Below are 56,867 nucleotides of genomic sequence, written 5' to 3' on the forward strand. Positions count from 1 at the left end.
TTATTGCAAGGTGTTTTGCAGTTATTAAAAGGAAAACTCCATTCGTTACATTAAGAGCATAGGGCGGTGACACGCGCGAGGGAAAGATTATTTTTCTTTTCGAAAGTCTCTCGCGAATCACGAGATTTTTGAAAAGAAAAAGAAGCTGTGGGGGGAAAGAAAATCGCAATAAAAATACATTTTACCACGATTTTCTTCATTAAATAGTTGCAAGAGACTTAGAATTCAGCCCCATTTCTATTTATTGTGCAAAAGCAATCCCTAACCTCACGATCAAAAACTATAAATCATAACTTACAAACAAAACAAATCCCCCATTTTTATAAGTTATAACTTATAAATTTCCTATATTTGCCGTACATATAAATCATACCATATAAAATGAAGATTATTGATCGTCCATTATACAGCAAAAGGATAAAACCTTTTATCGGAAAAGGTATCATAAAAGTACTTACCGGTCAAAGGCGTGTAGGCAAGAGTTACATCATGCTACAACTCATGGAAGAAATCAAAACCGATCACCCAGATGCTAATGTCATATATATAAATATGGAATATGAAGAATTTCGAATGATTCATAACGATCAAGATCTTTCCCAATATTTGAAGACACAAATCAACCCGGCAAAGGACAACTATTTATTCATTGACGAGATTCAAGATATTGATCATTTCGAACATACCCTTCGTGACCTTCAAGCCAAAGACTCCTGTGATATTTTCTGCACGGGTAGCAATGCCAAAATGTTATCGGGAGAACTAGCCACCTATTTATCCGGCCGATATATAGAATTTCACATCCATAGTCTAAGCTACCCGGAATTTTTACTTTTTCACCAGCTCCCAGACGACCAGCAAAGTTTGACGAAATACCTTACTTACGGAGGATTGCCTTATCTTTCACGCTTGGAACTGAATGATGAAATGGCATTTGAATATTTGCGTAACGTGTATTCAACCATTTTATTAAAAGACGTTGTTAAGCGAGAAGGTATTCGTAACATCGATTTTCTCGAAACATTAGCCATATACACGGCCGACAATATCGGGAATCTTTTTTCCGCAAACAATATTAGCAAATACCTGAAATCGCAACGAGTAGATATTTCAACACTTCAAGTTATCAATTACCTGAAGGCTTTAAGTAACGCCTTCTTAATTCATAAAGTGGGACGAATAGAGATTAATGGCTTGAAAAAATTTGAAATTGGAGAAAAGTATTATTTCGAAGACATCGGGTTACGTAACAGTCAAATAGGCTTTGACCTACAACGTGATATTCATAAACTTATCGAAAATGCCATATATTTACATCTCTCAATCCTACAATATGAAATCTACGTGGGTCAACAGGATGGTCTTGAAATTGATTTCGTAGCTTTAAAACAAGGTAAGAAAATCTACGTACAAGCGACTTATCTCATTGTTGACGAGAAAACAAAAGAACGGGAATTTGGCAATCTATTAGCAATCCCCGATAATTACCCCAAATACGTGGTCAGCCTTAATCCCTTAAACACAGGAAGTAACATTGAAGGCATTCAACATCTACACTTGGCAGACTTTCTAAAAAAACAAGATTATTAGAAAGATTATCCAAAACATTTTATACCTTTGAAACATCGGCTATTTAGGTGTGTTCACTCATATGATTAAATTCCCGTCAACACGAATTTTAATCTGAATATTTATACCATGCGACAAATTACATATGTCGTTATCTTACTTTTCATTATCCCCTACTCCGTGTACTCACAGAGCATTCCGGATATTGAAAAACTCTTGGAAACAAATGACATCGAGTCATCGGAAGATTATTACGAAGATATGATCAACTCCCTAATCCGCCTCTCCGCACAACCGATAAACCTCAATTCAGCCGGATTCGATAGCCTGAAAATGTTATTTTTCCTTTCCGATGCGCAAATAGATAATTTACTGGACTTCCGTAAAAAACACGGGCCGTTTACTCACCCGAACGAACTTCTACTCGTCACCGGAATCAGTCAACAGGATTTATCCAACATCAAACCATTTATACGCATCGGAACATACACCCCCGAAAAGCAATCCCGTTATCACCTATCGCAAGAAATTCTCGCCCGCTTAAAAATGACCCGCCCAAAACAAGCCGGTTACAAAAAGTACAGCCGGAAAGCCTTTTTGTACGAAAAGGACTATCTCGCCAAAAAGCAAAGCCGCTTTCAAGGACCACCCGTAGGGACATTACTAAAATACAAAATATCAAACCAGCAACACTGGCAAGGGGGTCTCACGTTAGAAAACGACCCAGGAGAAAATTATTTCTCGAAAAAACAAAAAATAGGATTTGACTTTCTTTCCGTCCACGCATGCTACACCCCGGAAAAAATCATCCACCGAGTCATTGTCGGAGACTATAAATTACAATGGGGACAGGGACTACTGGCATGGAGCGGTTACTCTTCCGGAAAATCGACATCTACTCTTAGTAACGAGAAATCCGGAAATGGTATTGCTCCCTACACTTCTACCGATGAAAATCGATACTTGCGAGGTATGGCCGTCAGCCTGCACCCGACACGCACGATTACCACCGAAATCTTCGTATCTTATAAAAAAACAGACGGTAATCTCGCTGATCTCGATACCCTCTCCCCCAAAACCGTACAAACGGCCACCCTTTACGAAACAGGTTATCACCGGAACTTTTCAGAATGTAAAAAGAAACACATCCTAAAAGAATTCACCACCGGCTTATCCACCCACCTCAATCATCGGTATTTCCGCATCGGCGTCCAATTATTACACTACAACTTTTCACCCGCCCTTACCATCGGCAAAGCCGCCTACCAACAAAACAATGAAACGGGCCACCAACGTACACTCGTAAGTGTAGACTACAAAACCGGAGGTTACCATTTCTACCTATTCGGGGAAACAGCACGTAGTGACAACGGAACATGGGCAACCGTCAACGGGCTACGTTACAGTGGGATTCCCCGATTCGCCTTATGCGCCCTTTACCGCCACTATGACAAAGGCTATCACTCTCACTACAACAGCGGTTTTGCAGAATACTCCAACACAACAAACGAGGAAGGACTATACCTAGGTCTCGAAAGTACCCCTTTTCGCAGTCTGAAAATCAATGCCTATTATGATAGGTTCCGCTTTTTCTCTCCCCGTTATCAGGCAACCATCCCCGGTAATGGCCAAGAAATCGTGGGAGATGTCACGTTCAACCGCTCTCGCTGGGATTGTTCATTCCGTTTCAAACACGAGGAGAAACCGGAAGACGATAAAACCGGAGAAAACCTCCAATCCGTCTCCCGTGTAAAACAAGAATACAGGTTTCAATTTACCTATTCTATCTGCGAGCAATTAAAATCCCGAACCCGTACCAGTTATACACGTTACGTGAAAAAAGAAAAACACGAAGGTGGTTACCTGTTCTATCAAGACCTTATGTATTCCTCCCTCCAAACCAACCTAAAAGCCCAATTCCGTTTCGCTTACTTTGACACGGACAGCTACAACACCAGAATATACGCCTACGAAAACAACGTTCTCTACGGTTACTCCTTTCCCGCCCTGTACGACCGGGGTTTTCGTTCCTACTTGAATTTTAACTGGAAACCCTTCACTCTCATCACCCTCTACCTAAAAGCCGGCCTCACCTACTATCCCGACAAATCAACCATCAGCTCCTCCCTAACCCAAGTCAACGACAACAAACTATTCGACCTTTCCTTCCAAATTCGTATAAAACTCTAGCATGACCCAATTAATTTTGTGATTTACGATTGCCGATTAAGTGATTCCACCCCCACAACTATACTCTCTTCATTAATCATTAAATCAGCAATCACAGCCTCCTTTTATCTTTTAACTTTTATCTTTTAGTTTTTATCTTTTATGTTTCCCATGTCTTCCCTCCAGCACCCTCACCACATCCTCCAACCCGTACCCCTTCGCTATCAACAATACGATATAGTGATACATCAGATCGGCAGCCTCGTTCAAAAATAAATCCTCGTTATCATCCTTCGCCTCGATAACCAACTCCACAGCCTCCTCTCCCACCTTTTGAGCCACCTTATTGATTCCCTTCTCGATCAGGCGAGCCGTATAGGATATTTCCGGAGACTCATCTTTTCGTTTTTCCAAATACCGTTGCAAGTAAAACAAAAAATCCTGATCCACGTTCTCTTCTCCCCAGCACGTATCTTGTCCCGTGTGGCAAGTCGGTCCCACGGGGTTCACCTTCACCAATAATGAATCCCGATCACAATCAGCCAAAATCTCCTTCACCAGTAAAAAGTGTCCGCTTTCCTCTCCTTTTGTCCACAAACGCTGCCGGGAGCGACTAAAAAAACACACCTTACCGGAACGCTCCGTCTCGGCAAGAGACTCCCGGTTCATATACCCTTGCATCAACACCACCCGTGTATCTGCATCCTGCACGATTGCCGGAATTAACCCGGCCGCATCAAATTTTAATTCTGCAATATTTACCATTTCATTAAATATTTTATCGAACAACAATACCTTTTTCTTTCAAAAAACATTTCAACTCCGGAATCCGGATCTGCCCGAAATGAAAAACTCCAGCCGCCAGTACGGCATCCGCTTTTCCCCGAGTCAAAGCCTCATAGAAATCTTCCGGACAGCCCGCACCCCCGGATGCAATAACCGGAATATTAACCAAATCCGCCACTTGTCCCGTTGCCTCGCAGGCAAATCCTTGATGTGTCCCGTCATGATCCATCGAGGTAAACAAAATCTCCCCGGCTCCCCGTCCTTCCGCCTCCTTTACCCACGAAAAAAGCTCCCGATCGGTAGCCACCCGTCCCCCATGACTGTATACTCTCCACTTCTCACCATCCCGACAAGCATCCACCGCCACAACAATACACTGTTTTCCAAATGCCGCCGCCAACCGATCTATCAAACCCGGGTCTTTCAAAACACTGGAATTTACAGACACCTTATCTGCCCCCTTTTTCAAAAGAGCCTCAACATCCCGCTCCGATGAAATTCCCCCACCCACGGTAAAAGGTATTCGCACTTGTCGGGCCACCCGTTCCACCCACTCCAACCGTGTACCCCGGTGATCGGAGCTTGCCGTGATGTCCAAAAACACCAACTCATCCGCCCCCTCATCTGAATATCGACCGGCCAACTCCACAATATCCCCTGCATCCCTCAAATTCTCAAAATTCACCCCCTTCACCGTCCTCCCCGCCTTTACATCCAAACATGGAATAATTCTTTTTGCTAAAAACATACTTATTAATTTTAGATCCTATCGATTAAGTGATTTTAATAATTTTCGATTAAGTGATTTTAATCATCCAATCATCGAATCGGCAATCACGGAATCTTTTGCATTCTAAACTCTACATTTTAAACTTTTCATAAAAAGCCTTCCCCACGATCACGGCAGAAACACCCATCTCTTCCAGCGCCTGAATATCCACCAACGAACCTACTCCCCCGGATGCGATAAGCGTAATATCCGGATAAAGAGCTACCAGCTCCCGATACAGCTCTAAAGAAACTCCTCCCAACATCCCATCCCGGGCAATATCCGTACACATCACATTCTTCACCCCGGGTAAATAAGTTTCTATTAACTCGTGTATCGTTGTCTTCGTCTCCACCTTCCACCCCTGAATACACACATGCCCGTCTCTTACATCTGCCCCGATAATGATCCGTTCAGCCCCATATCTTTCCAGCCACTCCCGTGTCTTTTCTCTATTTTGCTGGGCCATACTCCCGATACAGACAAACGAGGCCCCCGCATCAAACACCCGACAAATATCCTCGTCACTCTTGATACCCCCGCTAAAATCAACCTCCAAACGAGTCGCCTCACAAATTCGTTCCAGAACCCGCCAATTAATTACCCGGGACTCCCTAGCCCCATCCAAATCGACAAGGTGTAAACGCCTCATTCCCATATCCTCGAAATGTCGGGCAGCCTCCACCGGATCATTATAATACGTTTTACACTCATCGTAATTGCCCCGGGTAAGTCTCACGCATTTTCCTCCTATAACATCTATTGCCGGAATAACCGTTATCTTCATTTCTCTTACATTTTTAAAAAGTTTTCAATTATCTTTTCCCCAACCCCGGCCGACTTCTCCGGGTGGAACTGACATCCCCAGAAATTCCCTTTCCGAATCGCCGCAGAAAAAGCTATCTGATAATCACACGTGGCAATGGAATACTCTCCAACAGGCACGCAATACGAATGTACGAAATACACCATCTCCCCCTCGACAACCCCGTCAAACAACCCGGATTTCAGCCCCCGAATCTCATTCCATCCCATATGAGGAACCTTACCACATCTCCCGAATTCTTCCACCCGCATCGGGAATATTCCCAACCCCTCCGTCCCCCCCTCTTCCGAATAGGCGCACATCAACTGCATCCCCAAACATATCCCCAACACGGGAACCTTCAATTCCGGAATCACCCGATCCATCCCGCTTTCTTTCAATTGTCTCATGGCCGCGGCAGCTTGCCCTACTCCCGGAAAGATCACCTTATCAGCCTCCCGTACCACCCGTGGATCAGCACTACAAACCACCTCATACCCCAACCTCTCTATCGCAACCCTCACCGAAAACAAATTTCCCGCCCCGTACTCTATAATTACTATTTTACTCATTTCAATAAAAAAATATCATAATCCAATTCTTCCGGGGCTATTCCCAAAGTCATTTTTCAAACTCCCTCCCCCCTTCGGGGTACTCCCTCTATAAACAGAGGGAGAGTTGAAATACTCCCTGTTTTCGGGAAGAATCACCAGCTCCTCCTCTGTTTATAGAGGAGGTGGCACGAAGTGACGGAGGAGTTTATTTTAATAAAATGACTTTTGGGACACCCCCTTCAATCTAAAATCACCAAATCTAAAATTAATCCATTCTCCCCTTCGTCGATGGGATCCTTCCTCCGGCCTCTTGTCGGACGGCCATCCTCAAACTACGGGCAAACGCTTTAAAAATAGCTTCTATCACGTGATGCGTGTTCTCACCTTTCGCAGCCACGTGCAAATTACATTTAGCCCCTTGACAAAACGAGGCAAAAAAATGCTTGGTCATCTCCGTGGGAAAATCTCCCACGTACTCCCGGTTAAACACGACATTCCACTCCAACCAACTCCGCCCTCCCAAATCCAGCAACACCTCTGCCCTCGCCTCATCCATCGGCAAAGCAAAACCATATCGTCCGATCCCTTTCTTACCTCCTAATGCCTCCGAGAAACATTGTCCCAACACGATAGCCGTGTCTTCGATCGTGTGATGTTCATCCACCTGTAAATCCCCCTCCACGGAAACCACCAAATCCATTTCCCCGTGCCGGACAATCTGTTCCAGCATGTGATCAAAAAAAGCAATTCCCGTCTTCACCTCGCCCTGCCCCGTTCCATTCAAATCTAACGCAATCCGAACCGCCGTTTCTGCCGTTTTCCTCACTTGCACCGCCTGTCGACTTCCCTGTTTCAGAAAACGCACGACCTTTCTCCAAGAATCCGTGGTTAAAACAATAGGTAAACACTCCATCTCCTCTTTTCCCAACAATATCCCCCGAATCCCCATATTAGCCGCTAACTGCATATCCGTCAACCGATCGCCAATCACGTAAGAGTTCTCCCGATCCAACAATTCATTCAAATACTTTTCGACCATACCGATCCCCGGTTTCCTCCGGGGAGAACCATCCCCCGGCATACTCCCATCAATCAGTATCTCGTCAAAAACAATTCCCTCGCCTGCCAACGTCTTCAACATAAATTTATGTGGCGGCAAAAAAGTATCCATCGGAAACCGTTCAGTCCCCAAACCATCCTGATTACTCACCATAACCAACCTATAATCCGTCTCCCGAACAATCTCCCGTAAGGCTCCAATAACCCCCGGAACAAAGGCCAGTTTCTCCATACTATCCACTTGGTAATCAACCGGTGGCTCCTGTATAATCGTACCGTCACGATCTATAAATAATATCTTCTTCATAAATCACCGAATTTCTTTAATCGCTCGATCAACAAATCATTCTCTTCCCGTGTCCCGATGGTTATCCGTAACCCGCAACTCAACCGGGGCGGGATATGCCGTACCCGAACAATAACGCCACCTTTCACCAAATATTCATACAACTCCCGAAAACGCTCACAACGAATCAACACGAAGTTGGCCTCCGAATCACAGACAACCTCCAACCAAGATAAATTCCGCAAGAAACCGATAACCCTTTTTCTTTCCCGCTTGATCGCCTCCACCTTCTCCCAAAAATCAGCCTCATTCCGCAAGACATCCAAAGCCCGCCGTTGAGTCAATGAACCGATATTATAAGGCGGTTTCACTTTGTTTAAATAAATCACCAGTTCCGGGTCCGCCATACAAATTCCTACCCGTAACCCGGCAAGCCCCCAAGCCTTGGACAGAGTTTGTAACACGACAACATTCCGGCAATCCTCCTGCAAAACAACAGCCGACGGCATATCGGTAAAATCGATATATGCCTCGTCTACCACGACAATTCCATCAAAATGAGACGCCACTTCCCGAATACGTTCTAAAGGAATTACGTTCCCCACCGGATTATTCGGTGTACAAAAGAAAATCATTTTCGTAAACCGATCCACGCTATCAAACAACGTGTTCCACTCCGGCTGGAACTCCCCGTCCAACTCCAAACGCCTCACCTCCACGTCATTCACTAGTCCACTTACCTCGTACATCGAATAGCCCGGTGAAAAAACGAGCATATTATCCCGTCGGGGCGTACAAACCGTCCGGATCAACATATCGATCAACTCGTCACTCCCATTTCCCAGTACCAACCGGGAAACCTCCACCCCCTTCAATCTACCGATCTCTCGCTTCAATTCCCGCTGAAACGGATCTGGATAACGATTATATTCTGACGCGAACGGGTTCTCGTTTGCATCCAGCAAGGTCACATTCGTCCCCTCGAATTCCGCACGAGCGCAGGAATACGCTTGTAACCCCTTTACATTCTCCCTTACCATATCTCCAAATTCCTTCATCCTAAATTCTAAATTTTAGATTCTACATTCCTAACCCTTACCGCATTCCTGTGTGCCTCCAACTTCTCGTTATCCGCCATTATCTCGATCGTTTTTCCCAAATAAGCCAAACCTTCCGGCATAATCTCTTGGAAAGTTATCTTTTTCATAAAGGCATCCATGTTCACCCCGCTATACGCACGGGCATACCCGTTCGTGGGTAAGGTGTGATTCGTCCCCGACGCATAATCTCCCGCACTTTCCGGGGAATAGTGTCCCAAGAAGACAGAACCCGCATTCCGAATTTCCGGCACCCAATCCAGATAATCCTTCACGCACAACATCAAATGCTCCGGGGCATAGCAATTCACCAGCTCCACGCACTCTTCCCGGGAACGCAAAACAATATATTTAGAATTTCTCAGTGCCACCTCTGCAATTGCCTTCCGAGGAATCCGATTCAATTGTTTGTTCAACTCTTCTTCTACACGATCAATCAATGATTCATCGCAAGTCACCAGAAACACCTGACTATCCGGCCCGTGTTCCGCCTGCGACAACAAATCTGCCGCCACGAATGTCGCCCGTGCCGATTCATCTGCCACCACCATCAACTCCGAAGGTCCCGCAGGCATATCTATTGCCACACCATAACGCCCGACCCATTGTTTTGCCGCCATCACGAAACGATTTCCCGGTCCAAAAATCTTATCCACCCGCCCCACGCTCTTCGTCCCTAACGCCAATGCAGCAATCGCTTGAATCCCTCCCACTTTAAAAACACGGGTTACTCCACATAACCGGGCCGTCCACAAAATAGCCGGATTCACCCGTCCATCCCTTCCCGGTGGTGTACAGATCACCACCTCCCGGCACCCGGCCAACTTCGCCGGAACCGCCAACATCAATACGGTTGAAAACAGGGGAGCGCTCCCACCCGGAACATACAATCCCACCCGATCTATCGCCCGACCTTCCTGCCAGCATCGGAATCCCCGTTCATTCACGTATTCACACTTTCCGGGAATCTGTACCTTGTGAAACTCCTCGATATTCCCTTTTGCAACTTGTATTACCTCCTTCAACTCCGCATCCACTTCCCTCTCTGCCTCTTGAAACTCATTCTCCGTCACCTCGAAACATTCTAGCTTTACCCGATCAAAATACCACGTGTACTTCTTCAATGCCTCGTCTCCATCCCTCTTCACCTCATCAAACACCGCTTTACACACTTTGTCCAAATCTTCTCCACGATTCTCCGGACGCTCCAATATTTTCATCCATTTTTCCTTCCCAGGATATAATATCTTATTCATAATCATAAATTAATCTATTCATAAAACCTGTAACCTGTCAACCTGTAACTTACAACTTGCCGCAGGCAATCACTCTATCATCTTTTCAATTGGTACCACCAAAATCCCTTCCGCACCCGCCGCTTTCAACGCCCCGATAGACTCCCAAAACTTATTCTCGTTCACCACCGAATGTAGAGAAAACCATCCTTTCATTTCCAACGGCATAATTGTCGGGCTTTTCACTCCCGGAAGTATATCGCAAATCTCTTGTAATTTCTCTTCGGGAGCATTCAACAGGATATACTTATTACACTTGGCAGCCAACACCGCCTTCATTCTGAATATCAATTGTTCCACCAACTGTAGTTTCTCTTCATCCAACTTCGGGTTAGCCACCAAAACAGCCGTAGACTTAAACAACGTGTAGACCTCCGTCAACCCGTTCTTAAAAAGTGTACTCCCGGAACTCACGATGTCACAAATCGCATCAGCTAATCCGATACCGGGAGCGATCTCCACCGACCCCGTGATCACGTGCGTCTCTGCCTGAATCTTATTTTGTACTAAAAAATCATTCAATGTGTTGGGATAGGAAGTAGCAATCCGTTTTCCCTGCAACCAATCTAACCCGGTAAATTCCTCCGATTTAGGAATAGCAATAGAAACCCGGCAACCCGAAAAACCTAAATCCAACAAATTCAATACATTTGCCCTTTTCTCGATCACCGTGTTCTCCCCGATAATCGCCACGTCAACAATTCCATCCTCCACGTAATGAGGAATATCCGAATTTCGTAAATACAACACCTCCAACGGAAAATTAGAGGCTTGTGCCATTAACTGATCTTTTCCGTTATTAATACAAATCCCACACTCTTTCAACAATTCGAGCGCGTCCTCGTTCAATCGACCTGATTTTTGAATCGCAACTTTTAATTTCACCATTTCTATCTGATTTTATCGTCGCACTGAATCCGGGAAGGCACCTATGGTATCGAAAAAAACAAAACGAGCCCGCCTGAATCCAGGCGAGCTCGTTTATACTTTTTATTTCTAATTATAGCACAACAGCATCATCTCACCTGAATACAGTGATGGCAATGATGATGCATATGATGTAATGTACTATTCATATTTTGTCTTTTTCGTTCTGCAAATGTATAAAAGGAATTTGATTATCCAAATACTTTGTACAATTTTTACTAATACAAAGTCAACCAGTAAGTACAAAATTTGCACTTACTTAATATTACTGCAACTTAGCTAAGTTAACGTGAGTTCGATATAAAAACAAATTTATATCCCTGAATAATAGAAACATAACATTACACGAAAGAAGAAACCGTTGCGAGGACGCACTCCAATGTTTCAATGTAGCGTGTCCTCCCCCTGTGCAAGGGGGAGTTAGAGGGGGTAGCAGGAAAGATAAAAACCCAAAGTTAAAAGATGACACATCACCTATTTCGGCACTTCCAAGACGGCGGAATCCATCTCTTCGAAATAATCACATCATCTCGTGCAAGAAACTAAAAAACACCGATATATTCCCATTTTTACACGATCTTTTTCCTAACGGATGGGGCAAATATGCTTTATTATATCGAACTCACCTTAATCTATCACGTCTTTCCTTTTTACAAGGAAAGAATGAATAATTTCAAAAAAAGCACATCCAAAACAAAACGAGCCCGCCAGAATCTAGGCAAGCTCGTTTATAATATTTAATCCAAATTACAGCATAAACAATATTATCTCATCTAAATCCAATAAAATAATACTGATCTATGTAATGTTCCTCAAAATTATCTTGCAAATTTCATCACAGTATTCCCAAACATTTTTGAGAAAGATTGCGAATTTACAGCAGGAACCTCTACATAAGGAACTAAATTCAATCCTAATTCCACTTTATCTGCCGTTGTAATTAAATAAGATATATCATCCAAAAATTTAACTACATATTCTGCTTTTATTTCACCGACAATGATATTTACAGGTTCCATATCTGCAACCAAACCTTTAACTATAGGCATAAATTGCATAAAAGGAACCATCATATCCTTATCAACATAAGCTCTCAACAAACCCTCTTCTATTTGTAATTTTAATGGAATTCCATTGCTAAGCATTTCTTCTATATTAAAAGAACTTTCTGTACTTCTCCCCAATAAAGAAGTAATGTCTATTACCAAATAAATTTGTCCATTTACAACATTATAACGAACCATCCCCTCTTCTAAAACCAAAGGTTCATCAGAATCTTCATTTATTCCCTTATAAGTTGCAATTAAACTTCCGTTCTCTTTCAACTCAATACTATATAAATATTGAGGCAGCAACATCTTTACAATATTTTGTACAAATGGAACAAATCCATTTCCATTTGCATCATCAATACTTAATACAAAAGGAGTATTATAAATTGGATTATTATTTTCATCATATTCTCCCCCAAACAACATTACTGGTAATGTAACCGTTTCTACTGTACTTGTAGATAGTTCAAAATGTAATGGTGATAAACTAACTTCATCAGAAACATTATCAAGCTCAGATATACCTCCTAACATCCATTTCCCCACAACTTTTGAAGTCACCTTAAAATTGGTATTTAAACTCAATACGCCTGATTTCACAGAACCTTCTACAGACACAGTTCGATCATCGTTTTTATTCTCACCAATAAAAGTATAATCATCACCTGACAACTCTTCAACAACTAAATTTGTCAATTCTAAAACAGGTTCCCCAGGAATCAAAGCATTTAATGTCAGCGTTGCATTTTTCTTGTTCTTTGAATTAAAGGAAACCGACATTCCAGAAAATTCTTTTCCATTCAATTTTAGAGCTAATTTATCCCCACTAAAATCTGCCGAGTAATTTTTAAAGGGATCTTTGTCATCATCACTACAGCTGGCAAAGAAAGCCAACCCTAAAATCATTAAAAATAAAAACTTGTTTTTCATCATAATTAAATTACCGATTATTTATAACCTTCTTCTTGAATTTTGATTTCAATTACATAACAAAAATTAAGCCAAAAATATTAAAACAAGTACAAATTGGCCTCTCAAAGGTGTTTTTTAACATTCGAAAAGAAAGTGAAAAACATAATAATCAGCAAATCAATCACTAAATAACCAATAAAACGAACTTGACTAATGCTGTCAAGTTCGTTTTATTAGTTATATCACAACTACATTATCTTCTCAAAAACAATATCAACAACTATATAGTGATATGGTATCCATTATTTTTCAAATTGGATAACTGTTTTTTCAATAGCTTCCGATAATGACAACGATGCTTGAGGTTGGTATTCTTCCACATAAGGAACTAAATCCAATCCTAATTCCATACTTCTAGCTGTCGTCACCAATACCACTATATCATCAATAAATTTTTGTAAGGAAGTAGAGGTAATTACTAAAGTTCCAAAAAGAGGTATCGTCTCCATATTTTCAACCATTCCTTTCAAGACACTAGCATATGCCATAAATGGCATCATCATATCTTTATCAACGGAAACAATTAATTTACTATCATTCACGTCTAATTTTAGCGGAATTCCTATTGTAAGCATCGTCATAAGAGCATCATTCGTGTTGTCACTTCTTCCATTAAAAGAATTCATATCGACCAAAGAAGCAATATCTATCAACAAATAAATTTGTCCATCTTTCACATTATAACGCACCAACCCCTCTTCTGTCACTAATAGCTGTGAATCTTCTTCAGCATCATTGGATAGATTTAGTGGTATATAAGTGGCTACCAGATTCCCATTTTCCTTTAATTCAATAGATTTTAATAAATTAGGAATCATCATCCCAAAAATCGTTTTTGCAAGAGTTGGAAAGCCAGGATTTATAGAACCATCTTCCTCAATTTGATCTTTCATAGGAAGTGAATAAGAAAAATTAGGGTCATCTTCTATCACTAAAGGAAATGTTAACGACTCTACATCTGTATCAATATTCAATACTAATGGAGAATATTCCCATTCATAAGTGTTTTCATTCATTTTAGGTTCAGTCATATGCCATTTTCCAACAACTTTAGAAGTTACCTTAAAACTGGTATTCAAATTCAACACACCAGACTTCACAGAACCTTCTACTGACACGATCCGATCATCATTCTTGTTCTCACCTGCAAAAGTATAATCATTCCCAGTCAACTCCTCAACAGCCAAATTCTTTACCTCTAAAGCTGATTCTCCGGGAATCAATCCATTCAACGTAAGTGTCGCATTTTTCTTATTTATTGAATTAAAGGAAACAGATGTACCGGAAAACTCTTTACCATTCAATTTGAGAGCTAATTTATCCCCACTATAATCTGCCGAATAATTTTTGAAGGGATCCTTGTCATCATCACTACAACTAGCAAAAAATGCCCATCCCAAAATCATTAAAAATAAAAACTTGTTTTTCATCATACTTAAATTACCGATTGTTTATAACCTTCTTGTTAAATTTTAATTTACTTTATATAACAAAAATCAAGCCATATTGGTTAATTTTCAAATTATAATATTTTCAATATACTCATTTTAACATTTTTCCCTAATCCTCTTACAAAAAATCCGAGAGACAAGCCTCTCGGATCATTCAACAAATCTACTCTCAAACTACTCGGCTCCCTTGAATTGCAATCCCACCTGCATCTCTGTTGTTGCTTCTAACGCCCCCGGTAAATTCTCTAAGATTGTTTTAACGGGTACAGCAACCGTTTTAGTCAAAATGGGAATATCAATTGTCATATCTTCTGGGATTAAAGTTTCAAGCATGGGAAGAAGAGTTCCTAATTGCTTGATCAACACTTCATCCACATAAACATACAACTCATCTTTAGCATCTTCTCCCACCGTCTTTTTAAAATGAACAGGAATTCCATTTGTCAAAAGTTGTTCAAGAGCCACAAGCATCTGATCTGTTCCTGTTGCACGTCCTTCTTGATCAATTCCCACTTGTCTCATGATCATATCCATGTTCAAGAATACATAACAAATATCATCTTTTACACGATATTGAACCAAATTCAACGGAGAACTCTGCCAATTCGCCACTGGTTCTGTGATTTCTTCCGTGCTTTCCGCCGCATTATAAGTTGCCACGATATTTCCATCATTTCTAAAAGACACATCCTGCAAATAGCTTTTCAACATTTGCGCTAACATAGAAGGAGCGAACAATGTCACTAACCCTGTCTGGACCTTTTGTTTTCCAAATATCCCACCTAAATCAACTTCAAACAACACGTAATTGGTAGGTTTCCACACCATATTTACAGTTGAAAAATTCCACTTCTTCATCAAATCGTTCTGTACAAACGCCACATCAACCTTCACGGTTAACTTCCCTTTTTCAATAGATCCTTCCAACGTCACTTTCCGTACAGCATCTTCATTCACAGAGGAAAAAGTATAGATTCCGCTACTAGAAACCAATGGAACACTAGAAAATACGGTTTCACTCTCTCCCGGGACAACCCCTTGCAACTTCAAGGTTGCACTCTTTCCATCCACAGAATTAAAATCAACAGATTTCCCGATAAATACAGCGTTACTATACTTCAAATCTAACACCCGATCCGTACTCGTTGTAGAATAAATCCCGTTAAAATCTTTCGGCGTGTCTTTATTGTCACTATCGCTACAACTAGCAAAAAATACAATTCCTAAAACCATTAATAATAAAAACTTGTTCTTCATAACATTTCATTTAACTATTTATAATAACTCCACTCTACCTATATAAAGAATATTCCATATAAATCATTTTCCACAAAAAGAGAGTCACATCACCATATGCAACATAACTCTCTAAATCGTCTTGTACAATATTGCTATTCAGCGGTTTTCTTTTGCGTCAACACCAATCCCAGTTCCGCCGTTTTCCCTTCCTGGATAATCGGTCCCAAATCCGTGATAAATCCAGCGTAACTCTGGAATTCTTCAGGCATAACCTCTCCCAACATAGGAAGCAAAGACATAAATGGTAATAACGTCTCCCGGGTCATATAGACATCCATTGTCTCTTTTTCCGTATCTTTCGTGACCTCAAAAGGAATACCCTGTTCCAGCACGACCATGATCTCTGTCAATGGATCAGAAGTACTACGCCCGATATCCTCCACGATACCTGCAATATTTGCAGAGATATACAACTTTCCTCCCACCAAATTATAAAAGGCCATGCCTTTAGGAGACGTTGCATATTGCGGATTCGCCATATCACTATTGTAAGAGGCTGTGATATTGCCATCACTCGTGAATGTTATATCCTTTAGAAAGGTGGGTAACATCCATCCAAATATACCATTCACAAACCCTATCACGTTCTCCGGAGCGACCTCGGTCTCACCGTATTTCACCTTTTCCTTATCTGTCGTGAAAGTAAAATGTGTGGCCATAATGCCTGCATCCAGATTTCCTACCGCCCAAGTTCCCTCAATATCCGTGGCCTTATTCTTTACCGCAAGAGTCAGGTTCATTTTTCCTCCTTCAATTTTCCCGGAAACCTTCACTTCCCGGAAATCATTACTGCTCGTACCTTCCACTACATTTCCCGTGATCGTCACGGGAATCGCCAATGCCGGTTCTCCCGGAATCACGTTACCCAAGGTTAGCGTGTTACCTGATAAAGCGACACTCTTTCCACTCAATACCATCCCGTCCCTTGACAACTCCAATCCCGAATCTTTATATGTCCCGTCATAATTCGGGTCCTTGTCATCATCGCTGCAAGCGGAAAAAAACACGACTCCTAAAATCAACAGTAATAATAATTTGTTACTCATAATCGATCATTTGTTGGTTAATAATATTTGGAATAAATTCCTAAATATTAATTTACAGCAAAGTGTAAGCCCAAGTTCCAATAAATCGCCTCTAATTCCGCAACACACCCCAATAACAAGTGTCTATTTTCGCATAAACCCGCGAATTACGTCCTTACTTTTATTACCTTTGTCCCCAATTAAACAAATAAACCCATGAGACCCCAGAATTCACCCCGTGCCAAAGCCCCGCGTAGCCGTAGTTTCGAAGTACAAGAAGAAAACACGTTAATGCCTTTCCTGTTACAAGCTTTACATGACCAAAGCAGGACAGCCGTGAAATCATTCCTCGCCCACAAACTCGTGCAAGTGAACAACCGTGTCACCACACAATTCGACACGCCACTCAAACCCGGGGACACGGTAACCGTCGGGATGAACAAAAATGCGGCTCCTTTCCATCACCCCATGCTCAACATCCTGCATGAGGACGAACACCTGATTGTCGTGGAAAAGGCAAGCGGGTTACTCTCCATGGGAACAGAGCGGGATAAAACCAAAACAGCCTATTATATACTGAACAACTACGTGAAAAACAAAGATTCCCGGAACCATATCTTTATCCTGCATCGCCTAGACAAAGAAACCTCCGGTGTCATGATGTTTGCCAAAAACAAAAAAGTTCAAGAAATCCTACAAAAAAACTGGAACGAAATGATCCGAGAACGGAAATATGTCGCCGTCATCGAGGGATGCCCGCAACCGGAACAAGGACAGGTGAAATCCTACATCAGCGAGAACAAAGCTCTGATCGTCCACTCCACCTCTTCACAAGACGGGAAATTGGCCATCACGAACTACACGACCTTAAAATCGAACCGGCAATTCTCACTCGTGGAACTTGAATTGGAAACCGGACGCAAAAACCAAATTAGGGTACATATGCAGGAAATCGGACACCCCGTTACCGGAGACCCCAAATACGGGGCCACGAAAAACCCCTTGCACCGCTTGGCCTTACACGCTTTCAAGCTCACTTTTATCCATCCCGTCACGGGAAAAGAAATGAAATTCGAGACCCCCGTTCCCACGAAATTCACGACCCTGTTCAAGTAACTCGCTCCGTACACTCACCGGAATCGTAAGCGTGTCTCGTTAATATATTGATTCTATTTCAAAATAAAATCAAGTACATATTCACGCCTCCGGCACGTCAACTTTCCGTTGACTTCCGGTTAACTTCCCGTTGACTTCCCGTTGACTTACTAACGAGACCACGGCACAACTACAATGCAAGTAATACTCTTTACCCTAGAAGAAGAGGAATAAAAAACGGGGAACACTCCTAAAAGCACTCCCCGCACATCAAAAATATTTTATTTAAAACAATGACTCGATCAACTGGTCATCGGCAAAATTCGGTAACGTCACCTTCAAATTCGGGTTTGCTTCCATGGCACGTTTAATGGCAAAAACAGCCCCCTCGTTACGAGCCCAGCTACGACGGGAGATTCCATTATTCACGTCCCAGAATAACATATTCTTCAAACGTCTGTCGCTATCGGCAGAACCGTCAAGCATCATTCCGAAACCACCGTTAATAACTTCTCCCCAACCTACGCCACCACCATTGTGGATAGATACCCAAGTCGCACCGCGGAAAGAATCCCCGATCACGTTCTGGATAGCCATATCAGCCGTGAAACGAGATCCGTCATATATATTTGAAGTCTCTCGATAAGGAGAATCCGTACCGGAAACGTCATGATGATCACGTCCTAAAATCACAGGAGCAGAAATTTCCCCGACAGCGATAGCCTTGTTAAACGCCTCGGCAATCTTAATACGACCTTCAGCATCGGCATACAAGATCCGGGCTTGCGACCCAACGACCAGGTGATTCTCCATAGCAGCCTTGATCCAACGGATATTATCATCCATCTGTTGTTGAATCTCTTTCGGAGAATGTGTCTTGATTTCCTCTAACACGCGAGCTGCAATCTCATCCGTCTTCGCCAAATCCTTCGGGTCACCACTGGAACATACCCAACGGAACGGACCAAAACCGTAGTCAAAACACATCGGTCCCATAATGTCCTGCACGTATGACGGGTATTTGAAATCACCGTTCGGTTTCATGATGTCAGCACCCGCACGGGAGGACTCCAATAGGAATGCGTTACCGTAATCAAAGAAATAAGTATTGAAACGTGCCACGCACTTGTTAATAGCAGCCACGTGACGACGCAAAGATTCTTGTACCTTTTGCTTGAATAACTCCGGCTCCTCGGCCATCATCCGCTTGGACTCCTCGAAACTCACGCCCACGGGATAGTAACCACCGGCCCACGGGTTATGCAATGACGTCTGGTCTGATCCCAGTTCAACAGGCACATCACCCTCCGCGAAACGTTCCCACACGTCCACCACGTTCCCCTGGTAAGCAATGGAAACAGTCTCTTTCTTCTCACGAGCCACTTTCACCCGTTCCACCAGTTTATCCAAATCATCAATCACCTCATCCACCCATCCTTGAGAGTGACGGGTATGCGTGGCTTTCGGGTTAATCTCGGCTGTAATACTGATACATCCGGCAATATTCCCGGCTTTCGGCTGCGCACCCGACATACCACCTAATCCCGCGGTGATAAACAATTTTCCGGCTAATCCTTCTCCATGTTTGGAAATCTTACGCCCGGCATTCAACACGGTAATCGTGGTTCCGTGAACAATTCCCTGCGGACCGATATACATGAACGAGCCTGCAGTCATCTGCCCGTACTGGGAAACACCCAAAGCGTTAAAACGTTCCCAGTCATCCGGTTTGGAATAATTCGGGATTACCATACCGTTCGTAACCACTACACGCGGAGCATCCTTATGCGACGGGAACAATCCCATCGGGTGACCGGAATATAATACCAACGTCTGCTCGTCGGTCATTTCCGACAAATACTTCATTGCCAGACGATACTGAGCCCAGTTCTGGAACACCGCCCCGTTTCCCCCGTAAGTAATCAATTCGTGAGGATGTTGAGCCACGGCATAATCCAGATTATTATTCATCATCAGCATGATACCCGCCGCTTGCAGGCTCTTGTGAGGATAATCATTGATATTATGAGCATACATCTTGTAATCCGGACGGAAACGATACATGTAAATACGCCCGTATTTCTCCAACTCCTCGGCAAACTCCGGGGCCAACACGGCATGGTGTTTCGGGTCAAAATAACGTAAAGCGTTACGTATCGCCAGTTTCTTTTCTTCTTTCGTCAGGATGTCTTTCCTTTTAGGGGCATGGTTAATCTCCGGCTCGTAAGCCTTCGGAGCCGGCAACTCTGCCGGAATCCCTTCCCTAATTGATTGTTGAAATTCTTGTAATGTCATTATATTATCTTTTACTTCATTTTATTATTGCCATTCCCCACGAATCAACTAATAATCATTAATTTAGTCTCTACTTTCCCCTCTTTTAGTTTTTAACTTTTAGTTTTTAACTCACCAATCGGCTGGCTAAATTAATATTTTCAAATGAAAAAAACACTATTTTTGCCTAACAATAAAACAGAAGACGACATGAATATAAGAATAGGCGACATTGTACGATTTATATCAGACAAGCTAGAGGGTAAAGTTACCGGCATCATAGACAACAACACCGTGAACGTGTATTGTGACGAATACGGGTTCGAAATTCCCGCATCCGTGAATAACCTGGTGGTCATTCATTCCGACAGTAACACGACAAAAACGGTTTCCGCCACATCCGCATCCGGACAGAAAAACGTGGTCATGGAATTGGCCGATACCCTTTACATCGCATTCGTCCCCGAAAATTTCAACAACCTGACAGAAAGTCGGTTCGATATTTATTTCGTGAACGATACCACTCAAACCAGTCTTTATTCCATCTCGTTTCATGACGGGGAAAAGTACACCGGGATTACGGCAGGCAACTGCAACCCGAACACGACATACCTGATCGGCAATTACTCGCTCAAAGAAATCGACACGATTAAAGCGATACACGTGCAATCCGTGTTCTACCAGAAAGGCGTTCACGTTCTGAAAAACGCCATCGACACGCAAATCAAGGTCACCCCGGTAAACTTGTGTAAAGCGGGAGCTTACAAACATACCCGCTGGTTTAATTCCACCTCGCTACTCCGACCGCTGGACAAAGAATCCATCGTCAAAGAAGAAGGCTTGGAAACCATTCCGGAACAATTTTTACAAAAAACGCCTCACAAAACGGAAGACACGCCCCACAAGGAAACTCCCAAACAATCCAATAGCAACATCATCGAGATCGACTTGCACATTGACAAGCTACTCGACGACACGACAGGCATGGAAAATAAGGATATGCTGGACTACCAGATGGACGTGTTCCACAAAACACTGGAACAATACAAACTCCGCCGGGGCCAAAAGATCGTGTTCATACACGGCAAAGGAGACGGAGTATTAAGGCAACGTATCCTTTGGGAACTTCAAACCAAATACAAACGTTTCAACCATCAGGACGCCTCTTTCAAGCAATATGGTTACGGGGCCACGATGGTCACGATAAAATAATCAAAGATTAAAGGAATACCCCACGGAACAGACCCAATTTTTCCCGTAAGGAGAATACTTATCCTGTATCACGTCATAATAAAACATCACGGAAATAGAGCCTGTTCCGGTGGGAATAACTCCACCTCCCCCCACGAGCATCGTAGGGACATAACGGAAGTCAATCTTCTTCTCATACGATTTTCCCCAACTTCCCTTCAGTTCCGGCTGGATTTGGAGAGCAATATACCGCACCGGGTTCACCCGCCCGAACACGTTTATCCCGAGATAATTCATATCATAACGATTGGAAGAATGGTGATAATTGTAACTTACCCCTCCTCCCGCCGAGAAGAACTCGTTCCAGCGATACCCGATCTGGGGAGAAACATCAATACTGGTATAATCCCCGAAGGACATCCCACAAGAGCCGCTTAATGTCCATTTTCCCGCTTTCCGGGACACGGACGATTTCAAGGGGACACTCTTTTTCACGGGAGATTTCACCACTTGGCGTTTTGCCCCGGATTTATAGATCGTGTCCAATCGAAAACCATTACGATTTTCCTGTGCATTCACTCGCCCGAAAGAAACGATTACCAACAGCAAACAAACAAAGCAGTATCTCATCATCATTCATCATTTTAATGGAAAAAGCTGTTTAAAGACACCTTCAAACAGCTTTTATTTATTTCAAAAAAGTTCTCTTCGAGAGAAAATCACTTACGCGTGTAATTCTCCGATGTAACGTTCCGCATCAATAGCAGCACGGCAACCGGTTCCGGCAGCAGCAATTCCCTGACGATAAGTCGGGTCCATCACGTCTCCTGCGGCAAACACACCCGGTACATTCGTCTTGCAAGACTTACCTTCGGTAATGATATACCCTTGCTCGTCGACTTCGATATATTTTTTGAACACTTCTGTATTCGGAGTATGCCCGATAGCCAGGAAGAACCCGTCAATCTTGATCTCCTTGGTTGCCTCTTCCGGGGTTCCCTTCTTGTACACCAAACGAGCGCCCTCAACTCCCATGTCTGACCCAAACAATTCCAACGTGTTATGCTCGAACAATACTTCAATGTTTTCCGTTCTGAACACACGTTCCTGCATAGCCTTCGATGCTCTCAAATAGTTCTTACGAACAATCAAATATACTTTACGACACAACCCGGCCAAATAAGTAGCCTCCTCGCAAGCGGTATCTCCACCACCTACAACAGCCACGTCTTTTCCGCGATAGAAGAATCCGTCGCAAGTTGCACAAGCACTAACACCAGCCCCACGGAATGCCTCTTCTGAAGGCAGACCCAAGTACTTGGCAGTTGCACCCGTTGCAATAATCACGGCATCCGCCTCGATCACCTTCTCCCCGTCGATCGTAACCTTGTGAGGATGACCGGAAAAGTCAACATCCGTCGCGATCCCGAAACGAATATCCGTTCCGAAACGTTCCGCTTGTTTTCTCATATCTTCCATCATCACCGGACCGGTCACGCCTTCCGGGTATCCCGGGAAGTTTTCCACTTCCGTGGTCGTGGTCAACTGACCACCCATTTGCATTCCCGTGTACAACACCGGATTCAAATTAGCTCTCGATGCGTATATCGCTGCCGTATACCCGGCAGGCCCTGACCCTATAATCAAGCATTTAACTCTTTCTATAGCATTTTCTGTTGACATAGACAATTCCTTTCTTTTAATTTACAATACAATTTCACGTAATGGATTGCAAAGTTACCTAAAAAAATGGTTTATCCAATTTTTTTTACCCCATATCCCCGTATTCTCATTCCCCAAACCCATGAAAACCTGCAATCTAAGCCAAAAATCACAAACAATCATCAGATTTTTCTTTCAACTCCTTGTTTCATTCCAAAATTTTTTACTACATTTGCATCCGCATTTCGGGATGTAGCTCAGCCCGGTAGAGTCCACGTCTGGGGGGCGTGTTGTCGCAGGTTCAAATCCTGTCATCCCGACAGAAAGCGGTTTAGTAAATTGAATAACAATTTATTAAACCGCTTCCCCATTTTTATACCGGGACAAAAACGGGACAAGTATTGATACATATATATCTTTGCATAGTCACAACAGATGTGAGTAAGCAAAAAAAAAATGACAAATCACGAAAAAACACGAATTGACGAGATCGTTTCCTACACACCCCCACAACTTTACACGGGAAAAGAATGGTATATCGGGTTCATGGCTTTTGATCCAGCACTAGGGAAACTTCACCGGAAACGGATAAAAATTAATCACGTGCATGGAGGGGTATGCGCAAAACGAAAATACGCTCAAGATCTTCTTAAGAGACTAAACGAACAATTATCTCAAGGCTGGAATCCTTGGATTGAAGCCGAGTACGGCAAATCTTATAACAAATTTGAAGAGGTATGCGAACACTACAAACGATACATCACCAAATTATATAAAGATGATGTGTTCAGAGAAGAGACATTTGTTGCCTACTCTTCATTTTTACGAAATCTACGCCAATATAACGAGCAACGAGATATACCTATCACATATATTTATCAGTTGAATTCTGCTTATGTTGTTGCTTTTTTAGATCATATTTATATCGACAGAGAGAATACAGCCCAAACTCGTGATAATTATTTATCATGGTTACGACAGTTCTCAACCTTCTTGCTACAACAACAGTATGTTAATGTCAAACCGACAGAAGGAATCCCGGTACTAGGTAAAAAAGCACACAAGAAAAAGCGTACTATAATCGAGAAAAATGATCTAATCCGCCTAAGTGATTATCTTAAAACACAAAATAAATATTATCTACTAGCTTGTTATATATTGTATTATTGCTTTATTCGACCTAAAGAAATGGCAAAAATAAAATTAGAACACATTTCTATAAAGAATCGGACCATTTTTGTTCCGGCGGACATTGCCAAAAACAGGGAGGCTGGAGTCGTAACCCTCCCCAAGAAGGTTTTACTTCTAATGGTTGATCTAAATATTTTTAATAACCCAAGTGACTCCTATCTATTTTCAACTGATTTTATGCCCGGATTCGAATATGTGAATGAAAAAAAATTTAGAGACTACTGGATCCGGGAAATCAGGAAAAAACTTCATTTTCCAGACTCATACAAATTTTACAGTTTGAAAGATTCTGGAATAACAAGTTTATTACGCGATAGAAATATCGATAAATTAAGCGTGCGAGACCAAGCACGTCATTCTAATATTCTCATAACAGATATCTACACTCCTCATGACATCCAAGAAGCAAATGCATTAATTGAAACACACGAAGATGTATTTTAGCTTACAACCTACAACCAAAGGGCTGTCCAAAAAGTGAAGTGCACCCCAAAAGTTAGACATAAAACTTTTGGGGTACACTTCAGTTGGATAACTTAGACAGAGATAGCTAATAAATCCCGCCCCAATGTATGCAGGGCATTCACTATTTTTTGAGCCTGAGCCGGACGTGGTTTAGAACGTCCACAAGCGTAATGACTAAGTTGCTTTTGATTTATTCCGGTTAAACGTTCCAATGCCGCCTTACTCAATATTTTCTCGTAGAAGAACAAAAGACTCTCCACGTCAAATTTGTATTCAAATTCGTATTCTTGATTCAAGACTTCCGGATATACATCTCCATCAGCTTTGGCACATTCCACGTAAAAATCAACACTTTCAAATAACTCTTTTTTTAGTTCACCAAAGTCACCCGTGACGGCAACAATAAAACCTGGAAGAATATCGACCGTCGCACAATAACCTTCCGGTGTTTTTGCTACTTGTACTCTCACTTTCTCCATAACTTTTCTCTTTTACTCGGGTTAGAAAACTAACCCGGATTGCTTTTCAATAACGTTCCAGTAATATCATCTGACGATCTACCGTTTACCGTGACCTTCCCCGGTTTGGTCGGGTGCTTGTATTGTCGGTGACTGCCTCTCTAGTGTACAAGCTGCCAACCGTCCTCATTGAGTTTTCTCAATATCTCTAATACTTTCACAGAACTCTGTTTTATTTATCCAACAATACCAAGATAGTAAAATTACTATTATCTACAAAACAAATCGTAGCAACTTTACTATTAAAAAACCCGCCACGAGAATGGCGGGTTTCCTCTAAAGTTGTAAAAGTTTCAGAGATGCCCTATAACAAGAGCTGTACGTTTAATGTTATTACTTAAATCAAGTAACGCATCTAATAATATCTTCTTTTCATTCTCGGTAAATTGTACTTCTTTATTTCTAATCTTCAACCCATTTATACGCTGGCACAACCATGATCGACTCTTTCCAAAATAGTGTCGAGCAACATAAGACCACGAAATTGATTCATATATCCCTTCCAGATAAACACGTAACGTTTCATCGTATAATTTCTCCGCACGTTCACAAGATTCCTTCGCACCATTCACAAACGCTTGAGCGAGAATTTTACGATCTTCCGGGCTTTTGGAAGCTACAAATCGTTCCATTTTCTCACCAAATTCCCGCTCTTCTTCCTCGGAATGAAGAGTCAAGAATTCCGCTTTCATTTGTTCCAATTCCTCGTTTAATTCTTTGTAACTTGCCATATCTAAAATATTTAAAATTGTAAAGTTTCTTTGGGAAGCCCTCTTTCGAGAGCTTCCTGTCAACCTTTCAACCGGAGTAGTTCGATCAAACGATCTAAATGAAAGTCAATCATTCTCTCCAGTTCCTCTTCCGACATATCTTTTTTCAAAATATGCCAGTAAAGGACATAGAACCTAAGACTATTTTTCTCATGTTCTATCCGAGCCTTTAGCTCTTCATAGGAAAACATTTCAAAGAAACTTTTACACTACAAATATAGATAAACATTTGTTTATTACAAAATATTCGTTGAATCATTTTTTATGAATTCGTTATTTTCTCAACCATTGTCAATAGTGCCACACGCCTCGACAGCGTGAGATTATCAATCAACCCCAATTCTTTTAAGGTAGCAAGTAGATACGGCATATTATCCCAGATGTCCTTCCGTGATACCCCGTTGCAGAGGTTAAAAAGCATAGCGGCCAACCCAGCAAGTATCACGGCATTGGCAGAAGCAAATATATAGCAAAGGTCTTAGTATGGCACACGTAGAAATACAACATCGAATTGCAAGCAATCCGGTTCTCCGGTACTTGAAATGCCACGGGCATTGCAGGTAAAGATTCCCCCAGCTCAACAAAATAATTATAGCGATCCGCCCATTCCGGCAGTAATAAAAAAAGTCTCTTTCAACGCATCAATTTTCTCTTTCATATTACAGCCTGTTTACGAACAAATGAAACCGCCCAACCGCCATGACCGAAAAACAATGACGGCTCCAATGGTATTACTTGTACTGGTGACGTGACAAACTCCAACACCCCACAATTTTTACTCTCTTCCCGCATATCCGTCAGGATCAACTGCATTAATTCGAGTCACCGTTGCATTTTCATCGCCTCATTCAACATATCGTTGTTTGCCTCGTTCAACTCATATATTGATCATATTACAAATATAGAGAATTAATTACCTATAAACATCTGAACATAAAAATAACGGTAACTCCGAAGAATCACCGCTAAATATTCCATTTCTGATATTAAAATTTAATTGCATTTTGTTTCACCATGCCCCTAGCTTTATTTTCACAAATATAGCTATTATGCACAATTTTACCGCATACCATTCAACAAACTTTGCACCCCCATCTCCAAATCCAGCAATCCCTTTTTAGCCTCCAAGCCTCCCCCGTAACCGACTAATTTATGGTTACCCCCAATCACCCGATGACAAGGAACAAAAATCGAAATAGGATTCGCACCATTAGCTGCAGCCACGGCACGAACAGCTTTCGGGTTTCCCAACTTTTTAGCCAACTCGCCATAAGACACCGTTTTGCCGTATGGTATATCCAGCAACTCCTGCCACACCGAATTCTGGAACTCCGTTCCCGTAAAGACGAGCGGAATATCAAACGTTTTCCTCTGACGAGCAAAATATTCGTCAAGCTGGATGATTGTTTCCCGGATCACGCCAGAAACACCCTCTTCGTAATCGGCCCCTAGCGCTTTCTGAATCCGTTTATCAATAGATGCCCTGCGTTTTTCAAACATCCAGTCACACAAACAAAGCTTACCTTCGAAAGAGCCAAGAATCAGCTCTCCACAGGGAGATTCATAATGTTGAATTTGTATCATTTCTTCTACTTTTTATTTTTGTACTTTCCTTCAACCACGACCTTTTCTATACAATCAGTCCAAATGACAAGTTATAAAAGTAGAACATTATCCCGATATTCCCAAACGACACCCCAAATTTTACTGATTCGTTTCCAGCATCCGGATCAGACAATCCCGTTGTATTGAAAAGTTTGTATCTTCCTGCTGAACATATTTAAGCAAACGAATCCCATCCTGACGCAATTTCGACTTCAACAAAATATCATCCTCCACTTCCTCCGAAAATCTCAACAGGTACACGGACGCAAGTTCAATCTTACCAATCCTGTCTTCCTCGTTGGCATATCGGTCAATCAGTTCCTGCACATCCATCGTCGCCAGCTCCTTCACGGGAAATCCCAACATTTGCTGCGTCAACAAGTCATACTCGTCCCGATCCTGCTGGCGAATCTTCTTCTTATTCAATATAGCCCTAGCGATTGCAGAAATAATTTCTTGAATCATGCGCACGAGATAATCCTGTTTTACCATAATACCGTCCTCCAATATATTTACAAGCAAAAATAAAAAATAATATCCACGTGAAGGAATAAAATTCACTAAATCATTTGGTTTATAAAATAAACTGATTTATATTTGCATCAACAAAAAGAATAGCGCTATTTTTTTTGAGAATATAGTTTATAAAACAAACCACTTTACAAACACCAAACGCAACAAACATGGAAGAAAAAAAGTTTACAGAGAAAGAAAGTTTAGAACTTATTTCTCAAATGATACAAGCAACCAGAAAGAACCTCGCAAAAGATCAAGGGAATTACTTCATCATCTACGGCTACACGGCAGCCATCTTGTCGATCATTATCTACACGTCACTCTGCATGACCCACGCCCCTTGGTGGTGGGCAGGCTGGTTCCTCATGTTCCTGCCGGTAATTATCCTTGCGTTCAAGGAAAAAAGGAACACCCCGACCGTCGTCACTTACACAGACAGCATGGTCAATAAAGTCTGGCAAGTAGTAGGCACCTTGTTCTCGTTAACCGTGCTGGTCATGCTGGCTCTATCATTCATTGTCGGAAGATGTGATTTCACGCTCATGCTCCCGTTATGCCTCCTGTACGCAAGCATCGGGACTGCAATCACGGGATTGGTCATCAGGGAGAAGTGCTTGCTCTACCTCCCGTTTGTGGGTTTCGTGTTCGCCATATATATGCTGATGAGTTACACGATAAATAACAGTGCCACCATACTCTGGAATCTCTACTTTGGCCTGTCATTTGTTGTCATGATGATCATACCGGGACATATTCTGAACAATAAATCCGAAAAACTATGAGAGAATTAGATCCGCTATTACATTCTCAATTACGTCTGGCAATAGTCTCCCTGCTCTTGTCGGTAGAGACAGCGGATTTCGTGTACTTGAAAGAGAAAACGAATGCGACTGCCGGGAACCTAAGCGTGCAACTGGAAAAACTCGAAACTGCCGGGTATATCCAAGTGAAAAAAGAGTTCGTCGGGAAAAAGACCCGCACGTCATGCCAACTGACCGACACGGGCAGGAAGGCTTTGGAAGACTATATAGACGCTCTTAGAGAATACCTTAACTTGTAAAGAACTATTCCCCCCACCTCACGACCTCGCCAATGACAGGAATCAACACGTGTAACGAGTCGTTCTTTGCCATGTTCATCTCGTTCCGTAACGGTTCGTCCCAACGATGATGGGCCAATGCGTACTTGGAATGATGCACGGTCATCACCTTCTTCGCTTTCAGGTCCAGGGCTGCCCGGGTCAAGTAATCAGGCATCAAGTGGATATACTTCCATCCCTCGTTATACTGTCCGTTTTCAAGAATGGCCAAATCTATACCCGGAAAACAATCCCCAATCCGGGCAAAATGTGTGTCGTAACCACCATCTCCTGCCAAATATATCTTCCGGGAAGGAGTTTCAAGCAAGAACGAGGCCCACAGCGTTTTATTGGCGGAAAGTCCCCGCCCCGAAAAATGCCGGGCAGGCAGACAATGCATGACAAAGCCGGAATCTAAACGAACCTCATCCTCCCAGTCCAACTCGATAATACGCTCCTTATCGAATCCCCAGGACTCGAAATGCTCGCCGACACCCAAACCGCAAATCACCTTCCCGATCCGGTCTTTCAACGCCCGCACGGTATGATAATCCAGGTGATCCCAATGATCATGGGAAATAACAAGGTAATCAATATCCGGCATATCCTCCGGATGATAAACGTCCGTTCCCTTGAACGGCTTATTAATAAAAGAAACCGGGGAAGCCATGCAGAACACTGGGTCCACGAGTACCCGTTTTCCATCCACTTGAACCAGATAAGATGAATGTCCGAACCACACCAGCACGTCCTCTTCCGGGTTGATCTGCCGTAAATCCGTTTTCACCACGGTCAACGCCGTGTCCGGTTGCAGTCCGGTCTTATCCTTAAAAACGAAATCCAGTAATCCCTGTAAACGCCCCTTGTCCGAGGTCATTAAAGGAGTTTCATGTATATTGCGGAAAGCCCCGTCCCGGTAATTCGGCGAACGTTCAATCCTTGCCAGCCGTTCTCCCCGGGGAATTCTCCCGAAACTTGGCTGATTCACGAAAACAATCCCGACAATGGCCATAACCACCACGATCGACAGAACAATCCATAGTACCATACGCTTTCTTGAACTTTTTATTAATCTCATAAATACAACTCAAAATTAAATTTATCGCAAAAATAAGCAAATACTCCCAACCCGCATGTACACGAATTACTGGTATTCATACCTAAATTACGGTTTACGCTTCCCCGTGATTCCCGAACTTTCCCTAAACATCCTCCCACAATCACGAAATGACATTCCGGGAGTAAACAGAGAACACCCAACACCCATTGTTATCGAAGATATCCCCCTTTCACACCCTCCATTCCCCCACCACGAGATAACAGGGTAACGCTATTGGCCGAGAGTAGCAACGAGATTGTGATTGTAATACCTCGAAAAAAGGATAGCACACTCCATTCATTACCATCTGTAAACAAAACGAATCAAGGCTTGTATATCTTGGATCTCGTCCGTCCCTCCCCTTCCAAGTATTCCACTTTAAAAATGTTCACGCAAAAGACAAATATCGACAGGAGCAAAGGTCCGAAGATCACCCCCATGAAACCAAACAAGGAAAGTCCGATGACCACCCCGAAAATCGTAATCAACGGGTGAGTGTCCGCCATCTTCTTCTGCAACATGAACCGAACCAGATTATCGACATTCGAAATCACGACTAGTGCGTAGACCGCCAACCCGATCGCCATTCCCCAATGCCCCGTCATTCCCATATACAACGCCAACGGGGCCCAGATCAATGCAGTCCCGACATTGGGATAATCGTGGCAAAACAGGACAAGAATCCCCATAACACGGGACTCGGAGCCCCGAATACAAAATACCCCAGCATGGCAACAGCCCCTTGAATCACGGCAAGCAGGGGAATCCCGATCGCATTCGACTTCACGATCATGTTGAACTCATGTAATATATTCTTTTTATTCCGTTGATTAAACGGAAGGATCTCGCTCACGTACTCCTCCATATCCCGCCCACCAATCAGCATGAAATAAAGTACGAAAAGCAGCACCACCACGTTAATGGTAAAACTACTGATGCTTCCCATCAAAAACTGACCGATTTTTGGCAAGGCAGCCAATATCGTATCTATATTCCCTTTGCTCAAAAGATCATACCCTACTTTTTCCCGGATCAGCTCTGCCACATGTTCCACCGGGGCAATCAAGCTATGCGGGTCCAGGTTTATGGCCTGTAACTTGTTCACGAATACCCACACGACAATCGACAGGGGGATAAGAAAACAAAGAATCGTCTCGCATAACAGAAGAATAGCCATGATACTACGTTTCATCCGTTTCTTTTCCGTCAAATACAACATCTGGTTACGCAAAAGAATATAAATCGTCATGGCACCCAGAATCCCACTGAAAAACGGCAGAATTTGAAAAAATATAAGAATTCCCAGCAACAGAATAATTGCCACGAGGGAATATCTCCAGTATTGTTCTTTAAGACTCATTTTATCACAATTTAAGTTCACGATATGTCCCCAGACAGATGTTCGAATGATCATCCTCCCGGTTATCGTGTTAACGAAAACGACGAAAAAATGTTTAATTTTACATTACCCTTTTACAATAACCGACAAACTCTTCCCCCTTCATCCCCGGTAAGACGGCACGACAGGCTAATTCAAGGCCCTCCGCATCTTCTCCCGATCCAAAATGATAATCTCCCGGCGATTCACGGAAATCATCCCCTCGTCAGCCAGCTCGTACAACACCTTGGCCAATGCCGGACGGGTCACCCCGAAATATTCGGCCAATTCCTGCTGAGACTTTCCCAACAACACCTTTTTCTTATCGGGGGAGGCCAGTTCCAGAATATAATGAATCAATTTTCCCCGGATCGTCTTGAATGACAGGAACTGCAAACGCCCGGTAAGGAAAGTTGTCCGGTTCGCGTTCACGGACAGAAAATTACGCAGGAAACTCTCATAACGTCCCATCTGACGGAACACGGATTCTTTCGTGGCGATAAACACGTCGGCCTTCTCCGAAACGGTGGCCGTCACCGGGAAATGATTGTCCTCGGCAAAAAGGAACGCCGGGGCAAGCGCTCTCGGCGCCCGGATCGTCTCGATTCGCAACATGGCTCCCGAATCATCCGTCATTTCCGCCTCGACTTCCCCTTCCAGCAAGATATAAAGGAACCGGCACACGTCTCCCTGCCGGAAAACCACTTCCCCTTTCATATAGCTCTTCACGCTATAATCAAATCCTTCTATAAACTGCTCCCTCTCCCGTTCGGGAATTCCCGTGCATAAAGGGCAATCGAAAAGTCGTGCTATATCCATGCTCTGTTATCTTTTAAATGATACACAAATGTATCACTTTCTTCTTTAACACCTTATCTTACTTTTAACCTTTTTCATTCACTCTCGTATAAATTATTGAAAATTAAATTCACGTTTGTAATTTATATTACAACTATTGTTTTATCGCACCCGTACATTCGCGACAAACAATTAAAGAAATTATTTATCAAACACACTAGACCATGGAAAAAATGTTTTGTTATCAATGCCAAGAAACAGCAAAAGGAACCGGATGCACGGTCCGCGGCGTATGCGGAAAGACATCGGATGTAGCCAATTTACAGGACTTACTACTATTTATCCTAAAGGGAATCGCACACTACCGGGTACAACTCCGAGCCCTCGATGCCGTTGACCACTCGGCAGATCGCTTTATTCTCGATGGCTTGTTCATGACCATCACGAACGCAAACTTCGACAAGCAACGTTTCGTGGAAAAAATCAAAGAGGCTATCAAATTACGGGAACAACTGAAACAGGCCTTTCTCGACAAAGGCGGGAAACCCGAAAAGATCACGTTCGAGGGAGCCTTCTGGACAGCCAACACGTTGGAAGAAATGGAATCGAAAGCCGGATTCGTGGGAGTTCTCTCCACCGAAAACGAGGACATCCGTTCTTTGAGAGAGATGCTCACCTACGGGATGAAGGGAATGGCTGCTTACACGGAACACGCCTATAATCTCGGACACGAGAACCCGTCCATCTACGAATTCATTGACCGGGGACTAGTAGCCACCACGCTCCCTCTCTCTGCCGACCAACTCGTGCAGATGGTTCTTGAATGTGGTAAAAATGGCGTTGATGCCATGGCCTTGCTTGATAAAGCCAACACGGACACTTACGGTAACCCGGAAATCACGAAAGTGGACATCGGCGTGCGGAAAAATCCCGGTATCCTAATCAGCGGTCACGACCTGCGAGACCTGTACGAACTTTTGGAACAGACGGAAGGTACGGGTGTGGACGTCTACACCCACAGCGAAATGCTACCCGCACACTACTACCCGGCATTCAAGAAATACAAACACTTCGCCGGAAACTACGGTAACTCGTGGTGGAGACAAGTGTATGAATTCCAACATTTCAACGGCCCGATGCTATTCACCACGAACTGCATCGTTCCCCCGCATCCGGACGCAAATTACAAGGACCGGGTGTACACGACCGGATCGGCAGGTTTCCCCGGGTTCAAGCATATCGAGCGCAAGCCCGGACAACCGAAAGATTTCAGTGAAATCATCGAACACGCTAAAAGATGCCCGGCACCGGAGGCCATCGAAACCGGAAGTATCATTGGAGGATTCGCCCACAACCAAGTGTTCGCACTGGCAGACAAAGTCGTGGAAGCCGTGAAGTCCGGGGCTATCCGCAAATTCTTCGTTATGGCAGGATGCGACGGCCGGATGAAAGGTCGGGAATATTACACCGAGTTCGCCCAGAAACTCCCGAAAGACACGGTGATCCTTACCGCGGGATGTGCCAAGTACCGTTACAACAAACTACCCCTTGGGGATATTAACGGTATTCCGAGAGTACTGGACGCCGGACAATGTAACGATAGCTACTCGCTGGCAGTTATTGCCTTGAAACTGAAGGAAATTTTCGGGGTAAAAGACATTAATGAATTACCTATCGTTTACAACATCGCTTGGTACGAGCAGAAAGCTGTCATCGTGTTGTTAGCCTTGCTCTATCTCGGAGTGAAGAACATTCACCTCGGACCGACCTTACCCGGATTCCTTTCTCCAAACGTGGCGAAAGTACTCGTGGAAAAATTCGGTATTGCCGGGATCACGACCGCGGATGATGATTTGAAATTCTTTTTGGAAAATTAATCCACACGACCTGATTTAAAGAAGTATCAAAAGTTTATAAGGTTTATAAAGTTCATAAGGTAACGGAAGTCCTTCGGATCGGGTTCATCGGTAGCAAAGCTACCGTAGAGAAAATGCCCGCTAGGCTCAACGGACTTTATGAACTTTCAGAACCAAAGGTTCAACTTTACAAACTTTATAAACTAGAGGGTGTGCCAAAAGGCTTTTGACACGCCCTCAAAATTATCTGCATAAAAGTCAACCAGACTGACCATTGTCGAACAATCTTTTCGCTGATGAGCCGATAACTCATCCACACGGGATGCGCAATAACAAGCCACCTCCCAGAAACGGGGGGAGCGCTTATTCTCGTTCTCCCGACAACACGTGAGGGCACGCTCGTAAGCATCAAGAGCCTCCTCGTCCCGGCAAACCTCCCGGCAAAAATCACCCATACGGATCAATTCCCGGATCTTTTCCTGCATCCGTTCGCTATCAAGAACCGCCGTCTTGTAAGCCTTGATTGCCGCATCAATACCCAAGGGATTCAGATGAACCTGCCCCCGACTCGCCGCCGCCACTCGCCTTTTTTCTTTTATTCTTCCCATGCACCAATTACTTTGATTAGACACTCTCACACCCATAAAAAAAGAGACACAAACCAGCATCCCTCCCGGATGTATATGGATTCATGTCTCATTTTCTAGTACAAAGATAGGAAGAATTTTCGAAATATCCTAATATGTCATGGTCATATCAGTTGGAACACAGATATAAAAATCCGCACGTCCTTCATTTTCTTCCCCTAATTTTTTTATATCATCCTGCCGCACAGAGCATACGGTTGCAATCTTCAAACCGGGACGATATTTATTCAGATAGGTGATGATGCCTTTCTTAAAATCCGAATGATAGTTCCCATTCAGATGTACAAATTTGGACTTCAAATTCTGGGCAATAAACCATCCCATCGTGGCATCTTTCAATGCTTGAGCTTTAGCTACATTCTCCGGATCGGTATGTTTTCCCGAAGTCATCATCATCAAACCAAACATCCCGGCGGCCTCTTCATCCGGCTCGTAATCAATCGGCAGGGGTGCGATATATTTTTTAGCCTCTCCCGATAATTTCTCCAAAGCCTCAAATCCCCCGTTTTTCACCATATTAGCATATCGCCGGGGTACGTTCGTCGCAACCACCCGTAACCCGTGTTCACGTCCTAACCCGACAACAGGTGCATAATCTGTCAGATAATTGGGCCACAACCGGGCCTCCTCTTCAAAACGATCGGAAGAAATCAACCGTTCAATATATTCATCTACAATCAACTGGTTATCCGCCTCCAGCATTTCCAACCCGATTATCAATTTGTCTTTATGGGCAGCGTGCAAGTCCTTCACCATTTCGTATTCCAACCAGTGGGCTATGGCACAATTATGAACCTCACCGATAAACACGACATCCTGCGCCTTCAGCACTTTCATCATCTCTTTATATTCGATTTCCTTTCCCTTCGCATCAAACAAACGGTAAGCTTTCTTTTCCTGTCCTTTACCATAGTTGGTTAAACCCAACAACATTACTAGTAAAATAGTCAAACAACTCCTCATATTATATCATTCATTCCGTTACTACTTGAAAATATTTTATTTCGATTCTTTGCCCTGCATTAACAAAACACCACATCTCTCCATATTCAGATACTTCCGACAGGCATCTTTCAGATCTGCCGAGGTGATCGAATACAGAATCTCCTCGTAACGTGCCAGATCGTCCAACGTCTCTCCATCCCGCAAAGCACCCATCAAATACTTCTTCCACTCTGCGGTAGCGTAATCATTTACCACCTCACGCCGAGTCACGACAAAGGAGCGTTGCAATGCAGCCAATTCGCTCTCTTCCACTTCATTCTCCTGTACATCCCGGATAATTTCCTTCAACAGCTGATCGACCTTCTCCATATTTTTAGTATCCACCGAGGCATTAATATCAAAATAATATCCGGCCTGCGGTAATCCTTTGTAATATAAAAGCATATATGGAGAATACAGCAAAGACTCTTGTTCCCGTAACACGCTCAGCAAGCGATTGCGAACAACATCCCTCACCAATTTCAGCATCAAAGAATTGCGTAATCCCGCCTCGTAGTTCCCATAATAGAGATAATCAAAAATAGTCTGTCCTTCATTCTCATTCGGGAATATCTCCCGGAAACCTCCTTTCGGGTAATCAAACTCCGGCAATACCCAGTTATTAACCTTTTCTTGCGCAGGAAACATACCGAAAACAGCGACCAAATCACGTTCCACCTCGTTCATATCAAAATTTCCGCAAACTACACACACTAATCCATTGGGATTTGTGTACAACTGCCTGTAAAAGTCAGCAATGTCATCCAGATTCAGCGCCTCTATTTCCTCCCGACTCTCGGCCATTTTTCCAGTTGCCAAGGAATTACCCATTAACTGATCTATTCGTGCCGCCATCTGTCTGTCCGGCGCACTTTTCAACATCTTCGACAACACCGTTTCCTGTCCCACATTTGCCAACATATCTTGTTTGGCATCTTCAAAATCTTCATACCGCTTTTCCGGATAAAAACACTTTTCATACACCAGATGGCATAATTCAGTAACCTTGTCTGCCGGAGCCATGGCAATCCACCCATGCCAGTAAGGTTCGAACGTTACGGAAAAAGCCATTTCCTCCTGTGCCAACATTTCACAATACGAGTCATAATCCATCTTCTCGATTCCCCCCATCTCCATATAACCTGCCACGCCTTCCAACAAGGGGTAATTTTCGGGAGTCAGTATCGAGGCTCCTCCCCTAGCAAAAGCGGTTAACGTGATTTGTCGATCCTCATCTTTCGTCCGTTTCAAAATAATCCGTGCGCCATTCGTCAGACAAATTTCTTTCACGTCCAGCCCATCAATCATGCGTTCCGAAGCAATCAACTGCTGGGAAGGCGTAAACTTACGTACTAAAAATTCAGGCACATCCACTTTCTCCTGTTCTTCCTCTTCCACCACCGCATACTCGTACACGCCACGAGAGACTTTTTCTCCCTCCTCCCAAGAGTCCTGAATTTCTTTTTCCGTCAACTTTTCTCCTTTCAACGGGTTATAATGATAGGCTGCACGCACGTGAGATAAACGCCCGAACCACTTACCCGCCAAGGTCTGTAATTCCTTACTATCAATTCCGCGTATTTGAGTGGCGAGCCAACCATTATGTAAGGTATCCGTCACGTAACGCTCGCCCGAAATTGCCAAGTCTGCAAAATCCTCACACCATTGTTCGGAACTCTTAACGGTATAGAGCTTTCCTAATTGCTTTATGGCATTTTCTTTTAACCGAGCCAATTCCGGTTCACAAAATCCTTGTTCGCAAATTTGTTTCAAGGTACTCACGACCTCCACGATTTTTTCCTTTATCTCGGTTCCATGCTCCCCGTCGATGGAAAACACCAGATGGTCTTTGTCACTCAGATACCAGTTGTCGGACAACGAAACCCGTAAATCTTGTGCCTTAAAGCGGGCATTGACAGCCGACACCAACACACTCTCTTTTATCTTTTTCAGACGGTCACCGTAAGTTGATTGCACGGTAGTAACTTTTGGTAATATTAACTCTAATGTCGAACGACTAATCAACGTATCCTGCATTTCCTGGTAAGCCACCTTCTCTTTGTACCCCAAAGGATATTCCTTGTACCCGGTTGTTTTTACCGCAGGAATCCCTTCAAACAATTCTTTGATCTTTCCTTCCATCTCCCCGACATTCAAATCTCCAACCACGACAATCGTGGCCAACTCCGGCACATACCATTTCCGATAAAAGTTTTCCAGTTTCTCCGCGGTCATACTCTTTATCTCCTCCGGGGTCCCCAAAGGCATCCGTTCGCAATAACGGGTTCCCCCGACTTTCACATCGTAAAAAGGATCACCCGTATCATACCCGCGGGCCTCTTCCAATATCACCCCTTTTTCCCTTTCAACTTGTTCCGGACGTATTTGAATGCCCGTCAACCAATCTTTCAATATCAACAATCCCCGATCCAGATCTTCTGGTCGGTCTGTCGGAATGGAAAACATATAAATTGTACGGTCAAATCCGGTAAAAGCATTAATCCCAAATCCATACTTCACTCCCAACGACTCAAGAAATTCAACGATTCCCTTATTCGGGAAATGTTCAGTCCCGTTGAAAGCCATGTGCTCAAGGAAGTGTGCCACACCACCTTCCTTCTCGGTCTGCAAGATCGAGCCGGCACGCAGGATCAAACGGAATTCAACCTTATGCCCCGGCATATCATTTTGTTTAATAACATAATGCAATCCATTCGGCAACTGTTTGTACACGGTACCTTCCGGTAACGCAATCAATTCATTTGCAGGAACACGTTTCTGTCCTTCCACTATCGAAAAAAACATTCCTAGCAAACATACGGTAAATAGGCATTTCAATATATTCATACGACTACTCAGATAAAGTGTATTCTACTCTAATAATGCTGTATCCTCCGGCACTATAATGATCAAAATTAAACTGGAACGTCAACTTATTACCTGTCAATATTCCCTGAGGTTCAATCCAATTACCATCTTCCCAGTAATCTTCATCTATTCCCGAATAGAACAGATATTGGGTAGGGTCGAGAGTGGCTCCATACTCCACATATTCTTGTGCAAGTTCATTATCTCCTGTATCCAACATCTCTTTCAAACGATTCCATGCAGAATAATCATAAGCAAAAGGAACAATGGTTATCAATTCTGTTTCATCCCATATATCAGGTCTTTCCCCCAGAAATTCTACATTTGATACACCGTTTTGGGGAAGATCAACACGGATATTATCCAACGTCATCTCAAAAGTTTCCAGACTTGTTTTAGAAAGCCCGATTAATTCCATCATTGCCATATAAGGATTTACCTCCCCTTCTCCAGGATCATAATACCAAAACATATCATTTTCAACCGTCTCCTTACGCAACATATCATACATAAACTCGGTCAAGCCCATCGGATTATTCGTCATTTTAAGTATCGGTTGTTCAGCCGTTGCGTCTTCACTCAACGTAATCACGGTCTTTCCGGTATACACCTTCTTCATCCCGTTAATTAAAGATTCCAAGCCATCCGTAGGTGGTACCTCCACGCTCACCCTTACCGGGATCACTCCTATCCACTTACTCAAATCCAACCCTTTCGCCTTGTACCCTTCCAGCAATGCCTGTTGTTCTTCGGTTAAATCCTCGGCCTCCATATAAGGTTTCACGACAACACGCAACACCTCCTCCACTTTCCCCATATCCGCTTCCGGCAATGGATATTTTACTCCTATTTCCAAATATACCTTATCCTCCACACCCTCCTTATCATTTGAGATAATTTCAAAATCCACACTCTTTTCTCCCGCCGGAATGGTCACAACGGCAGGATTCACGGTCACCAAGTTTTCCACCCCTTCCGTCAGGTATTTCACGTCAATTTCCAGAGACACGTCTTTATCATAGGCACGTATCAACATTAACGTCGCCTTCAAAGGCTCATTGTCCATTGCCAATATTACCGGATCTCCCTCTGTTCTGATATATATCGAATTCTTCCCCATATATTCTCTCTCGTCCGATTCCGAACAACCGGAAAAAGCGGCGATCAACAATAAAAGCATGATTTGCAATTTTCCCATGGTACTCATAACTAACCTTTTATAATTTATACCTATACTTCACACAGCCAAAACCGGCCATCCTTCATTCTGTTTGACCAACGTGTTATACCTATATTCACTTGCCGGAATCGGTAAGGTCCAACGATAGTCGTCTGACTTAATCGTAGCCGACACTTGTTTACCATACACACCGTAGCGTTTGGCCGGAATAGCACATCGTTTCATATCAAAAAAACGGACTCCTTCACCCACAAATTCTTTTTTACGTTCCTCCAGAATTTTATTTATTAACTCATTACCCGATAATTCCGTATTCCACGCGGTAGCTCCCCGTTGTTCCATCATCCGGTTCATCAGGCTCACGGCATCACCACTTCGGTCTGAACGAGCTAAAGCCTCCGCACGCATCAGCCACATTCCGGCAACTCGTGCCATATTCACGTATTTACTCGCAATCTCGTCCCGGTTCATTTTATTATATTTCCCCAGTAAACGAACTTCACGAGCATCCGGCATCACAAACTCCACCTCAGACCATTCTTTCCGAATGTCCCCATCCTCAAATAGTACCTCATCCGTCAGTACCAAGTAATCCCCCTTATCGAAAGTTTCAAAACGAATCTCTTCATAAATCTGGGACAATTGATATTTTGCGAAAATCCGAGCCTCCGAGCCATTGCCACTCCAAAGTGCCTCGTACGCTCCGGCTCCTAACATCGTTTCCGGATACACGGTTTCCAAATCTTCCGTCTGTTCCAATACGGCGGAATAATTACCCGCATACAACTCTAATTCGACCTGTAAATAAGCAATACTCTTATCGGATAGCCAATGTACATTCTTCATTGTATTTTTCTCACTTCTAGCCTCTTTAAGTAATTTCCGAATTTCCTCCACGCAAGCTTTCATAGATGAACGAGGCAAAAAGTCAAGCTCCACCCGGTCTTTCAAAATAATCCCGTCCTTCGACTCATTCCCCTCATAACGAGGAGCAAACAGGCGTAACAAATCAAAGTAACACCATGCTTTCAACCCCTTGGCCTCACAAATAATCCTCTCCTTTTCCTCCACTTCGGTATCATTCAACGTGATCACCCCATCCATCCGGGCCAACAAAGCATTCACCTCAGCCACCACCATGTAATATTCGGTCCATAACGTTCCCGCCAAATCCGTCATTTCAACCTCCCTCCAGTCATACAGATTTTTCAACGTGGCATCCCGGTCTAAATGTTGGGTGGGACAAAAATCATCCGATAGAACCGAGTACTCGAACAAGTGTTGAGGCAATCCCTCGTAAGCAGATGCCAGCAACGAACGAGCCGACAAAACATCCGTTATTGCATCCGGATCGGAAAACTGATCTTCCAACGGTATATTAAGTGAGCAACCTCCCATCAGGAAGCCAACCACACAAATTATTATCCTCCAATTCATATCTTATATATTAAAAACTTACACTCAAATTCAACGTAAATACCGGTTGTTGCGTCCCCACTAACGAACCGGATTCTGGGTCAGACTCCTTGTAACGGGTCAAGGTGAATAGATTGGATGCTTGAAAAGCAACCGACGCGTATTGAATCACATTCTTTGTCTTCTCGATCAACCAATAAGGCAATCTATATCTCAATGACAAGGAAGACATACGCAAATAATCACTACTTCCCACGGTACGGCTGTTAGCATACAATTTCAGATTATCCACGGCTGCCGAGGAATAATAGGGACGATGGTAAATCTTATTTTCATCTCCTTCTTGAAACCACATATTCTCTACCTGCCCTTTGATCGCATTATAATTAGCATCGCTTACCTCTCGCACGTATGAAAAACTGTACGCCTTCTTGCCTCCGAACACGAAGTAAAAATCCACATCCAGATCAAAGTTACCATAGGACACCGAGTAAAAAAAGCTACCGGAATAAGGCGGGGTGGAATGTCCCAAGGCAACCATATCCTCGCGTGTCAGTTTTTCCGTCGCGGCAATCTCTTGTCCATCAGCTCCCCGAAATACCGGAAGCCCCGTCATCGGATTAATCCCTAATGACACGGGACCATATATCATATCATACGATTTTCCAACCTCAAAACTGGGAACCATATCATACTCTGACGTGTACAGGCAGTCCGTGTGATACAAATCCACGACCTTATTCTGGTTGTAGGCAAGATTCAAACGCCCGGACATCCGCCAGTTGTTCCGGTCCACTACTTTTACATACAATTCACCCTCGACACCGCTATTTTCCAGAATACCGATATTCCGTTTCAACGTAGTAAACCCGTTCGAGGCCGGGATAGGTACATCCAGCAAAGCATCTTTTGTACGACGGCGATACCATCCGGCATTCAACGTCACCCGATTCCATAATCCCAAGGAAATTCCCGCATCAATATCAATGGTCTGTTCCGGTTTTAAATCGGCATTATACAACCCCATCAATGATAACAACTGATCGTCCCCATACGAATCCTCGGAATATTGAAACGTAGCCACTGCCGACGAAGGAGAGACGCCCTGTAAACTTGCCGTGCAACCGTAGGATGCTCTTAATTTCAACTCAGTCAATACCCCATTATCCTGCAAAAAAGGATAATTCTTCAACGACCATCCGGCACCGACTGCCCAAGCGGAATTCCAACGTTTATCACTAGGTAATATGGAAGATGCATCACTCTTATATGTTCCGAACAAATCATAGATATTATTCCAGGAATATCCGGCTAAAACTCCTATACCGAGCTGAGCCGTCTTCTCATTCTTTGAAGTGAATGATGGTTTCCGGTTACCCTCTATTGATTGATTTACACCTGATGCGGACTGCATCTTCTTAGTCAATCCATAACCTGTAATTCCCAAATTATCATAGCGATCGGAATAAAAGTCAAAATTCGCTCCCAAAGTCAAATCATGTTTTCCAAATGCCCGATTATAAGTCACACGTACATTCGAAGACAGATTCATGGTAGTATTTTTATCTTTTGTCAATTTTCCCCGTTCCCGTTCCGGAACACCGCTTGTAATTTCTGAATACGCGGTTGGAGGCGTAATTCCCAGTTTCTCCGACAACACGTAATCAATACCTGCGACGGCAGCAATCTCCAACCCTTCGATTCCCCGAAAGTTTATACTTCCTGAAACACCGGCCCGTTTATCTGATGATTCTTCACTATATTGGTTGAACAAATCTGCGTACGTTCTTCCCGGAAAGGAAACCAACTCCGAGTTCACATCTTTCGTTTCATAAGGATTCAACTGATACACTAAATCCGTCGGAGAATAACTCGTACCATTCGGCGTGTTCGTGAGGGAATACCCGCCATTGACACTCAAAGATGCATACAACTTTGGGGTTACCTCCTGATCCACGCTCAACCGTGCCGTTACCCGCTTAATATCGTTTCCGGGAATACGCCCTCCCTGTTGCGAATAATTCAAAGAGGCATAAAAACTGGTTTGTTCCGTTCCCCCTCTCGCACTCAAATTATGTTCCTGATAGAAATTATTACGCAATAACTCTTTGAACCAGTCCGTATTAATACGTGACAAGGAATCCAGTATTTGCTGCCCTCTGGCAATTAAACTCTGCAAATTCGGATCATTCGCATGATATTTCCGATAGTAATCTTCACTGTATCGATACCCCGGAGTTGCTGTATTTTCCAGTCGACGTTCTAATTCCAGCTTTTCTCTCGAATCCATCATATCTACCCCCCGACGTCCCCGAAGAGTCACACCCCCACTGAAACTATAATTATATACCATTTTCCCGGCTGTACCTCGTTGGGAGGTGATTTCCAGCACCCCGTTTGCCGCCTTGATTCCATACAGCGCACAAGCCGCAGCATCTTTCAACACTTTAATCTCCTTTATATCATTGGGATTCAAAGTTAAAAAAGCATCTGATGAAATCACTTGACCATCCAGAACATACAAAGGTTCGTTTGCCGCATCTCCCGCCCGCAAAGAAGACGTTCCGCGAATACGAATTTCCGGTTTACTACCCAAATCTCCTTTGTTGGTCACAATTAATCCCGGAGCCATACCTTGTAGGGCAAGCGCCATATCCAACACGGGTTTATTGTTCATGCGCCGGACATCCACTTCATTCACCACCCCCGTTTTAGCCCGCACATCAATCTCGTTAATATTTGCCCGGGCCCTTACCTGTACTTCGTCCATCTCGTTATAACTGTCCTTCAACACGACATTCATAAAACGATCGCCCGTATATTTAATCTCTTTTGTCTTTTTACCGATAAAGGTAAACACGACCTCCATGCCCATCACGTCAGGTACGACCAATGAATAATTCCCGTCTATTCCTGTCACGGTACCCACTGTTGTTCCTTTGATAAAAACATTTACTCCCGGTAATGCTGCCCCCTCTTCATCATTCACCTGTCCTTGGATCTTGACCGTTTTGGAAGCCGCCTCCGGAGTTCCTTTTGCATATAATATAACTGTCTTGTCCTTTATTTTATAGGTAAGATCTGAACCCTTCAAGGCAATATTCAACACAGAATCCAACGTAACTTCTTTCACCTGAATAGTCATTTTCTTCAAGTTCATAACCATTGCATTGTTAAAGAAAAAGGTGTAATCTGACTGTTTCTTGATTTGGTCTGTCAACTGGGCAAATGAACCATTCTTCAAATTAATTGTTAGTTTTTTCTGTTGGGCAAACACACTCCCCCCAAACATAAACACGAACAACAAGCCCCATAAAATACGCCTGAAAACATACTTACCTTTCATAGTTCCTAATTTTTTCAATGTACAATAATACTTTGTCCTTCTATCGTGAAATGCACGTCACTCGTAAGCTCGATGATCTCCAACACCTCGTTCAAATCTTCATATTTCTTTACATCACCGGTAAATACAATATCTTTCGCCTCTTCCCGGTAGAATTCGACTTTCACATCATACCACCGTGCCAGATTACGCATCAGATCCTCCAGACGCATATCTTTAAAGACCAAACGTCCCGATCTCCAAGCAGTAAACAATGCTGTCTCTACCTTGTATTTTTCCATTCCTTTCCCCCCGGTCAAACAAACCTGTTCGCCCGGCACCATTCTCACCTTTTCTCCTTTATCCATAGATTCTACCTCTACCACACCTTCCTCCAAAGTTGTCCACGTTTTGCCCTCTTCCGCATAAGCACACACATCAAAAGAAGTTCCCAACACGCTCACTTTAGCCTGCACGGTTTCTACCACGAAAGGACGACTTATATCACGAGCGACCTCGAAATAAGCCTCTCCTTCCAAAATCACCTTACGAATCCCGCTTGCAAATACCACCGGATATTTCAATCGTGTCGCTGCATTCAACCACACTTTGGTCCCATCCTCTAAAGTCATAAAATACTCTCCTCCCCGCGGAACCTCCAACATATGAAATGCATCTTGCACGCCCGCACCCGACAGCGATTTGCCATCATAACTGATCCGCCCGGAATCCGCACTAATCTTCATTCCCCCGTCCTCTATACTTCTTTCTCCCCAATCCAGGACCTGCCTTTCTCCCGACGACAAGACTAATACGGCTTGAGATTTCCCAGCTTTCACCGTTATCGGTTCCTCCGTCTTCTCTTCTTTTATGTCCTCCTTGGAAAGTAACGCAACCGCAATTCCCAATGGAACGATAAACATAGCCGCGTACTTCATCCATGTAATCTTTATCCTTCTACGCCTTGCAGATAGTTTATCCTGTCTCACTTTTCTAAATTTTTCCCATGCCCTCATATAATCCAAACGCTCGTATACTTCCGCCTTACGCTCCATCAGCTCGGTCGAACTCCACAGAGCAAACAACTCCCGATGGCGCTCGTCCTCCGTCAACCATTTTTCCAACTCCTGCAATTCCCCTTCTTCCAAACAATCACCTAAAGACTTGGAAATAAACTCTGATATTCTAAGTGCATTTTCTTCCTTATCCATAAACAAATAAATTTTCTTTTCTTCCGTTTCTAACATTCATTTGCCCAGAAACACTTCAGAAAACAAAACGGGGGGATAAGAATTAAAAAAAAATTAAAATTCGATCACAAACGTATTACAAATGTTTGGTCGCAGAAATACCTTAAACCGGGTATTTACGAGAAAAGAATACCTATAAATATTGAGTATATGCCACCTTTTAATTTATTATACAATCTCTTTTTACCGTCCTTTTTATACTCTTTTGCCGTTTCCAGAGAAATTCCCATTAACTCCGCCACTTCTGAGATTTTATACCCTTTTAACGTCAACGACATAACTTTTCCGCATTGCGGTGGCAACTGTTCTATGGTAGTTAAAATTCGTGCAAACACATCCTCTTCCATCATTCGCTCTAAAAACACCTCTTGATTCTCCCCCTCTTCCAACATTTTCATTTCATATTGTCTTCTGATCTTTAAATGACGTAAATAATTCAAGGATTTGTTTCTCACTCCCGTATATAAATATACTTTCAGCGCAATCCGATTATCAAACGCCATCTCTTTATCAAGCAGCGATATAAAGAACTCCTGCACAATATCTTTTGCAACCTCTTCATTCCCCACATACTTCCCCGCAAACAAAACCAATGGAACATAATAATAGTGATAGAGTAACTCGTACGCCTTCTCTTTCCCTTGGTGCAAATAATCCAATAACAGGTCACGCTGATCCATAACTTAAAATTATTTGACAAAGATAACTTAAAATTTCTTTAAACAAAGAACATACAATCCGATTGCAATATCTTTGCAATCGGAGAAAAACAACCAGACTATGATTCAAACAAAAGCCGACTACATACACGCCCGAATTGCAGAGGGAGAACACCAGCAACAGGATTTCAAATTCGAGATTTCCGATGCCCGCAAGATCGCTAAATCCCTTTCCGCATTCTCCAACACCGACGGGGGACGATTACTCGTAGGAGTAAAGGATAACGGCAAGATTGCCGGGGTTCGCTCGGAAGAGGAGATTTACATGATCGAGGCTGCCGCAAAACTTTACTGCAAACCGCAAATAGATTGTGAAATGCACGTCCACACCGTGGAAGGGCGTACTGTTCTCGAAGTCATTGTTCCACCGGGAGAACAGAAACCCTATTGTGCCAAGGATCACGATAACCGCTGGTGGGCCTACATCCGGGTTCGGGATGAAAACATACTTGCCACCCCCGTACATATCAAAGTATGGCAACAAGCCGGAACCCCGAAAGGAGTATTCGTACATTACACGGAAACAGAACAAATGTTACTGGATTACCTTTCTTCACACGACTCAATCACCCTGAACCAGTACTGCCGTATGGCAAAAATATCCCGTCCCAAGGCAGAAAACACGCTAGCCAAATTCATCCGGTTCGAACTCGTCGAACCGTATTTTGACGGGCAGCGTTTCCTTTTCAGACAAAACGAAAAGAGTTCATGATGTAAAGAAATAACAAACTAACAAGAGAATATTGCCAAGTTAGGAAATAAAATATAGCCAAATCAGGAAATAAAAATAAGCCGATTTTGGAAACGATAAATTTTCACCTATTTTTGTTCTATTAAATAGATACGATTATTATGAGCAATTACAAGCAACGGATCATAGACAACTTACTTGCAAGAAAGTTGAGGGGGAAAGGTGCTGTACTTATACAGGGAGCAAAATGGTGTGGCAAGACCACCACGGCAGAACAAATGGCAAAGAGTATTTTGTACATGGATGACCCGCAGAAAAAAGCCCAAAATATTAGGATGGCAGAAATGAATATGCATCGATTACTTGCAGGAGAAACACCACGCTTAATAGATGAATGGCAGCTTGCCCCACAGATATGGGATGCCATACGTTTTGAAGTAGACCACAGGGAGGCTTTGGGACAATTCATCCTCACGGGATCGGCGACTCCCGCTGATAAAAGCAAAATAAGCCATAGCGGCACAGGTCGCTTTGCATGGCTTACCATGCGCCCGATGTCGTTGTTCGAAAGCGGAGATTCAACTGGTGAAGTCAGTCTTGGACAACTCTTTGAAAATTCAGAAACAGTTGACGGTTACACAGACCATGAACTCTGTGACATCGCTTTCTTTATCTGCCGCGGAGGTTGGCCGAGAGCCATTTCTTTGGATAAGGATATAGCCTTAGATCAAGCTCGGGATTACGTGGACGCAGTGACCGATTCAGATATATCCCGTGCCGACAACGTCAATCGGGACCCAGAAGCAGCACGCAGGATCATGCGCTCGTACGCACGCCACCAAGGAGCGCAAGCATCCATCGGAACTATACAGGCAGACATGACAGCCGGAGGGGCTTTTGACATAAGTGACAAGACCATAAATTCATACATCAACGCACTAAAACAAATCTTCGTAATAGAAGATATGCCGGCATGGAACCCTAACCTGCGTTCCAAAACGGCCATACGCACATCAGATACCCGATATTTCGTTGATCCGTCTATTGCCACAGCAGTTTTAGGTATCGGTCCTAATGATTTAATGAACGATCTAAACACCATGGGACTAATGTTTGAAACAATGTGCGTGCGTGATTTACGTATATTTGCTGACGTACTCGATGGGAACGTTTATCACTTCCGAGACAAAAATGGACTGGAGTGTGATGCAGTCGTTCATCTGCGAAACGGGAAATACGGATTGATTGAAATTAAGCTCGGAGGAGAAACGCTCATAAATGAAGGAGCGAAGACTCTGACCTCATTAGCCTCAAAAATTGACACAGATAAAATGAAAGCTCCTGCCTTCAAAATGATTCTCACGGCCACAGGTAATTACGCGTACAGACGAGAAGACGGCATACTGGTAGTACCATCAAGTTGTCTAAAAGATTAGTTTTTTCAACGAGTCCCATATCATCATTTAATGCTCTAATTTTTTACGAGCCATAATTTCAACTCACTCACGGAACTGGGATAACTCGTCAATCATCATTCGGGCAAATCGTTCGGATGCCCCGGCATCACCCAATTTCTCGTTCACCTCATCATACCCGTCCAACATCTGATGTCGTTTCCCTCCTTCCGGAAGGATTGCCGAGAGTTCCCGCAACAGGTTCTTCTCGTTCAATTTCTGCATCAATAATTCGGTCACCACTTCTCGCCCGGCAATCAGGTTTACCAACGAAATATATTTCACTTTAACAAAGGTCTTAAACAGGAAATAACTCAACGCCCCCCCTTCCCCGCTGTAACAAACCACTTGAGGTGTCCGCAAGATCGCAGTTTCCAGCGTGGCCGTTCCTGACGTGACCAAAGCTGCACGAGCCTGTCGTACCAACCGGTAGGTCTGCCCGTAAATTATCCGAACCTTCACGTCTTGCAAATAAGGTGCATAATCCTCGTCACTCATTGACGGGGCTCCCGCTATCACGAACTCATGATCGGGAAAATGTTTTACCATAGTCAGCATCTTCGGCAACACGTGTTTCAATTCCTGCGAACGACTGCCTGCCACCAAAGCGATGATCGGTTTACCGGACAAGCCATTTACCTGCACGAACTCATTAAATGTTTCGTTCTTGAAAGGACGGTCGTGAATAGCATCCACCAACGGATTTCCGGCATACTGCACGGGATAATCATACCGGGCATAAAAATCTACTTCAAACGGGAAAATCACGAACATACGATCCACCAACCGCTTGATCTTCTTCACCCGTCCCGTGTTCCAAGCCCAGATTTTCGGGGAAATATAATAGAACACGGGAATATTCGCATCCTTGATAAATTTAGCCACCCGGAGATTAAAACCACCGTAATCCACGAGGATCACAACATCCGGCTGCCATGCCAGAATATCCTGGTGACAAGCCTCGATATTTGCCTTAATCTTGTCCAGATTTTTCAAGACTGTCAGGAAACCCATGATGGCCGTGTCCTTGTAATGACGAACAATCTCACATCCGGCCTCCCGCATCAAATCACCACCCCACCCGCGGACCTTTGCATCCGGGTCAAACTTTCTCAATCCCTTAATCAGATTAGAGGCGTGCAAATCGCCCGATGCCTCTCCCGCAATAACGTAGTATTTCATTGGCTTTTTTCTATTCTTTGGGCAAAGATAGAAAAAGATTTTTCATTTTATACCTCCCAACCGGCATGTACTGAAATCGAGGGGAAATTCAGATCGCCCACGAATATCACTTACCTCATTGACAAGCAACGATATTACCTGAATCACTGAATTTACCCGAATACTTACCCCGATCACGGTTTCACTCACGGGAAGTACACGGGATCACGAAAAAAGATGTATTTTTGTTGTAGAATCAATCAAATGAAAAACATGGACGAAATACTGAAAATAGACACGATCGAACAATATAATAACTTGTTTGGTTTTCAAACACTACACCCACTAGTGAGTTTGGTTGACTTCGACGCTCCCGAACGCCAAGAAAACTACCGGATGACCATCGGTTTCTATGGTATTTTCCTAAAAGAAACCAAGGGCTGCGTGATCAACTACGGGAAAAGCAACTACGATTACGACGACGAAACTGTCGTCAGTTTTGCCCCCGGACAGACAGTAGGTTTTACCCGGATTGAAGGAGTTCCTCCTAAATCCATCGGTTTGCTGTTCCACCCGGATTTCATACGTGGTACGTCATTAGGGCAAAAAATCAAGAAATACACGTTTTTTTCTTACGAGGCAAACGAGGCTCTCCACCTTTCAGTAGAGGAGCGCTTGGTCGTAACCAATTGCCTGTCTATCGTACGTTCGGAATTACAACACGCCATCGATAAACACACGAAAGGACTGATCTGCACGAACATCGAGCTACTTTTGGACTATTGTATGCGTTTTTACGAACGGCAGTTCATCACCCGTCAAAACATGAATCTGGATGTATTAAGCCGATTCGAAAGATTGATTGATGACTACCTCGATTCTGATCTCGTGGAAAAAAACGGTGTTCCCTCCGTACAATATTTCGCCGACAAGATTTGCCTGTCTCCCAATTATTTCGGTGATCTGGTAAAAAAAGAAACGGGGAAATCGGCAAAAGAATATATCCAGTTAAAAATGCTCGATGTAGCCAAGGAATATTTGTTGCATCCCGAAAAGAGCATCACGCAAGTTGCTTACAAACTGGGATTTCAATACCCACAACACTTCGTTCGTTTTTTCAAAAGGTACGAAGGCATTACCCCCAGTCAATACCGGGTTAGCAGTTGATAATACCTTAACAAGAACTGATCACGAATATAAAACTCCAATTTCCATGCTCTCATTCATTATAAATTTCTTATTTTTGCAATTAGATGAACACATGATAAGAACTGATTTTGGGAGAACGATATTATTATGGATAAAAAAAATTAGATATAGCCTATTTCCTTTCATTTTGTATTGAACAATACAAAATGAAACAAGGATTATCTGGTGAAGAGGCGATTAGCTTGTTCGAAAAATATAACGTCTTATCATACTTATCGGATAACTTTGAAGTATTACATACACAAAGTCAACAATGGCTGATGGAAGAAATCAAAGAATACATTACCAAACAAAAGAAGGCAAATCAATGAAACTATACCATGGTAGTTTAGATAAAGATATTCTAATGAACCGGGAAATTACAGACAAAAATCTTTACTTGTTACTGCCTTCCAAAGTCAGCCTTTTTGTACAACTGTATATAAAAGAACATGGCGGTTCTATCATAGATGCCATTCGACAATTTTATCACTCCAATACTTACAAGGCGCTAGAGAAAGAGAACACCAAATTATGGCATTATGGTTCCGTAGCTTTATACGAGGAATTCATGGATAAGAAATGAAAAAACTCTATCTTTGCCCCTCGCTAGCAAATTTAAAGTAGATCGCATATGAACATTGTTGGGAAGAGAGTGGCATACATCACATTAGGATGCAAGTTGAATTTCTCCGAAACCTCCACGATCAAGCACAGCCTTGAACAAGAAGGAGCCGTGACTGTGGGAGAAAAAGATGGTGCGGATATATTCGTGATTAACACGTGTAGCGTCACGGATATTGCAGAGAAAAAAGGACGGCAGATGATCCGGAAAATCATCCACCGAAATCCCGGAGCCTACATTGTCGTGGTGGGTTGTTATGCCCAACTCAGAGCGCGAGAAATCATGAACATTGAAGGAGTCCATCTGGTACTCAACGCACGAGACAAGTTCAACGTGGCCCACTATTTGAACCACCTCGAAGAACAGGAACGGCACGAACCACATTCTTGCGATATTTTCGGGGTTAAAAACTTCGATCTTGCATACTCGTACGGGGACAGAACCCGGTGTTTCCTGAAAATTCAAGACGGATGCGACTATTTCTGCTCTTACTGCACAATTCCCTTCGCTCGCGGACGTAGCCGTAGTGCTGCCATCCAAGACGTGATCAAGGCTGCCCGTGACGTGGCATCCAAGGGTATCAAGGAAATCATTCTCACGGGAGTAAACACGGGAGATTTCGGGAGAGAGACAGGGGAAACATTCCTCGAATTGATACGGACACTGGATGAGCTGGAAGAAATCCAGCGTTTCCGAATCTCCTCCATCGAACCCAACCTACTGACAGATGACATCATTCATTTCGTGGCCTCCTCCCAGCGTTTCATGCCACACTTCCACGTACCTCTTCAATCCGGAAGTAACGAAGTGTTACACTTGATGAGGCGACGCTACGAACGAGAACTTTTTGCCGAGAAAGTGCAGGAAATCAAGACACTTATTCCCGATGCCTTTATCGGGGTGGACGTGATTGCCGGAATGCGCGGAGAAACACCGGAGGCCTTCGAAGATGCCCGCCAATTCATTGCCGGACTGGATGTTTCCCAGTTACACGTGTTCCCTTATTCGGAACGTTCCGGAACAAAAGCACTGGACATCCCGTATATAGTTCCGCAAGCGGAAAAGCATCGTCGGGTGAACGTACTCCTAGACATTTCCGAACAGAAGTTGCACGATTTCTACACGGCACACGTGGGGCAAACCCGTCCGGTGCTGTTTGAAGAAAGCGACATTGCCGGATCAATCGGCGGATTCACGGACAACTACATCCGGGTGGAAGTCCCCTATGACCCTTCCCTCGCAAACCGGATCGTGCCCGTGGAGCTAAAAACCGACATTTTCGGCTCGTAAATGCCGGACTTCACGCGGCATAAACCTCCGGAAGAATACAAACTTTACGGAGTAATTTTATATTTTTGTTGCCGTAAAAATTGTATTTAAAATAAAAAACAAGGTATTATGAATGTCTTAGTTACTGGAACAGCGGGGTTTATCGGTTTTTATCTTGTTCAGAAATTACTGGATGCAGGACACACCGTTTATGGAATCGATTCCATCAACCATTATTACGATGTTGCCTTGAAACACGACCGCCTGCACGCCTGTGGCATAGACCATCCCGTTCCCGGCAAAGAAATCGTATCTTCCCTGAACACGAATTACACGTTCTGCCAATTGGACCTGTGTGACGCCGAGGCCATTCATAAATTATTCACCACACATGCTTTCGACTGCGTGGTGAACCTTGCCGCACAAGCCGGAGTACGGTATAGCTTGAAACACCCGGAAAGTTACGTGCAAAGTAACGTGATGGGATTCATTAATTTACTGGAATCCTGTAAAAAGACGAACTGTAAGAAATTCATATACGCCTCGTCCTCTTCCGTCTACGGGAACAATCAATCCGTTCCTTTCAAGGAGACGGACACCGTGGATCACCCGATCAGCATTTACGCTGCCACGAAAAAGAGTGACGAGTTGATGGCAAATGCTTACGCTCATCTCTACGGCATACAAACCATCGGTTTACGATTTTTCACGGTATACGGTCCCTTCGGGCGTCCGGATATGGCTCCCATGCTTTTTGCCAACGCCATTCAACATGACGAGGTGATTCGCATTTTTAATAACGGGAATCTCTCCAGAGATTTCACCTATATCGAAGACATCGTGACAGGAATCGAGAAAATCGTGTCAACACCGGGAATCCTGCGGGAAGATGTACCCGGCACCCCCGCCACGATATACAATATCGGGCATGGTACCCCCATCCAGCTTATGGACTTCGTCCACTTGCTGGAAAAGAACCTAGGAAAAGAGGCCCGTAAAGAGTTTGTCGGGATGCAGCCGGGAGACGTTTACCAAACATGGGCCGATACTACCCGCTTGCAGGAAGACTACGGGTATACCCCGCAAATATCACTCGAAACAGGAATTACCCGCTTTGCCGAATGGTTCAAATCATATAACAAATGACAATAATCAACAAGATCCGGGCCGTGTACTTCAGCCCGACAGGGACAACCCGCAAGATTGTAACCGCCACGGCCAAGGGCCTTTCAAGGGCATTAAAAACCGATCTCGAAGAATACGATTTTACCTTACCCAAGGCAAGGACACAATCCTTGCGATTCATGGACTCCGATCTCGTAGTGTTTGGCACCCCGGTATACGCCGGGCGAGTTCCAAACGTACTGTTACCCTACTTGAACACGATGCTAGGCAACGGGGCTTTAGCCGTTCCAGTCGTGCTGTTCGGAAACCGGGATTACGACGATGCGCTAATCGAATTACGAGACATTCTTGAAAACAACGGACTCCACACAATAGCTGCAGGGGCATTCGTGGGTGAACACTCTTTCTCCCGGATACTGGCAAAAGACAGGCCGGACATGAAAGACATGGATATAGTGGATGAATTCGTTCGCAAAATCTGTGAAAAATACAAGACAGACACGCTATCACACCCCATTCCGGTTTCCGGAACCCCATATCCCTACCGAGGATATTACACACCTCGTGACCGACAAGGCACCCCGGTAGACATCCGTAAAGTGAAACCGCTTACCAACGACCGTTGTAATGACTGCAAGCGTTGCGCAAAAGTATGCCCCATGGGATCTATAAGCTATGAAAATGTAAGAGAATTTACAGGAATCTGTATCAAATGTGGGGCGTGTATCAAGAAATGCCCAAAACAGGCAAAATATTATGAAGACGCGGGATATTTATATCACCAGCACGAATTGGAAGAAGGATTGACCCGACGTGCAGAAAACACCCTTTTTATTTGAAAATTTGTACAACTTTTATTAAATTTGCAGCACACAACATAGTCAACCAATAAACAGGACAATGGTCAAAGAAATATTTAAATTCTCCATTAGAAGACTGATTCAAACGAAAATAAATGGAGGGATAGTTCTCTTATTCGTGGCCCTTGCCGCCATGCTTATCGCTAATTCCCCTTTACAGGAATATTACAATATTTTACTTTCTAAAAACATCACACTCACGATCGGAAGTTTCAATCTCTTTGATCGTCATGATGGCAATCCAATGACATTGCTGGATTTCATTAACGACGCCCTCATGGCTATCTTTTTCTTCTCGGTAGGATTAGAGATCAAACGGGAACTACTTGTTGGGGAACTCTCCTCTCCCCGGAAAGCCTTACTTCCGGTTGTGGCAGCCTGCGGGGGCATGATCATCCCGGTCCTGCTTTTCTGGCTGATCAGTCCATCCGGTCCTGCCATGCGGGGAGCTGCCATACCCATGGCAACGGACATCGCTTTTTCTCTAGGCGTTCTCTCACTCCTAGGCAAGAAAGTCCCCTTGAGCCTGAAGATATTTCTCACCGCCTTTGCCGTCGTGGATGATATCGGTGGGATTATCATTATCGCTCTGTTTTACAGTTCGCATCTGGTCGTGGAGTATTTAATCGCTGCCATAATTATTGTCGCACTCCTATATATCGGCGGACGACAGGGGATTCATAACAAATTGTTTTTCATATTCTTCGGTATCGTCGTTTGGTGCCTGTTCATTAATGCCGGAATCCATCCCACAATTGCGGGAGTCATCGTGGCATTTACTGTACCGGCTCGTCCGAAACTACATATATACAAGTACGTGAACAGCATCCGGGAAAGTTTGAAAAGACTACCGGAGAATTCAAATGACATCATATTAAGTAACTCGGAACTTTCCATATTGAAAAATATCGAATCAGCCTCGGATAAAGTAGTTAGTCCCCTGCAAGCCATGGATGACGATCTGCGTACCCTTGTGAATTACGTGGTAATGCCCCTTTTCGCATTCGCTAATGCCAGTATCTCATTCGAAGGATTCACGCTTGCCTCTTTAGAAGGCGTATCAGTAACGATTTTTGTTTCCCTTGTACTCGGAAAACTCATCGGCATCTTCTCGTTCACCTACGTCTTTATAAAATGCGGCTGGTTAACTATGCCGGACAAAATGGATATGCACTCCCTTTTCGGAGTATCTCTATTAGGAGGAATCGGATTTACCGTGTCTCTATTTATCGCTACTCTTTCCTACACGGGAATGGGCGCAGAAGGAGCCATTTTATTGAATCAGGCAAAAATCGGCATCATCGGAGGCTCCCTGTTTGCTGGAATTTGCGGTTATTTCTACTTGAAATATGCCTTGAATAAAAAAACTCAAAAATCGCTTTGAAAGTCAAATAAAGTCCTTATATTTGCATCCGCATTGGAGAGGTGGCAGAGTGGTCGATTGCGGCGGTCTTGAAAACCGTTGTACTGCGAGGTACCGGGGGTTCGAATCCC

Annotated in this window: 50 protein-coding genes, 1 tRNA gene and 2 pseudogenes; 18 read left to right on the top strand and 35 right to left on the bottom strand. The window is 43.5% G+C overall.

All coding sequences use genetic code 11. The features are described 5' to 3' along the window. The first annotated feature begins 381 nt into the window (after positions 1 to 381). Positions 382 to 1,590, top strand: coding sequence for an ATP-binding protein (locus I2I33_RS17555; protein ID WP_087422048.1), 1,209 nt, complete (start codon positions 382 to 384; stop codon positions 1,588 to 1,590). Positions 1,591 to 1,698: 108 nt separating this feature from the next. Further along, a complete protein-coding gene (locus I2I33_RS17560; RefSeq protein ID WP_087422047.1) occupies positions 1,699 to 3,759 on the top strand; it encodes a helix-hairpin-helix domain-containing protein in 2,061 nt (686 codons plus the stop codon). A 132-nt stretch (positions 3,760 to 3,891) separates the two neighbouring features. On the opposite strand, the gene hisIE is transcribed toward I2I33_RS17560, so the two are convergent. From hisIE to I2I33_RS17620, 12 genes are all read right to left on the bottom strand, one after another. Then, complete coding sequence (gene hisIE / locus I2I33_RS17565; protein WP_087422046.1) at positions 3,892 to 4,503, bottom strand: bifunctional phosphoribosyl-AMP cyclohydrolase/phosphoribosyl-ATP diphosphatase HisIE; 612 nt, start codon at positions 4,501 to 4,503, stop codon at positions 3,892 to 3,894. 13 nt (positions 4,504 to 4,516) lie between these two features. After that, positions 4,517 to 5,272 (bottom strand): imidazole glycerol phosphate synthase subunit HisF, encoded by a 756-nt coding sequence (gene hisF / locus I2I33_RS17570; protein ID WP_087422045.1) that lies wholly within the window; start codon positions 5,270 to 5,272, stop codon positions 4,517 to 4,519. Between the two features lie 112 nt (positions 5,273 to 5,384). Further along, on the bottom strand, positions 5,385 to 6,080 hold the full coding sequence (gene hisA, locus I2I33_RS17575; RefSeq protein ID WP_087422044.1) for a 1-(5-phosphoribosyl)-5-[(5-phosphoribosylamino)methylideneamino]imidazole-4-carboxamide isomerase: 696 nt from the start codon (positions 6,078 to 6,080) through the stop codon (positions 5,385 to 5,387). 5 nt (positions 6,081 to 6,085) lie between these two features. Further along, a complete protein-coding gene (gene hisH, locus I2I33_RS17580; protein ID WP_087422043.1) occupies positions 6,086 to 6,670 on the bottom strand; it encodes an imidazole glycerol phosphate synthase subunit HisH in 585 nt (194 codons plus the stop codon). A gap of 247 nt (positions 6,671 to 6,917) precedes the next feature. After that, entirely contained in the window at positions 6,918 to 8,018 is a 1,101-nt protein-coding gene (gene hisB / locus I2I33_RS17585; RefSeq protein WP_087422042.1) for a bifunctional histidinol-phosphatase/imidazoleglycerol-phosphate dehydratase HisB, read from the bottom strand. Further along, positions 8,015 to 9,055 (bottom strand): histidinol-phosphate transaminase, encoded by a 1,041-nt coding sequence (gene hisC / locus I2I33_RS17590; protein ID WP_087422041.1) that lies wholly within the window; start codon positions 9,053 to 9,055, stop codon positions 8,015 to 8,017. The genes hisB and hisC overlap by 4 nt, the downstream gene beginning before the upstream one ends. 8 nt (positions 9,056 to 9,063) lie before the next feature. After that, on the bottom strand, positions 9,064 to 10,350 hold the full coding sequence (gene hisD, locus I2I33_RS17595; protein ID WP_087422236.1) for a histidinol dehydrogenase: 1,287 nt from the start codon (positions 10,348 to 10,350) through the stop codon (positions 9,064 to 9,066). 69 nt (positions 10,351 to 10,419) lie between these two features. Continuing rightward, positions 10,420 to 11,277 carry an ATP phosphoribosyltransferase gene (gene hisG / locus I2I33_RS17600; protein WP_087422040.1) on the bottom strand — a complete coding sequence of 286 codons (858 nt, stop codon included), beginning with the start codon at positions 11,275 to 11,277 and terminating at the stop codon, positions 10,420 to 10,422. Positions 11,278 to 12,134: 857 nt separating this feature from the next. Beyond that, a complete protein-coding gene (locus I2I33_RS17605; protein ID WP_229128366.1) occupies positions 12,135 to 13,298 on the bottom strand; it encodes a DUF4925 domain-containing protein in 1,164 nt (387 codons plus the stop codon). Between the two features lie 284 nt (positions 13,299 to 13,582). Continuing rightward, the gene (locus I2I33_RS17610) at positions 13,583 to 14,770 is read right to left on the bottom strand and encodes a DUF4925 domain-containing protein (protein WP_229128367.1); all 1,188 of its coding nucleotides are present in this window, start codon (positions 14,768 to 14,770) and stop codon (positions 13,583 to 13,585) included. Positions 14,771 to 14,965: 195 nt separating this feature from the next. Further along, positions 14,966 to 16,048, bottom strand: coding sequence for a DUF4925 domain-containing protein (locus I2I33_RS17615; protein WP_087422037.1), 1,083 nt, complete (start codon positions 16,046 to 16,048; stop codon positions 14,966 to 14,968). A gap of 134 nt (positions 16,049 to 16,182) precedes the next feature. After that, the gene (locus tag I2I33_RS17620) at positions 16,183 to 17,136 is read right to left on the bottom strand and encodes a DUF4925 domain-containing protein (protein WP_087422036.1); all 954 of its coding nucleotides are present in this window, start codon (positions 17,134 to 17,136) and stop codon (positions 16,183 to 16,185) included. Positions 17,137 to 17,331: 195 nt separating this feature from the next. Here I2I33_RS17620 and I2I33_RS17625 point away from each other — a divergent pair, with 195 nt between their 5' ends. Then, a complete protein-coding gene (locus tag I2I33_RS17625) occupies positions 17,332 to 18,231 on the top strand; it encodes an RluA family pseudouridine synthase (protein ID WP_087422035.1) in 900 nt (299 codons plus the stop codon). A gap of 264 nt (positions 18,232 to 18,495) precedes the next feature. Here the strand turns inward: I2I33_RS17625 and I2I33_RS17630 are convergent, their stop codons facing one another. Further along, positions 18,496 to 20,505 (bottom strand): urocanate hydratase, encoded by a 2,010-nt coding sequence (locus I2I33_RS17630; RefSeq protein ID WP_087422034.1) that lies wholly within the window; start codon positions 20,503 to 20,505, stop codon positions 18,496 to 18,498. 189 nt (positions 20,506 to 20,694) lie between these two features. On the opposite strand from I2I33_RS17630, the gene I2I33_RS17635 reads away from it, so the two are divergent. Continuing rightward, positions 20,695 to 21,696, top strand: coding sequence for a DUF2027 domain-containing protein (locus I2I33_RS17635; protein ID WP_087422235.1), 1,002 nt, complete (start codon positions 20,695 to 20,697; stop codon positions 21,694 to 21,696). Here I2I33_RS17635 and I2I33_RS17640 read toward each other — a convergent pair whose 3' ends face one another. Together I2I33_RS17640 and trxB are read right to left on the bottom strand one after the other, a co-directional pair. Then, positions 21,697 to 22,308, bottom strand: coding sequence for a hypothetical protein (locus tag I2I33_RS17640; protein ID WP_087422033.1), 612 nt, complete (start codon positions 22,306 to 22,308; stop codon positions 21,697 to 21,699). A 90-nt stretch (positions 22,309 to 22,398) separates the two neighbouring features. Beyond that, positions 22,399 to 23,358, bottom strand: coding sequence for a thioredoxin-disulfide reductase (gene trxB, locus I2I33_RS17645; protein WP_087422032.1), 960 nt, complete (start codon positions 23,356 to 23,358; stop codon positions 22,399 to 22,401). Positions 23,359 to 23,583: 225 nt separating this feature from the next. Between trxB and I2I33_RS17650 the strand changes: the two genes are divergently transcribed. Together I2I33_RS17650 and I2I33_RS17655 are read left to right on the top strand one after the other, a co-directional pair. Then, a tRNA-Pro gene (locus tag I2I33_RS17650) sits at positions 23,584 to 23,657 on the top strand. Positions 23,658 to 23,793: 136 nt separating this feature from the next. After that, on the top strand, positions 23,794 to 24,972 hold the full coding sequence (locus tag I2I33_RS17655) for a tyrosine-type recombinase/integrase (protein WP_027200948.1): 1,179 nt from the start codon (positions 23,794 to 23,796) through the stop codon (positions 24,970 to 24,972). A gap of 92 nt (positions 24,973 to 25,064) precedes the next feature. Here the strand turns inward: I2I33_RS17655 and I2I33_RS17660 are convergent, their stop codons facing one another. The 8 genes and pseudogenes from I2I33_RS17660 to I2I33_RS17700 form a co-directional block, all read right to left on the bottom strand. After that, complete coding sequence (locus I2I33_RS17660) at positions 25,065 to 25,472, bottom strand: helix-turn-helix domain-containing protein (RefSeq protein ID WP_087422031.1); 408 nt, start codon at positions 25,470 to 25,472, stop codon at positions 25,065 to 25,067. Between the two features lie 29 nt (positions 25,473 to 25,501). Continuing rightward, a pseudogene (locus tag I2I33_RS20545) lies at positions 25,502 to 25,600 on the bottom strand (hypothetical protein); the annotation flags it as partial. Between the two features lie 204 nt (positions 25,601 to 25,804). Further along, a complete protein-coding gene (locus I2I33_RS17670) occupies positions 25,805 to 26,242 on the bottom strand; it encodes a DUF5053 domain-containing protein (RefSeq protein WP_027200946.1) in 438 nt (145 codons plus the stop codon). A gap of 59 nt (positions 26,243 to 26,301) precedes the next feature. Further along, positions 26,302 to 26,472 carry a diguanylate cyclase gene (locus tag I2I33_RS17675; RefSeq protein ID WP_117722722.1) on the bottom strand — a complete coding sequence of 57 codons (171 nt, stop codon included), beginning with the start codon at positions 26,470 to 26,472 and terminating at the stop codon, positions 26,302 to 26,304. Between the two features lie 71 nt (positions 26,473 to 26,543). Further along, the gene (locus I2I33_RS20550) at positions 26,544 to 26,747 is read right to left on the bottom strand and encodes a SufE family protein (RefSeq protein ID WP_368261295.1); all 204 of its coding nucleotides are present in this window, start codon (positions 26,745 to 26,747) and stop codon (positions 26,544 to 26,546) included. After that, positions 26,723 to 26,896 carry a SufE family protein gene (locus tag I2I33_RS20555; protein WP_087422029.1) on the bottom strand — a complete coding sequence of 58 codons (174 nt, stop codon included), beginning with the start codon at positions 26,894 to 26,896 and terminating at the stop codon, positions 26,723 to 26,725. The genes I2I33_RS20550 and I2I33_RS20555 overlap by 25 nt, the downstream gene beginning before the upstream one ends. A gap of 444 nt (positions 26,897 to 27,340) precedes the next feature. Further along, entirely contained in the window at positions 27,341 to 27,865 is a 525-nt protein-coding gene (locus I2I33_RS17695) for a methylated-DNA--[protein]-cysteine S-methyltransferase (protein WP_087422028.1), read from the bottom strand. A 120-nt stretch (positions 27,866 to 27,985) separates the two neighbouring features. After that, entirely contained in the window at positions 27,986 to 28,378 is a 393-nt protein-coding gene (locus tag I2I33_RS17700) for a hypothetical protein (RefSeq protein WP_087422234.1), read from the bottom strand. A 191-nt stretch (positions 28,379 to 28,569) separates the two neighbouring features. Between I2I33_RS17700 and I2I33_RS17705 the strand changes: the two genes are divergently transcribed. Next, on the top strand, positions 28,570 to 29,184 hold the full coding sequence (locus I2I33_RS17705) for a hypothetical protein (protein ID WP_087422027.1): 615 nt from the start codon (positions 28,570 to 28,572) through the stop codon (positions 29,182 to 29,184). Then, entirely contained in the window at positions 29,181 to 29,462 is a 282-nt protein-coding gene (locus tag I2I33_RS17710) for a winged helix-turn-helix domain-containing protein (RefSeq protein ID WP_087422026.1), read from the top strand. The genes I2I33_RS17705 and I2I33_RS17710 overlap by 4 nt, the downstream gene beginning before the upstream one ends. A 4-nt stretch (positions 29,463 to 29,466) precedes the next feature. Here I2I33_RS17710 and I2I33_RS17715 read toward each other — a convergent pair whose 3' ends face one another. The 3 genes and pseudogenes from I2I33_RS17715 to I2I33_RS17725 form a co-directional block, all read right to left on the bottom strand. After that, positions 29,467 to 30,528: an MBL fold metallo-hydrolase gene (locus tag I2I33_RS17715; protein ID WP_087422025.1), complete on the bottom strand. Its 1,062-nt coding sequence runs from the start codon at positions 30,526 to 30,528 to the stop codon at positions 29,467 to 29,469. A 374-nt stretch (positions 30,529 to 30,902) separates the two neighbouring features. Then, positions 30,903 to 31,939: pseudogene (locus I2I33_RS17720) on the bottom strand (AI-2E family transporter). Between the two features lie 168 nt (positions 31,940 to 32,107). Beyond that, positions 32,108 to 32,776, bottom strand: coding sequence for a Crp/Fnr family transcriptional regulator (locus I2I33_RS17725; RefSeq protein ID WP_087422023.1), 669 nt, complete (start codon positions 32,774 to 32,776; stop codon positions 32,108 to 32,110). A gap of 212 nt (positions 32,777 to 32,988) precedes the next feature. Between I2I33_RS17725 and hcp the strand changes: the two genes are divergently transcribed. Further along, the gene (gene hcp, locus I2I33_RS17730; protein WP_087422233.1) at positions 32,989 to 34,632 is read left to right on the top strand and encodes a hydroxylamine reductase; all 1,644 of its coding nucleotides are present in this window, start codon (positions 32,989 to 32,991) and stop codon (positions 34,630 to 34,632) included. Positions 34,633 to 34,814: 182 nt separating this feature from the next. On the opposite strand, the gene I2I33_RS17735 is transcribed toward hcp, so the two are convergent. From I2I33_RS17735 to I2I33_RS17770, 8 genes are all read right to left on the bottom strand, one after another. Continuing rightward, positions 34,815 to 35,219 (bottom strand): hypothetical protein, encoded by a 405-nt coding sequence (locus I2I33_RS17735; protein WP_087422022.1) that lies wholly within the window; start codon positions 35,217 to 35,219, stop codon positions 34,815 to 34,817. Between the two features lie 129 nt (positions 35,220 to 35,348). Further along, positions 35,349 to 36,221: a ChaN family lipoprotein gene (locus I2I33_RS17740; protein ID WP_087422021.1), complete on the bottom strand. Its 873-nt coding sequence runs from the start codon at positions 36,219 to 36,221 to the stop codon at positions 35,349 to 35,351. Between the two features lie 36 nt (positions 36,222 to 36,257). Beyond that, complete coding sequence (locus I2I33_RS17745) at positions 36,258 to 39,089, bottom strand: M16 family metallopeptidase (protein WP_087422020.1); 2,832 nt, start codon at positions 39,087 to 39,089, stop codon at positions 36,258 to 36,260. A 4-nt stretch (positions 39,090 to 39,093) separates the two neighbouring features. Then, positions 39,094 to 40,317, bottom strand: a complete 1,224-nt coding sequence (locus I2I33_RS17750; protein WP_087422019.1) for a DUF4929 family protein — start codon at positions 40,315 to 40,317, stop codon at positions 39,094 to 39,096. A 30-nt stretch (positions 40,318 to 40,347) separates the two neighbouring features. After that, positions 40,348 to 41,727 (bottom strand): RagB/SusD family nutrient uptake outer membrane protein, encoded by a 1,380-nt coding sequence (locus tag I2I33_RS17755; RefSeq protein WP_087422018.1) that lies wholly within the window; start codon positions 41,725 to 41,727, stop codon positions 40,348 to 40,350. A gap of 10 nt (positions 41,728 to 41,737) precedes the next feature. Next, complete coding sequence (locus tag I2I33_RS17760) at positions 41,738 to 45,052, bottom strand: SusC/RagA family TonB-linked outer membrane protein (RefSeq protein ID WP_087422017.1); 3,315 nt, start codon at positions 45,050 to 45,052, stop codon at positions 41,738 to 41,740. 14 nt (positions 45,053 to 45,066) lie between these two features. After that, entirely contained in the window at positions 45,067 to 46,242 is a 1,176-nt protein-coding gene (locus tag I2I33_RS17765; protein ID WP_158572043.1) for a FecR family protein, read from the bottom strand. A 155-nt stretch (positions 46,243 to 46,397) separates the two neighbouring features. Continuing rightward, a complete protein-coding gene (locus I2I33_RS17770) occupies positions 46,398 to 46,961 on the bottom strand; it encodes a sigma-70 family RNA polymerase sigma factor (RefSeq protein ID WP_087422015.1) in 564 nt (187 codons plus the stop codon). A gap of 100 nt (positions 46,962 to 47,061) precedes the next feature. Here I2I33_RS17770 and I2I33_RS17775 point away from each other — a divergent pair, with 100 nt between their 5' ends. Both I2I33_RS17775 and I2I33_RS17780 read left to right on the top strand, forming a co-directional pair. Beyond that, positions 47,062 to 47,712 carry a helix-turn-helix domain-containing protein gene (locus I2I33_RS17775; RefSeq protein ID WP_087422014.1) on the top strand — a complete coding sequence of 217 codons (651 nt, stop codon included), beginning with the start codon at positions 47,062 to 47,064 and terminating at the stop codon, positions 47,710 to 47,712. A gap of 140 nt (positions 47,713 to 47,852) precedes the next feature. Beyond that, complete coding sequence (locus I2I33_RS17780; protein WP_087422013.1) at positions 47,853 to 49,127, top strand: ATP-binding protein; 1,275 nt, start codon at positions 47,853 to 47,855, stop codon at positions 49,125 to 49,127. A gap of 63 nt (positions 49,128 to 49,190) precedes the next feature. On the opposite strand, the gene lpxB is transcribed toward I2I33_RS17780, so the two are convergent. After that, on the bottom strand, positions 49,191 to 50,327 hold the full coding sequence (gene lpxB / locus I2I33_RS17785) for a lipid-A-disaccharide synthase (protein ID WP_087422012.1): 1,137 nt from the start codon (positions 50,325 to 50,327) through the stop codon (positions 49,191 to 49,193). A 252-nt stretch (positions 50,328 to 50,579) separates the two neighbouring features. Here lpxB and I2I33_RS17790 point away from each other — a divergent pair, with 252 nt between their 5' ends. The 7 genes from I2I33_RS17790 to nhaA all read left to right on the top strand — a co-directional run bounded on the left by I2I33_RS17790 (position 50,580) and on the right by nhaA (position 56,757). Next, a complete protein-coding gene (locus tag I2I33_RS17790) occupies positions 50,580 to 51,473 on the top strand; it encodes a helix-turn-helix domain-containing protein (protein ID WP_087422232.1) in 894 nt (297 codons plus the stop codon). 149 nt (positions 51,474 to 51,622) lie between these two features. Further along, positions 51,623 to 51,826 carry a DUF3791 domain-containing protein gene (locus tag I2I33_RS17795; protein ID WP_255378870.1) on the top strand — a complete coding sequence of 68 codons (204 nt, stop codon included), beginning with the start codon at positions 51,623 to 51,625 and terminating at the stop codon, positions 51,824 to 51,826. Next, the gene (locus I2I33_RS17800) at positions 51,823 to 52,080 is read left to right on the top strand and encodes a hypothetical protein (protein WP_229128368.1); all 258 of its coding nucleotides are present in this window, start codon (positions 51,823 to 51,825) and stop codon (positions 52,078 to 52,080) included. The genes I2I33_RS17795 and I2I33_RS17800 overlap by 4 nt, the downstream gene beginning before the upstream one ends. Before the next feature lie 48 nt (positions 52,081 to 52,128). Continuing rightward, positions 52,129 to 53,409 carry a tRNA (N(6)-L-threonylcarbamoyladenosine(37)-C(2))-methylthiotransferase MtaB gene (mtaB, locus tag I2I33_RS17805; RefSeq protein ID WP_087422010.1) on the top strand — a complete coding sequence of 427 codons (1,281 nt, stop codon included), beginning with the start codon at positions 52,129 to 52,131 and terminating at the stop codon, positions 53,407 to 53,409. Positions 53,410 to 53,517: 108 nt separating this feature from the next. Continuing rightward, entirely contained in the window at positions 53,518 to 54,534 is a 1,017-nt protein-coding gene (locus I2I33_RS17810; protein ID WP_087422009.1) for a GDP-mannose 4,6-dehydratase, read from the top strand. Next, positions 54,531 to 55,352 (top strand): EFR1 family ferrodoxin, encoded by an 822-nt coding sequence (locus I2I33_RS17815; RefSeq protein ID WP_087422008.1) that lies wholly within the window; start codon positions 54,531 to 54,533, stop codon positions 55,350 to 55,352. The genes I2I33_RS17810 and I2I33_RS17815 overlap by 4 nt, the downstream gene beginning before the upstream one ends. Before the next feature lie 61 nt (positions 55,353 to 55,413). Further along, the gene (gene nhaA / locus I2I33_RS17820; protein ID WP_087422007.1) at positions 55,414 to 56,757 is read left to right on the top strand and encodes a Na+/H+ antiporter NhaA; all 1,344 of its coding nucleotides are present in this window, start codon (positions 55,414 to 55,416) and stop codon (positions 56,755 to 56,757) included. The last annotated feature ends 110 nt before the right edge of the window (positions 56,758 to 56,867 follow it).

The sequence above is a fragment of the Butyricimonas sp. BSD2780061689_150309_C8 genome (genome assembly GCF_015560935.1).
Classification (GTDB): domain Bacteria; phylum Bacteroidota; class Bacteroidia; order Bacteroidales; family Marinifilaceae; genus Butyricimonas; species Butyricimonas paravirosa.

What these genes read in the sequence shown, in the direction of transcription:
- I2I33_RS17610 (WP_229128367.1), bottom strand. Translation starts at nt 14,770, where the DNA reads ATGAAAAACAAGTTTTTATTTTTAATGATTTTGGGATGGGCATTTTTT.
- I2I33_RS17560 (WP_087422047.1), top strand. Translation starts at nt 1,699, where the DNA reads ATGCGACAAATTACATATGTCGTTATCTTACTTTTCATTATCCCCTAC.
- trxB (WP_087422032.1), bottom strand. Translation starts at nt 23,358, where the DNA reads ATGTCAACAGAAAATGCTATAGAAAGAGTTAAATGCTTGATTATAGGG.
- I2I33_RS17815 (WP_087422008.1), top strand. Translation starts at nt 54,531, where the DNA reads ATGACAATAATCAACAAGATCCGGGCCGTGTACTTCAGCCCGACAGGG.
- hisH (WP_087422043.1), bottom strand. Translation starts at nt 6,670, where the DNA reads ATGAGTAAAATAGTAATTATAGAGTACGGGGCGGGAAATTTGTTTTCG.
- I2I33_RS17800 (WP_229128368.1), top strand. Translation starts at nt 51,823, where the DNA reads ATGAAACTATACCATGGTAGTTTAGATAAAGATATTCTAATGAACCGG.
- I2I33_RS17765 (WP_158572043.1), bottom strand. Translation starts at nt 46,242, where the DNA reads ATGGATAAGGAAGAAAATGCACTTAGAATATCAGAGTTTATTTCCAAG.
- I2I33_RS17615 (WP_087422037.1), bottom strand. Translation starts at nt 16,048, where the DNA reads ATGAAGAACAAGTTTTTATTATTAATGGTTTTAGGAATTGTATTTTTT.
- hisD (WP_087422236.1), bottom strand. Translation starts at nt 10,350, where the DNA reads ATGAATAAGATATTATATCCTGGGAAGGAAAAATGGATGAAAATATTG.
- mtaB (WP_087422010.1), top strand. Translation starts at nt 52,129, where the DNA reads ATGAACATTGTTGGGAAGAGAGTGGCATACATCACATTAGGATGCAAG.
- hisF (WP_087422045.1), bottom strand. Translation starts at nt 5,272, where the DNA reads ATGTTTTTAGCAAAAAGAATTATTCCATGTTTGGATGTAAAGGCGGGG.
- nhaA (WP_087422007.1), top strand. Translation starts at nt 55,414, where the DNA reads ATGGTCAAAGAAATATTTAAATTCTCCATTAGAAGACTGATTCAAACG.
- I2I33_RS17775 (WP_087422014.1), top strand. Translation starts at nt 47,062, where the DNA reads ATGATTCAAACAAAAGCCGACTACATACACGCCCGAATTGCAGAGGGA.
- I2I33_RS17620 (WP_087422036.1), bottom strand. Translation starts at nt 17,136, where the DNA reads ATGAGTAACAAATTATTATTACTGTTGATTTTAGGAGTCGTGTTTTTT.
- I2I33_RS17760 (WP_087422017.1), bottom strand. Translation starts at nt 45,052, where the DNA reads ATGAAAGGTAAGTATGTTTTCAGGCGTATTTTATGGGGCTTGTTGTTC.
- hisG (WP_087422040.1), bottom strand. Translation starts at nt 11,277, where the DNA reads ATGGTGAAATTAAAAGTTGCGATTCAAAAATCAGGTCGATTGAACGAG.
- I2I33_RS17555 (WP_087422048.1), top strand. Translation starts at nt 382, where the DNA reads ATGAAGATTATTGATCGTCCATTATACAGCAAAAGGATAAAACCTTTT.
- I2I33_RS17675 (WP_117722722.1), bottom strand. Translation starts at nt 26,472, where the DNA reads ATGTTTTCCTATGAAGAGCTAAAGGCTCGGATAGAACATGAGAAAAAT.
- I2I33_RS17740 (WP_087422021.1), bottom strand. Translation starts at nt 36,221, where the DNA reads ATGAGGAGTTGTTTGACTATTTTACTAGTAATGTTGTTGGGTTTAACC.
- I2I33_RS17725 (WP_087422023.1), bottom strand. Translation starts at nt 32,776, where the DNA reads ATGGATATAGCACGACTTTTCGATTGCCCTTTATGCACGGGAATTCCC.
- I2I33_RS17715 (WP_087422025.1), bottom strand. Translation starts at nt 30,528, where the DNA reads ATGGTACTATGGATTGTTCTGTCGATCGTGGTGGTTATGGCCATTGTC.
- I2I33_RS17630 (WP_087422034.1), bottom strand. Translation starts at nt 20,505, where the DNA reads ATGACATTACAAGAATTTCAACAATCAATTAGGGAAGGGATTCCGGCA.
- hisA (WP_087422044.1), bottom strand. Translation starts at nt 6,080, where the DNA reads ATGAAGATAACGGTTATTCCGGCAATAGATGTTATAGGAGGAAAATGC.
- I2I33_RS17780 (WP_087422013.1), top strand. Translation starts at nt 47,853, where the DNA reads ATGAGCAATTACAAGCAACGGATCATAGACAACTTACTTGCAAGAAAG.
- I2I33_RS17605 (WP_229128366.1), bottom strand. Translation starts at nt 13,298, where the DNA reads ATGAAAAACAAGTTTTTATTTTTAATGATTTTAGGGTTGGCTTTCTTT.
- lpxB (WP_087422012.1), bottom strand. Translation starts at nt 50,327, where the DNA reads ATGAAATACTACGTTATTGCGGGAGAGGCATCGGGCGATTTGCACGCC.
- I2I33_RS17670 (WP_027200946.1), bottom strand. Translation starts at nt 26,242, where the DNA reads ATGGCAAGTTACAAAGAATTAAACGAGGAATTGGAACAAATGAAAGCG.
- I2I33_RS17695 (WP_087422028.1), bottom strand. Translation starts at nt 27,865, where the DNA reads ATGATACAAATTCAACATTATGAATCTCCCTGTGGAGAGCTGATTCTT.
- I2I33_RS17660 (WP_087422031.1), bottom strand. Translation starts at nt 25,472, where the DNA reads ATGGAGAAAGTGAGAGTACAAGTAGCAAAAACACCGGAAGGTTATTGT.
- I2I33_RS17810 (WP_087422009.1), top strand. Translation starts at nt 53,518, where the DNA reads ATGAATGTCTTAGTTACTGGAACAGCGGGGTTTATCGGTTTTTATCTT.
- hisC (WP_087422041.1), bottom strand. Translation starts at nt 9,055, where the DNA reads ATGAAGGAATTTGGAGATATGGTAAGGGAGAATGTAAAGGGGTTACAA.
- hisB (WP_087422042.1), bottom strand. Translation starts at nt 8,018, where the DNA reads ATGAAGAAGATATTATTTATAGATCGTGACGGTACGATTATACAGGAG.
- I2I33_RS17790 (WP_087422232.1), top strand. Translation starts at nt 50,580, where the DNA reads ATGGACGAAATACTGAAAATAGACACGATCGAACAATATAATAACTTG.
- I2I33_RS17705 (WP_087422027.1), top strand. Translation starts at nt 28,570, where the DNA reads ATGGAAGAAAAAAAGTTTACAGAGAAAGAAAGTTTAGAACTTATTTCT.
- I2I33_RS17735 (WP_087422022.1), bottom strand. Translation starts at nt 35,219, where the DNA reads ATGGGAAGAATAAAAGAAAAAAGGCGAGTGGCGGCGGCGAGTCGGGGG.
- I2I33_RS17640 (WP_087422033.1), bottom strand. Translation starts at nt 22,308, where the DNA reads ATGATGAGATACTGCTTTGTTTGTTTGCTGTTGGTAATCGTTTCTTTC.
- I2I33_RS17655 (WP_027200948.1), top strand. Translation starts at nt 23,794, where the DNA reads ATGACAAATCACGAAAAAACACGAATTGACGAGATCGTTTCCTACACA.
- I2I33_RS17625 (WP_087422035.1), top strand. Translation starts at nt 17,332, where the DNA reads ATGAGACCCCAGAATTCACCCCGTGCCAAAGCCCCGCGTAGCCGTAGT.
- I2I33_RS17710 (WP_087422026.1), top strand. Translation starts at nt 29,181, where the DNA reads ATGAGAGAATTAGATCCGCTATTACATTCTCAATTACGTCTGGCAATA.
- I2I33_RS17770 (WP_087422015.1), bottom strand. Translation starts at nt 46,961, where the DNA reads ATGGATCAGCGTGACCTGTTATTGGATTATTTGCACCAAGGGAAAGAG.
- hcp (WP_087422233.1), top strand. Translation starts at nt 32,989, where the DNA reads ATGTTTTGTTATCAATGCCAAGAAACAGCAAAAGGAACCGGATGCACG.
- hisIE (WP_087422046.1), bottom strand. Translation starts at nt 4,503, where the DNA reads ATGGTAAATATTGCAGAATTAAAATTTGATGCGGCCGGGTTAATTCCG.
- I2I33_RS17700 (WP_087422234.1), bottom strand. Translation starts at nt 28,378, where the DNA reads ATGGTAAAACAGGATTATCTCGTGCGCATGATTCAAGAAATTATTTCT.
- I2I33_RS17755 (WP_087422018.1), bottom strand. Translation starts at nt 41,727, where the DNA reads ATGAATTGGAGGATAATAATTTGTGTGGTTGGCTTCCTGATGGGAGGT.
- I2I33_RS17635 (WP_087422235.1), top strand. Translation starts at nt 20,695, where the DNA reads ATGAATATAAGAATAGGCGACATTGTACGATTTATATCAGACAAGCTA.
- I2I33_RS17745 (WP_087422020.1), bottom strand. Translation starts at nt 39,089, where the DNA reads ATGAATATATTGAAATGCCTATTTACCGTATGTTTGCTAGGAATGTTT.
- I2I33_RS17750 (WP_087422019.1), bottom strand. Translation starts at nt 40,317, where the DNA reads ATGAGTACCATGGGAAAATTGCAAATCATGCTTTTATTGTTGATCGCC.